This window comes from Sporosarcina luteola, from assembly GCF_023715585.1.
In the GTDB taxonomy this organism is placed as follows: Bacteria; Bacillota; Bacilli; order Bacillales_A; family Planococcaceae; genus Sporosarcina; species Sporosarcina luteola_D.
Genome location: NZ_JAMBOK010000004.1, coordinates 57,672 through 115,342, shown reverse-complemented (window position 1 = coordinate 115,342; position 57,671 = coordinate 57,672). Strand labels below are relative to the sequence as shown.

General features: G+C 41.5%; 56 protein-coding genes, 1 tRNA gene, 1 other RNA gene, 1 pseudogene and 1 riboswitch (2 of these 60 cut by a window edge). Of the genes and pseudogenes, 9 read left to right on the top strand and 50 right to left on the bottom strand.

Going from position 1 to position 57,671, the window contains the following annotated elements:
- The 5 genes from M3193_RS14765 to M3193_RS14745 form a co-directional block, all read right to left on the bottom strand.
- Window positions 1–240, bottom strand: partial view of a transglycosylase domain-containing protein gene (locus tag M3193_RS14765; RefSeq protein WP_251629217.1) — the 5' end (the start) only. The gene continues 1,890 nt to the left of window position 1, outside the view; only the first 240 of its 2,130 coding nucleotides appear in the window; the start codon lies at window positions 238–240; its stop codon lies beyond the left edge, outside the window.
- Window positions 241–340: 100 nt separating this feature from the next.
- Window positions 341–1,486: a metallophosphoesterase gene (locus M3193_RS14760; RefSeq protein WP_251629215.1), complete on the bottom strand. Its 1,146-nt coding sequence runs from the start codon at window positions 1,484–1,486 to the stop codon at window positions 341–343.
- Window positions 1,487–1,566: 80 nt separating this feature from the next.
- Window positions 1,567–1,809, bottom strand: coding sequence for a hypothetical protein (locus tag M3193_RS14755; RefSeq protein ID WP_251629213.1), 243 nt, complete (start codon window positions 1,807–1,809; stop codon window positions 1,567–1,569).
- A gap of 283 nt (window positions 1,810–2,092) precedes the next feature.
- Window positions 2,093–3,487, bottom strand: coding sequence for an amino acid permease (locus M3193_RS14750; protein ID WP_251629440.1), 1,395 nt, complete (start codon window positions 3,485–3,487; stop codon window positions 2,093–2,095).
- Window positions 3,488–3,538: 51 nt separating this feature from the next.
- A complete protein-coding gene (locus tag M3193_RS14745) occupies window positions 3,539–4,630 on the bottom strand; it encodes an aromatic ring-hydroxylating oxygenase subunit alpha (protein WP_251629211.1) in 1,092 nt (363 codons plus the stop codon).
- Window positions 4,631–5,065: 435 nt separating this feature from the next.
- On the opposite strand from M3193_RS14745, the gene M3193_RS14740 reads away from it, so the two are divergent.
- Both M3193_RS14740 and M3193_RS14735 read left to right on the top strand, forming a co-directional pair.
- Window positions 5,066–6,637 carry an S-layer homology domain-containing protein gene (locus M3193_RS14740; RefSeq protein WP_251629209.1) on the top strand — a complete coding sequence of 524 codons (1,572 nt, stop codon included), beginning with the start codon at window positions 5,066–5,068 and terminating at the stop codon, window positions 6,635–6,637.
- Between the two features lie 156 nt (window positions 6,638–6,793).
- A riboswitch (Lysine riboswitch) is annotated at window positions 6,794–6,971 on the top strand.
- Between the two features lie 93 nt (window positions 6,972–7,064).
- Window positions 7,065–8,513: an amino acid permease gene (locus tag M3193_RS14735; RefSeq protein ID WP_251629207.1), complete on the top strand. Its 1,449-nt coding sequence runs from the start codon at window positions 7,065–7,067 to the stop codon at window positions 8,511–8,513.
- Window positions 8,514–8,686: 173 nt separating this feature from the next.
- Here M3193_RS14735 and M3193_RS14730 read toward each other — a convergent pair whose 3' ends face one another.
- The gene (locus M3193_RS14730; protein WP_251629205.1) at window positions 8,687–10,642 is read right to left on the bottom strand and encodes an LTA synthase family protein; all 1,956 of its coding nucleotides are present in this window, start codon (window positions 10,640–10,642) and stop codon (window positions 8,687–8,689) included.
- 344 nt (window positions 10,643–10,986) lie between these two features.
- Here M3193_RS14730 and arr point away from each other — a divergent pair, with 344 nt between their 5' ends.
- Window positions 10,987–11,403: an NAD(+)--rifampin ADP-ribosyltransferase gene (gene arr / locus M3193_RS14725; RefSeq protein ID WP_251629203.1), complete on the top strand. Its 417-nt coding sequence runs from the start codon at window positions 10,987–10,989 to the stop codon at window positions 11,401–11,403.
- 167 nt (window positions 11,404–11,570) lie between these two features.
- Here arr and M3193_RS14720 read toward each other — a convergent pair whose 3' ends face one another.
- The 5 genes from M3193_RS14720 to M3193_RS14700 form a co-directional block, all read right to left on the bottom strand.
- The gene (locus M3193_RS14720) at window positions 11,571–12,611 is read right to left on the bottom strand and encodes a threonine aldolase family protein (RefSeq protein WP_251629201.1); all 1,041 of its coding nucleotides are present in this window, start codon (window positions 12,609–12,611) and stop codon (window positions 11,571–11,573) included.
- A gap of 759 nt (window positions 12,612–13,370) precedes the next feature.
- Complete coding sequence (locus M3193_RS14715) at window positions 13,371–14,093, bottom strand: amino acid ABC transporter ATP-binding protein (protein WP_251629199.1); 723 nt, start codon at window positions 14,091–14,093, stop codon at window positions 13,371–13,373.
- Window positions 14,090–14,746, bottom strand: a complete 657-nt coding sequence (locus M3193_RS14710) for an amino acid ABC transporter permease (protein ID WP_251629438.1) — start codon at window positions 14,744–14,746, stop codon at window positions 14,090–14,092. Before M3193_RS14710 ends, M3193_RS14715 begins: the two co-directional genes overlap by 4 nt.
- Before the next feature lie 294 nt (window positions 14,747–15,040).
- Window positions 15,041–15,850: a basic amino acid ABC transporter substrate-binding protein gene (locus M3193_RS14705; protein ID WP_251629197.1), complete on the bottom strand. Its 810-nt coding sequence runs from the start codon at window positions 15,848–15,850 to the stop codon at window positions 15,041–15,043.
- 21 nt (window positions 15,851–15,871) lie between these two features.
- Window positions 15,872–17,128: a M20 family metallo-hydrolase gene (locus tag M3193_RS14700; protein ID WP_251629195.1), complete on the bottom strand. Its 1,257-nt coding sequence runs from the start codon at window positions 17,126–17,128 to the stop codon at window positions 15,872–15,874.
- Between the two features lie 563 nt (window positions 17,129–17,691).
- On the opposite strand from M3193_RS14700, the gene M3193_RS14695 reads away from it, so the two are divergent.
- Window positions 17,692–18,558: a polysaccharide deacetylase family protein gene (locus M3193_RS14695; protein WP_251629193.1), complete on the top strand. Its 867-nt coding sequence runs from the start codon at window positions 17,692–17,694 to the stop codon at window positions 18,556–18,558.
- Window positions 18,559–18,671: 113 nt separating this feature from the next.
- Here M3193_RS14695 and M3193_RS14690 read toward each other — a convergent pair whose 3' ends face one another.
- From M3193_RS14690 to M3193_RS14640, 10 genes are all read right to left on the bottom strand, one after another.
- Window positions 18,672–18,824, bottom strand: coding sequence for a hypothetical protein (locus M3193_RS14690; RefSeq protein WP_251629191.1), 153 nt, complete (start codon window positions 18,822–18,824; stop codon window positions 18,672–18,674).
- Between the two features lie 217 nt (window positions 18,825–19,041).
- Window positions 19,042–19,605: a YdhK family protein gene (locus M3193_RS14685; RefSeq protein ID WP_251629189.1), complete on the bottom strand. Its 564-nt coding sequence runs from the start codon at window positions 19,603–19,605 to the stop codon at window positions 19,042–19,044.
- Between the two features lie 113 nt (window positions 19,606–19,718).
- Window positions 19,719–20,045 carry a four-helix bundle copper-binding protein gene (locus tag M3193_RS14680; RefSeq protein WP_251629181.1) on the bottom strand — a complete coding sequence of 109 codons (327 nt, stop codon included), beginning with the start codon at window positions 20,043–20,045 and terminating at the stop codon, window positions 19,719–19,721.
- A 503-nt stretch (window positions 20,046–20,548) separates the two neighbouring features.
- On the bottom strand, window positions 20,549–22,555 hold the full coding sequence (locus M3193_RS14670; RefSeq protein WP_251629179.1) for a DUF3883 domain-containing protein: 2,007 nt from the start codon (window positions 22,553–22,555) through the stop codon (window positions 20,549–20,551).
- A gap of 15 nt (window positions 22,556–22,570) precedes the next feature.
- The gene (locus M3193_RS14665; protein WP_251629177.1) at window positions 22,571–22,909 is read right to left on the bottom strand and encodes a hypothetical protein; all 339 of its coding nucleotides are present in this window, start codon (window positions 22,907–22,909) and stop codon (window positions 22,571–22,573) included.
- A gap of 4 nt (window positions 22,910–22,913) precedes the next feature.
- Complete coding sequence (locus M3193_RS14660) at window positions 22,914–23,564, bottom strand: HIRAN domain-containing protein (protein WP_251629175.1); 651 nt, start codon at window positions 23,562–23,564, stop codon at window positions 22,914–22,916.
- 121 nt (window positions 23,565–23,685) lie between these two features.
- On the bottom strand, window positions 23,686–25,533 hold the full coding sequence (locus tag M3193_RS14655; protein WP_251629173.1) for an ATP-binding protein: 1,848 nt from the start codon (window positions 25,531–25,533) through the stop codon (window positions 23,686–23,688).
- On the bottom strand, window positions 25,530–26,663 hold the full coding sequence (locus tag M3193_RS14650; protein WP_251629171.1) for an SIR2 family protein: 1,134 nt from the start codon (window positions 26,661–26,663) through the stop codon (window positions 25,530–25,532). The genes M3193_RS14655 and M3193_RS14650 overlap by 4 nt, the downstream gene beginning before the upstream one ends.
- Window positions 26,664–27,113: 450 nt before the next feature.
- Window positions 27,114–27,329, bottom strand: a complete 216-nt coding sequence (locus M3193_RS14645; RefSeq protein ID WP_251629169.1) for a hypothetical protein — start codon at window positions 27,327–27,329, stop codon at window positions 27,114–27,116.
- A 116-nt stretch (window positions 27,330–27,445) separates the two neighbouring features.
- The gene (locus M3193_RS14640; RefSeq protein ID WP_251629168.1) at window positions 27,446–27,769 is read right to left on the bottom strand and encodes a hypothetical protein; all 324 of its coding nucleotides are present in this window, start codon (window positions 27,767–27,769) and stop codon (window positions 27,446–27,448) included.
- 195 nt (window positions 27,770–27,964) lie between these two features.
- On the opposite strand from M3193_RS14640, the gene M3193_RS14635 reads away from it, so the two are divergent.
- On the top strand, window positions 27,965–28,186 hold the full coding sequence (locus M3193_RS14635) for a helix-turn-helix domain-containing protein (protein ID WP_251629160.1): 222 nt from the start codon (window positions 27,965–27,967) through the stop codon (window positions 28,184–28,186).
- A 663-nt stretch (window positions 28,187–28,849) separates the two neighbouring features.
- Here the strand turns inward: M3193_RS14635 and M3193_RS14630 are convergent.
- Window positions 28,850–29,182 carry a hypothetical protein gene (locus M3193_RS14630; protein ID WP_251629463.1) on the bottom strand — a complete coding sequence of 111 codons (333 nt, stop codon included), beginning with the start codon at window positions 29,180–29,182 and terminating at the stop codon, window positions 28,850–28,852.
- Between the two features lie 57 nt (window positions 29,183–29,239).
- On the opposite strand from M3193_RS14630, the pseudogene M3193_RS14625 reads away from it, so the two are divergent.
- A pseudogene (locus M3193_RS14625) lies at window positions 29,240–29,425 on the top strand (tyrosine-type recombinase/integrase); the annotation flags it as partial.
- A 135-nt stretch (window positions 29,426–29,560) separates the two neighbouring features.
- On the opposite strand, the gene ssrA reads toward M3193_RS14625, so the two are convergent.
- From ssrA to clpP, 15 genes are all read right to left on the bottom strand, one after another.
- Window positions 29,561–29,921, bottom strand: a transfer-messenger RNA (tmRNA) gene (gene ssrA / locus M3193_RS14620).
- A 103-nt stretch (window positions 29,922–30,024) separates the two neighbouring features.
- The gene (gene smpB, locus M3193_RS14615; protein ID WP_251629157.1) at window positions 30,025–30,492 is read right to left on the bottom strand and encodes an SsrA-binding protein SmpB; all 468 of its coding nucleotides are present in this window, start codon (window positions 30,490–30,492) and stop codon (window positions 30,025–30,027) included.
- A 63-nt stretch (window positions 30,493–30,555) separates the two neighbouring features.
- On the bottom strand, window positions 30,556–32,844 hold the full coding sequence (gene rnr / locus M3193_RS14610; protein ID WP_251629436.1) for a ribonuclease R: 2,289 nt from the start codon (window positions 32,842–32,844) through the stop codon (window positions 30,556–30,558).
- A gap of 88 nt (window positions 32,845–32,932) precedes the next feature.
- Window positions 32,933–33,679 (bottom strand): alpha/beta hydrolase, encoded by a 747-nt coding sequence (locus tag M3193_RS14605; protein ID WP_251629146.1) that lies wholly within the window; start codon window positions 33,677–33,679, stop codon window positions 32,933–32,935.
- Window positions 33,680–33,830: 151 nt separating this feature from the next.
- Window positions 33,831–34,058 carry a preprotein translocase subunit SecG gene (gene secG / locus M3193_RS14600; RefSeq protein WP_251629144.1) on the bottom strand — a complete coding sequence of 76 codons (228 nt, stop codon included), beginning with the start codon at window positions 34,056–34,058 and terminating at the stop codon, window positions 33,831–33,833.
- 236 nt (window positions 34,059–34,294) lie between these two features.
- The gene (eno, locus tag M3193_RS14595) at window positions 34,295–35,590 is read right to left on the bottom strand and encodes a phosphopyruvate hydratase (protein WP_251629142.1); all 1,296 of its coding nucleotides are present in this window, start codon (window positions 35,588–35,590) and stop codon (window positions 34,295–34,297) included.
- Between the two features lie 17 nt (window positions 35,591–35,607).
- Window positions 35,608–37,137 (bottom strand): 2,3-bisphosphoglycerate-independent phosphoglycerate mutase, encoded by a 1,530-nt coding sequence (gene gpmI, locus M3193_RS14590; RefSeq protein WP_251629140.1) that lies wholly within the window; start codon window positions 37,135–37,137, stop codon window positions 35,608–35,610.
- Window positions 37,130–37,891 (bottom strand): triose-phosphate isomerase, encoded by a 762-nt coding sequence (gene tpiA / locus M3193_RS14585; RefSeq protein ID WP_251629138.1) that lies wholly within the window; start codon window positions 37,889–37,891, stop codon window positions 37,130–37,132. Before tpiA ends, gpmI begins: the two co-directional genes overlap by 8 nt.
- Before the next feature lie 13 nt (window positions 37,892–37,904).
- Window positions 37,905–39,086 carry a phosphoglycerate kinase gene (locus tag M3193_RS14580; protein ID WP_251629434.1) on the bottom strand — a complete coding sequence of 394 codons (1,182 nt, stop codon included), beginning with the start codon at window positions 39,084–39,086 and terminating at the stop codon, window positions 37,905–37,907.
- Between the two features lie 381 nt (window positions 39,087–39,467).
- On the bottom strand, window positions 39,468–40,475 hold the full coding sequence (gap, locus tag M3193_RS14575) for a type I glyceraldehyde-3-phosphate dehydrogenase (protein WP_251629136.1): 1,008 nt from the start codon (window positions 40,473–40,475) through the stop codon (window positions 39,468–39,470).
- 49 nt (window positions 40,476–40,524) lie between these two features.
- Complete coding sequence (locus tag M3193_RS14570; RefSeq protein WP_251629133.1) at window positions 40,525–41,559, bottom strand: sugar-binding transcriptional regulator; 1,035 nt, start codon at window positions 41,557–41,559, stop codon at window positions 40,525–40,527.
- A 125-nt stretch (window positions 41,560–41,684) separates the two neighbouring features.
- On the bottom strand, window positions 41,685–41,921 hold the full coding sequence (locus M3193_RS14565; protein ID WP_251629132.1) for a glutaredoxin family protein: 237 nt from the start codon (window positions 41,919–41,921) through the stop codon (window positions 41,685–41,687).
- A 92-nt stretch (window positions 41,922–42,013) separates the two neighbouring features.
- The gene (locus M3193_RS14560; RefSeq protein WP_251629130.1) at window positions 42,014–42,835 is read right to left on the bottom strand and encodes a TPM domain-containing protein; all 822 of its coding nucleotides are present in this window, start codon (window positions 42,833–42,835) and stop codon (window positions 42,014–42,016) included.
- Window positions 42,832–43,410 (bottom strand): LemA family protein, encoded by a 579-nt coding sequence (locus tag M3193_RS14555; RefSeq protein ID WP_251629128.1) that lies wholly within the window; start codon window positions 43,408–43,410, stop codon window positions 42,832–42,834. Before M3193_RS14555 ends, M3193_RS14560 begins: the two co-directional genes overlap by 4 nt.
- 365 nt (window positions 43,411–43,775) lie before the next feature.
- A complete protein-coding gene (gene clpP / locus M3193_RS14550; RefSeq protein ID WP_251629126.1) occupies window positions 43,776–44,384 on the bottom strand; it encodes an ATP-dependent Clp endopeptidase proteolytic subunit ClpP in 609 nt (202 codons plus the stop codon).
- 173 nt (window positions 44,385–44,557) lie between these two features.
- On the opposite strand from clpP, the gene M3193_RS14545 reads away from it, so the two are divergent.
- Window positions 44,558–44,629: transfer RNA gene (locus tag M3193_RS14545), tRNA-Arg, on the top strand.
- 101 nt (window positions 44,630–44,730) lie between these two features.
- Here M3193_RS14545 and M3193_RS14540 read toward each other — a convergent pair.
- The 7 genes from M3193_RS14540 to M3193_RS14510 all read right to left on the bottom strand — a co-directional run bounded on the left by M3193_RS14540 (window position 44,731) and on the right by M3193_RS14510 (window position 50,468).
- Window positions 44,731–44,988 (bottom strand): HPr family phosphocarrier protein, encoded by a 258-nt coding sequence (locus M3193_RS14540; RefSeq protein WP_251629124.1) that lies wholly within the window; start codon window positions 44,986–44,988, stop codon window positions 44,731–44,733.
- A gap of 37 nt (window positions 44,989–45,025) precedes the next feature.
- Window positions 45,026–45,973, bottom strand: coding sequence for a DNA-binding protein WhiA (whiA, locus tag M3193_RS14535; RefSeq protein WP_251629122.1), 948 nt, complete (start codon window positions 45,971–45,973; stop codon window positions 45,026–45,028).
- A 27-nt stretch (window positions 45,974–46,000) separates the two neighbouring features.
- Window positions 46,001–46,984: a gluconeogenesis factor YvcK family protein gene (locus M3193_RS14530; protein ID WP_251629120.1), complete on the bottom strand. Its 984-nt coding sequence runs from the start codon at window positions 46,982–46,984 to the stop codon at window positions 46,001–46,003.
- A 4-nt stretch (window positions 46,985–46,988) separates the two neighbouring features.
- Window positions 46,989–47,876 carry an RNase adapter RapZ gene (gene rapZ, locus M3193_RS14525; protein WP_251629118.1) on the bottom strand — a complete coding sequence of 296 codons (888 nt, stop codon included), beginning with the start codon at window positions 47,874–47,876 and terminating at the stop codon, window positions 46,989–46,991.
- Window positions 47,876–48,358, bottom strand: a complete 483-nt coding sequence (locus M3193_RS14520) for an NUDIX hydrolase (protein ID WP_251629116.1) — start codon at window positions 48,356–48,358, stop codon at window positions 47,876–47,878. Before M3193_RS14520 ends, rapZ begins: the two co-directional genes overlap by 1 nt.
- Before the next feature lie 1,032 nt (window positions 48,359–49,390).
- Window positions 49,391–49,840 carry a hypothetical protein gene (locus tag M3193_RS14515; protein ID WP_251629114.1) on the bottom strand — a complete coding sequence of 150 codons (450 nt, stop codon included), beginning with the start codon at window positions 49,838–49,840 and terminating at the stop codon, window positions 49,391–49,393.
- Between the two features lie 13 nt (window positions 49,841–49,853).
- Window positions 49,854–50,468 (bottom strand): hypothetical protein, encoded by a 615-nt coding sequence (locus M3193_RS14510; RefSeq protein ID WP_251629112.1) that lies wholly within the window; start codon window positions 50,466–50,468, stop codon window positions 49,854–49,856.
- A gap of 305 nt (window positions 50,469–50,773) precedes the next feature.
- Here M3193_RS14510 and M3193_RS14505 point away from each other — a divergent pair, with 305 nt between their 5' ends.
- Window positions 50,774–52,045 (top strand): helix-turn-helix transcriptional regulator, encoded by a 1,272-nt coding sequence (locus M3193_RS14505; protein ID WP_251629110.1) that lies wholly within the window; start codon window positions 50,774–50,776, stop codon window positions 52,043–52,045.
- Entirely contained in the window at window positions 52,045–52,173 is a 129-nt protein-coding gene (locus M3193_RS16765) for a hypothetical protein (protein ID WP_285852011.1), read from the top strand. The genes M3193_RS14505 and M3193_RS16765 overlap by 1 nt, the downstream gene beginning before the upstream one ends.
- A 148-nt stretch (window positions 52,174–52,321) precedes the next feature.
- On the opposite strand, the gene trxB is transcribed toward M3193_RS16765, so the two are convergent.
- The 6 genes from trxB to lgt form a co-directional block, all read right to left on the bottom strand.
- The gene (trxB, locus tag M3193_RS14500) at window positions 52,322–53,272 is read right to left on the bottom strand and encodes a thioredoxin-disulfide reductase (protein ID WP_251629108.1); all 951 of its coding nucleotides are present in this window, start codon (window positions 53,270–53,272) and stop codon (window positions 52,322–52,324) included.
- Between the two features lie 96 nt (window positions 53,273–53,368).
- The gene (locus tag M3193_RS14495) at window positions 53,369–54,892 is read right to left on the bottom strand and encodes a tetratricopeptide repeat protein (protein ID WP_251629106.1); all 1,524 of its coding nucleotides are present in this window, start codon (window positions 54,890–54,892) and stop codon (window positions 53,369–53,371) included.
- A gap of 91 nt (window positions 54,893–54,983) precedes the next feature.
- A complete protein-coding gene (locus tag M3193_RS14490) occupies window positions 54,984–55,520 on the bottom strand; it encodes an acyltransferase (RefSeq protein WP_251629104.1) in 537 nt (178 codons plus the stop codon).
- Window positions 55,517–56,167 carry a pyrophosphatase PpaX gene (gene ppaX, locus M3193_RS14485; RefSeq protein ID WP_251629102.1) on the bottom strand — a complete coding sequence of 217 codons (651 nt, stop codon included), beginning with the start codon at window positions 56,165–56,167 and terminating at the stop codon, window positions 55,517–55,519. Before ppaX ends, M3193_RS14490 begins: the two co-directional genes overlap by 4 nt.
- Window positions 56,160–57,104, bottom strand: coding sequence for a nucleoside recognition domain-containing protein (locus tag M3193_RS14480; protein WP_251629100.1), 945 nt, complete (start codon window positions 57,102–57,104; stop codon window positions 56,160–56,162). The genes ppaX and M3193_RS14480 overlap by 8 nt, the downstream gene beginning before the upstream one ends.
- A 15-nt stretch (window positions 57,105–57,119) precedes the next feature.
- Window positions 57,120–57,671, bottom strand: the 3' portion of a protein-coding gene (lgt, locus tag M3193_RS14475) for a prolipoprotein diacylglyceryl transferase (RefSeq protein ID WP_251629097.1). The gene runs 255 nt beyond the window's last position; the window shows 552 of its 807 coding nt (coding positions 256–807); its start codon lies off the right edge, out of view; it ends in the stop codon at window positions 57,120–57,122.

Below are 57,671 nucleotides of genomic sequence, written 5' to 3'. Positions count from 1 at the left end.
GGAATTCGAAATTTTACTCACAATCTCTCCGTTTTGATCGTAAATAAACGTCGGTCTCGGTTCAGGTTCTTCGAGTTTACTCACATCACTTGATGAAATTAATAGGTTTACTATGACCAATCCACAAATGACTACAACGAGCATTCCGAATAAGAGTATTCGAATAGGTTTTTTCATATCTGACCATTTATTTCTTATTTTCTCTTTCTTCTGTTGTTGCCTATTTTCCATTCTTCCCATACGAATTCCACCTTCTTCATTGCTTTCGAACGTTTAAGTTTAGCATAGTAGAAAGAAGAAACTCAACTTCACCAGGGTTACACAATTCTTTAAGAATCTCTCAACGCAATTGAATACGTACAATCTCATTATTGGTTCCGACCCGCATTGGCATCCCCCAAGTACCTACGCCCGATGTAACGATAACGTGTGGGCTCGTCGCATCCTTTTGATAATGTCCATAGTCCACTTCAAATATTGCATTTGTTACTAAACTGCCCGGAAATATCTGCCCTCTGTGCGTGTGGCCAGCAAGAACTAAGTCAATTTCCTCGCCATATTGCTCAAGTTTTGTAGGAGTATGATCCATAACAATAATAGGCAGATTTGTATCTATCGAAGCTAAAATTTCTGTACTATCTTTTCTTTTTATATCACCAAAACCCCCAATTGGCGATGGATCCACACGTCCATAAACAATCAGTCGCTCATCAATTATCTGGTACTCATCAGTAAGGAGCTTTATATTACTTCGCTCAAGGAAGGTAATCATGTCGCCAAATGTCTTTCCACTGTCATGGTTTCCAAGACTGCCATATACTCCATATGTTGCCGTAATACTTTTTAATAAATTCATTGCTCTTTCAGGATCTTGGATAGCATTATAATCATCATTAAAGATATCGCCCGCAATGCAAACGATATCAGGTTCAAGCTTATTAATATCATCCACGATACTTTCAAGGCGCTTTTCGGAATTTACAGCTCCTAAATGCAAATCGCTTATGAGGATGACCTTCATGCCACCTGGCAATGGAGTTTCTTTCATCAAAATATCGTAGGAAACATGTTTAATCTGATTTGCATTGTATATGCCATAACCGACGAAGCTAGAAGTTAGTAAAACCACTATAAAACCCGCAAAGAAATGGAATTTCTGCGGCAGAGGAGTTGGAATTATTTTCACCATAGTGCCGATTAGTATGATCAAATGAACCATGAGAATAAATAGGAATAGATATACAAAAATGCCCATCCAATATGCGCTTAACCAACTAACTAGATTGTTCACACTGGAAGGAAGAGGTAAAAAAGCGAGTATCATAGAAAATGCAATGAATATGTATACACTTGCAAATAGCTTTAAATTTACAGATGGGAAAAACAGTCTGAGCCATTGATAGATCTTACTTGCGATGTAATAATTCGCACTTCCATAAATAGCAATTATAATTGTTGCACCGAAAATTAAACCGAACTTATCCAATTCGAACTCTCCTTCTATCCAGTCCTTGCTCGACTCCCTTTTCTCGCGCCCTTACGTGACAGTAAGCCTAGTCACTTTTTTCATATTATCTGCTTAATTACCTGAACTACATATTTCGCAGCAAAGCAAGATAAAGGAATACCTAAAACCAAGACAAGATAGCTCATGAAATAACTATTAAAAAAGTATTTATCAGACAAGTAAGCAGCTAATTTAAAGTATTGCAGAAAAATTAGTATTACCAATACTACAAATCCTGCTTCTCTCATCATTAATTTATTTTCGTTAATCTTCCCCTTGCCATTCCAATTTTCATCCTCCACTGAATCTACTCCTTTCCATGCTTTACACCAATATGTTGATTTTTGATTATCAGGAATACGTTTCATTTACTAAAAAGTTTCAAAGCCTAATTCATACAAACACGCTTAAGCTAGCACAGATCCTTACAGGAAATGTACCGGATAAATAATTACCGTCCACAACTTCTATGCCTATACGAGCGGTGAAATAATAGTATGAAATACAGCCGGATGGACGAGGTTCCCCTCTCCATTCGGCTGTCTTTTAAAATATGTCTTGAAGAACCAGCGATTCATTTTCTTCCTACTGAGAAATGGCAGTTTCCCTCTTTCGCGTATACCTCAAATAATAATACAAATAACACAACCCGATAAAACCGAACCCTAAAGCAAGTGACACCCGCTGCGTTGGATCAAATGCGGCGAAAACGAATAACGACGCGCAAATTACGATACAAAGGATCGGGACGAATGGAAACAGACGGACCCGGAATTTCAGGTCTTCCGGCTTTCCTCCGTCTTTCACATACTGCGTCCGGAAACGATATTGGGAGAATGCGATGGCCATCCACGTAATCGTCCCCCCTATTCCACTGACCGAGAGAAGGACAACAAAGAGTGTAGTCTCCGCAATGACACTCGTCAGCAAGGATAGAAGCGCAAATCCGAGAGTCACAAGCAGCGCATTCATCGGAACCCCCTTCTTGCTCAGCTTTCCGAACATCGGATGCGCCATCCCATCGTTGGCCAATGAATAAAGGATCCGCGTACAAGCGAATAATCCCGTGTTCCCGACGGAAAGTATGGCCGTCAAGATGACGAAGTTCATGATATCTGCGGCGTAAGGAATCCCGACGATATCGAAAACTGTGACGAACGGACTTTCCAGCACACTCGCTTCTTTCCAAGGGACGATTGCCGACAGGACAAAAATCGCCAACACGTAGAACACGAGAACACGCACAACGATATTGCGGATGGCCTTCGGAATGTTCTTCTCCGGTTCCTCCGTTTCCCCAGCTGCCACTCCCATGATTTCAGAGCCTTGGAATGCATAAATGACAGTCATCATGACGATAAAGACCCCAGTCAGCCCTGTAGGGAAAACACCATCTCCGGTAATATTCGAAAGATAGGGAGTCGGCGTCCCATCCATCGTGATCAACCCGAACATCGCACAAAAGCCGATTCCGATGAATAGAATGACCGCCAATACTTTTATGCCCGCGAACCAATATTCCGTTTCAGCGAAGCTTTTCGTACTCAGCGAATTGATGGAGAACAGAAGAACGACGAAGACTGCACACCAGATCCATATGGGGACATCCGGAAACCATCTGCCCATCAACAACCCCGCTGCGATAAATTCAAGACCGACGTAAAGTGCCCAACTCAGCCAATACACCCAACCGATGACAAATCCTGATGCAGGTCCTATAAACTTCGTGGCATGCGCCTGAAAAGAGCCTGAAACCGGCATGATGACGGATAACTCCCCTAGACAGACCATTGCTAAATACATGAGGAGCCCACCTACCAGATAGGCTAAAATTGTACCGATCGGCCCGGCTTCCCCGATCGCATACCCCGAACCGATAAATAGGCCGGTTCCTATGACGCCCCCGAGCGAAATCATGAATAGGTGTCTGCTCTTCATCTCCCGCCTTAGCTTCTGCGGACTTTCTTGCATCGTCTTCATCTCCATTCACCATCCTCCTCATTGACTTTAATTGCACGTATGTGAAAGCGTTTACAAAACGTTTGACTCAACTTTCTTCAATGGCAAAAATGGTTCCAGTCTCTTTTGCATGAGCAGATGGAAATGGTGGACGCAGTTCTCGGTCAGCGAAAATCTGCCTTGTTTGTATACACCCGTTTCGATTCCCTTTTGGACAACCTCACAGATCTCCTTATCTTCCCGGCGCACGTCTTGATCGACCGCCATCAACTCTTCTTCCTCTTCCGTGATTGTATCGTTCATGAAAAAAGTCGTATAGACGTACTTCGTCGTTTTATGATCAATCGGAATCGACTGGTGAATGGATACATTAGGCGGACCCGGGTCGAACGAAAACCACATATTCGGATAAAGCCAGTAGTATCTTCCGCCCTGCCCCATTTCGAAATCAGCGTTTTGCCCTTTTAGTGGAGTCGCTTGATAAACATAATTTTCGTGTAGGCTCGATTCATATTGCTTCATATCCACTTTGGAAACGAGTGATTTATGGACCCCCGGACAATGATCGCATTCCAAATAATTATCGATCCCGATTTTCCAATTTGAATGACAGATCGTTTCCTTTACCTGCATTTTCTTGAATTGATCCAAATTATCCTTTTTCACATGCTCAAGCAATCCGCCGAAGGTCTTTGCCATCGGTTCCGCATCCGGATCGAGATTCACAAAGATGAACGACTCGAAAATCTCCAATCGGACATCGTGCAAGCAGAAGGCAGATTCATCAAAGTTCTCGACACCTTGCATATTCGGAGCGCGGTTAAGCGACCCATCCAACCGGTAAGACCAAGCATGGTACGGACAAGTGATGATACGCTTATTCCCTTCCCCTTCAACCAACTTCGCAGCCCGGTGACTGCACACATTATAAAAGGCGCGGATCTCCCCATCGTTGCCCAATGTCACAAAAATCGGCTTGCCGACGATTTCAGTCGTAATATAATCGCCCGCTTTTTTGAATTCGCTAACATGTCCAACGTACTGCCAAGTTTTCGCGAAGATTTCCTTTAATTCGACGTCCAACACATCCGGGTCCGTGTACAGCCAAGATGGCAATGTATGTGCTTCGCTCAATTTTTCGCTGACGCTTACTTCATTTTTCATTGATAAGCCCCCTCTTCATGTAATGAATGAAAATCAATCTTCTTTCCTACTACTGTATGAAAGACGATGCGTTTACAGAATCGACTCTATGGATTGGTCACCCCCACTCGTTCAAGAAGTCACGTTTGAAAGTTGTTATTATTCTTTCAATTACTAATATAGTATCACAAAGTTTACCATTTGGCTTTTATTTTTTGCTGTTTTATTTAAAATGCATCATTTTTCCGTTCGCTGACCAGGGGGATATGAAAGACCGGGACAACGACACCAAACCGCATGAGGATCAGGAAAACGATCATCTTTGCAATGCCCTTTGCCGAGGGTTTTGGTGCAATGTATATACTCACATGAATAGTCTAATGGACACGTGTGAAAACAGAGATTTCCTACTATAATAAAATTTGTTTATGAAAGATAAGAGAGAGGAAGTTTTTATTGAGAAAGATTCTACAGCTATTGATCGTCTTGTCCTTAGGCCTATCCATCCTTGCTATTCCAGTTGGCGGTGCAAAGGCAGCAGGCTTTTCCGACGTTTCAAGCTTCAAGGAAGAGATTGAGTATTTAACTGAACAAAAAGTCATTAATGGATATAATGACGGCACATTCCGTCCATCTGTCAAGCTCACACGTGCGCAAGCGGTTGTTATGATTATGCGCTCCATCGGCATGCCTGAGACACCCATAAAAGACCCAGGGTTTAATGACGTGAGCTCATCCACTTTCGGCTATAAAGAAATTGCCTACGCCGTGAGTGCGGGAATTATTAACGGTAAAAGTACTTTTAGATTCGATCCAAGCGGGGATATTACTCGGGCTGAAATGTCTAAAGTATTGCATAATGCCTATAAACTAAAAGGAGTGTACGAGCCAGGATTTGAAGATGTTCCTGTTGGCTCATGGGCAGCCTCCTTCATTTCATCATTAGCAGCGAACAATATTACCGTTGGCTATTCAGATGGATCATTTCGTCCGACACAATCTATTGATCGAGCACAATTTTCAGCTTTTCTTGCACGGATAATGAAGCCTCACTTCCGTCCATCAACTGGAAAAACTGCGCACTCCGTCGTTGACATCACTGTGGAATCAACAATCATAGACATGATGAAAAATCCGGACAAGCCGATCGTTTACTATATTGATAAGAATTCCCAAACGCTTGTCATGCTAAATGTAGAGACAAAAGCGAAAAAGGTAGTGGAATTGAAACATCCTGCAGAAAAACTCTACATCAAAAATGGAAAAGTCTTTGTAACGCAGCATATTCAAGCGAGAAGCCCCTATAATTTCATCGAGACACAAAAAGGAATCATCCATGTCTACGATGCTGAAAATCTTTCATTACTGAAAGAAGTGAACGTAAATATCGACCCTTACGATATAGTCGTGGATGATGCGGAAACGTTGATTATTTCATCCGGTTCCGGCCAGCATACAGAGGTTCAGACCTACAACTGGCAAACATCGGAACACCTATCTTCTGCGTTTATTTGGGATGAACAATTGATTGAGCTGTCACCGACACAAAATAAGGTCTATTCAGTCTCTCCTTCGCACTACACCGGAAGAATGGAAGTCTTTAGTTTACATGAGGGACAAATCAAGAAGGAAGAAATGGAGCCTCGCTTTTTTGATACGATGAAATTACGAGGCTATGTTCAAATGTCTCCGGACGGCAAGGTAATTTATAACGGGAATGGGACGATTTATGCTTCAAGCAGCAATCCATCAGAAGACTTGCTGCCGCTTGGCAAATTGGCCACGCCATTCAAAACAATGACGTTTGATGAAGTCAATAAGTTTATGTATCTTGCTGACAACTCAACACAAGTTTCTGTTTATCCCTACAACTCACTTAACCCTTCATCTACATTGAATGCATATGGTACTATCGATAGGCTTGTTTATGTAGAGGAAACTAAAGAATTATATGCTTTCACTAAATTTAAGCTGCACGGTTCTAAATTGGATTCTACTATATTGGAACGATTTACGTTTGGAGAATAAAGTAATCTGAGGCGCCTTGTCCCGTTCTGGAAATCGATGGGACAAGGCGCCTTTTTTAGGTTTCTGGCACTTGAAGAATGAATATGTAACGTTTACCATTGCATTGTGAATAATATTGCCCTATAATTTGTACATTAAATTAATACTCCCATTCACCGATGGGATAGAGGTTGCTGCTTATAAGAGTAGGACGGACGAGGTTCTCTGAGATTGTTGACTCCGTTTGAAAGGATGAGTTGCCGAAGTGTGGGTAGATCATTGGATATCCATGCTGGTGATGTTTTCAAATAGGAACATCATTGTCACGTTTTCAACGTGGAGAACTATCTTCGGAAGGATTTACTCACTTATCCAACAGCCGTCGATTTTCCTCGATGGCTGTTTTTTATTTTGGGGTTAACTTCCATCACAATAAGGAGTGGACAACATGGAGAACAACATAACATCAACGAATACACCCCAATTGAAAAGAACATTGAAAGCACGCCACCTGATGATGATTTCCCTTGGAGGTTCGATAGGAACCGGGATTTTCTTGGCCAGTGGCGGGGCGATCCATACGGCAGGACCAGGAGGGGCATTGGTCGCCTATGTCGCGGTCGGGATCATGGTTTACTTCCTGATGACAAGTCTTGCGGAAATGGCCGCTTATATGCCTGTGGCGGGTTCCTTCAAAGAATATGCCACCCGATTCGTCGATCCGGCATTCGGGTTTGCGATCGGCTGGAATTATTGGTACAACTGGGCAATCACAATTGCCGCGGAACTGGCAGCGGTTGTATTGATCATGAAATTCTGGTTTCCGGAAAGTCCTTCTTTCTTATGGAGCGGACTTGCGCTTCTGATCATGTTCGGCTTTAACTATATGTCCGTCAAAGGTTTTGGCGAAGCGGAATTCTGGTTTTCACTTATTAAAGTTGTTACAGTCATCATCTTCATCATTACTGGGTTTATGATGATTTTCGGCATCATGGGCGGCGAAGCGATCGGCTTTACGAACTTCACGATTGGCGATGCACCGTTCAACGGAGGATTCTTTGCCATCCTTGGTATTTTCATGGCAGCAGGCTTTTCATTCCAAGGTACGGAATTGCTTGGAGTGGCTGCTGGGGAAAGTGAAAATCCGGAAAAGACGATTCCAAAAGCGGTGAACTCCGTATTTTGGCGCATCCTCCTGTTCTACGTCTTTGCGATTTTCGTCATTGCGATGATTATTCCATATACGGACGCACGATTACTGAGTGAGTCGGTTTCAGTCAGTCCGTTCACACTCGTTTTCGAACGGGCAGGTTTCGCTTTTGCTGCTTCTGTTATGAACGCCATCATTTTAACGGCCGTACTATCTGCGGGTAACTCGGGGATGTATGCATCAACGCGTATGCTTTGGGATTTGGCGCGTGATGGGAAAGCGCCGAAGTTCTTAGGGAAATTGGATAATAGAGGCGTGCCGGTCAATGCGTTGATCGCCACGACATTAGTCGGCTCCCTTGCCTTCCTATCGACTTTCTTCGGGGACGGTACGGTTTACGTCTGGCTGTTGAACGCATCGGGGATGGCTGGATTTGTGACTTGGCTTGGGATTGCCATCAGTCACTACCGTTTCAGAAGAGCCTATATTGCGCAAGGCGGTAATCTGTCGAATCTTCCTTATCGCGCAAAATGGTTCCCGTTCGGTCCTCTGCTGGCCCTGGTCCTATGTATCTTCATCATTGCCGGCCAAAACTTCCAAGCCTTTACGGGCGGTGATATCGATTGGAACGGCGCACTTGTTTCCTATATCGGCCTTCCCCTCTTCTTAATCGTTTGGCTGATTTATAAAGTTAAATACAAAACAAAGTTGATTCCATTGAAGGACTGTGACTTTGAAAGTAAATGATGATAGTAGAAACAGCCGGATGTGAGAGGTCTCCCCTCTCCATCCGGCTGTTTTTTAATCGATCTAGGACTATATCGAATGCTTGTTGATCCTTTTTCGTTAGGGGCAATCGATGCAAAAAAGAAGCACGCCCTCTCCATTAAGAGAGAACATGCTTCTTCTACTGCAATATGTCATTCGTTTGATTGTACATCTTCTACTTTGGTGTAGTTATACTGAGATGGATCGACAGGCGTATACCCTTTTGGCGTATAGAATCTCAATAAGTCGCCATTCACGACTTTATCAGAAAGCCCTAATTTATAATCCACTTCTTTTTTCAAAGCATTAGCACGCTCCATTTGACTATCGTCGAGAGGTAAGCCTGTTTGATTATCATAGAACTTTTCATTAATTGAATCAATCGTCGGGCTGATAAAGTCGCCATTTCGAAACGGGACAACTTGATTATGCTCTTCCGAGAATAAATCGGAACCGAATTGAACAAAGTTTTTCGTATCAATTCCAAGCAAATGCAACAACGTCGGAAGAAGGTCTGTTTGGCCGCCATATGTGTGGTTGACGCCGCCTTTCATTCCAGGAACATGGATGAATAAAGGAACGCGTTGCAAGTTCGCACTTTCATAAGGGGTAATTTCTTTCCCCATAATTTGTGCCATTGCTCTTTTATGATTATCGGAAATGCCATAATGGTCGCCATATAGGACAATGACCGAGTTATCGTATAAGCCCATTTCCTTTAATCGCGTGAAGACTTTTTCAATCGCTTCGTCTGTATACCGCGCAGTTTGGAAATAATCGTCCACACTGCGGTCCCCAGTCTGGGCTTTATCGATTGTCACCAACTCTTGATCCATCGCATACGGATAGTGGTTTGCTACCGTAATGAATTTCGCATAGAAAGGTTGCGGCAGTGAGCTCAACAGACTTTCAGATTGCTCATAGAACGGTTTGTCCAACAATCCATATTCCGCCATGTCAATTGGGTCACTCGTATCATAATAACTGGCATCGAAGAAATGGTCGAATCCAAATTCTTTGTAGATGGTATTTCGATTCCAGAAGCTGCCGTTATTACCGTGGAATACAGCGGAGGTATACCCGTGATCCTTTAAAATACTTGGGGCAGCTTGGTACGTATTTTGTGCTTTCGTAATAAATGCAGATCCCTGAGGCAACCCAAATAGGGAGTTCTCCAACATGAATTCCGCATCGGACGTTTTGCCTTGGCCCGTTTGGTGGAAGAAGTTATCGAAATACGCCGTATTTTTATCTCTCGTTAATGAATTTAAAAACGGTGTAACTTCTTCTCCGTTCAATTTGTAGTCAATCAAAAAGTTTTGGAATGATTCTAAATGCAAATAAATGACGTTCATTCCTTTGGCCGCCCCAAAATAGGCTGGATTTGGTTCGGCGTATGAGGATTGGGTGTAGTTAATCACATCTGTAAGATCACTGCTATCCGCCAAAGCTCTTTGCGACGACGCTGCCGCCGTTTCTACCGAGTCATAAATCGTGTAATTGTACATGCCTAGATACTTCACAATATAGTTACGATCGAAGCCGCGAGTCAACAATTGCGGCCGATCGGCTTCAGCCAGTCCAAGATTGATAATGGAAATTAGTAAAGCAACAGCAATAATGGCGGCTGCTTTTTTAGATCCAATCCGATTTGTCCCTTTTTGTACCTTATGTGAGAATCGAAGGTACATCAGTACCACTACATCCACAAAGAACAAAATATCATAAGGTTTTAGCAAGGACAGAACACTTCCGCCCAAATCCCCGAAATTCTGCGTTTGGAAAAGGGTAGGCAGTGTAATGAAATCACTGAAGAACCGGTAATAGACGATATTCGCATATAACAGAATCGACATGAGCGTGTACATGACGACAAGCACTGTATATTTTTTCTTACCTTTAAACAAGAAAGAAATTCCTAGAAACAGCATCGCTGAACCGAGCGGATTTAGCAGTAGGAGAAATTGCTGAAGAGGTCCTTCTACTCCTAATTCAAATTGTGTGGATTGAGCGATATAGGTTTTCATCCATAACATCAATACAGCTACCGCATATATTCCTAAAAAGTTGTGTAGAAGAAAATCTTTCACATTCCATTGATTTCTCATGCAAACACCAACCTTTTAATTATTTATTTTACTTCTGATCTATGGAAAATGTTATTTTAAAGTAACTTTTTCTACAGCTAAACATAGTACTCCTCTTTGGCTTATTCGTCAAGTTGTTAAGATTTCCAAGATGAATCGAATAAGCGTTAACTGATGAAATGAGAAAAAGCCGGAATAGAGGTTTTCCCCTTCATCCGGCTGTTTTTTAGTAATGCTTACATATGATATAGTTACCCTCTACTTACATTATAACATCTTCCAATAATTAATTATAGACTACTTTTCCACCCATCCCATCCCTTATACTGAAATACGCAAGTCAAAAAGCATAAGGGGTGTTTTACATGGATGACAACAAAAATAGTTTAGATCCCGGTCCGTTCTTTCATGGCACAAAAGCAAAACTGGAAATTGGAGACCTTCTCGAACCTTTGCAATTCTCCAATTATCAGGATAAAAAATCTAACTATATCTATTTTACTGCAACATTAGAAGCTGCTAAATGGGGTGCTGAATTAGCAAAATCTACATCAAAAGAGAGAATTTATATCGTAGAACCATTAGGTGATTTTGAAAATGATCCGAACTTGACGGACAAAAGATTTCCCGGAAACCCAACACGCTCCTATCGGTCAAAATCTCCTTTGAAAATAGTAGCTGAATTAGGGTCATGGGAAAGACATTCTGATGAACAAATAAATCATATGCTTACATCCTTACAAAAGTTAAGTGAACAAGGGAAAAATGTGATATATGATTAAGGCTTATATAGTAAGAATATGGTTGCCCGCTTACTTGTACAATAATGAGGCCAAGGAGTACTAACCTGAATTACTATAGCTGAAACTCTCTCCTGGAGCGTATAAGCAGTTATTCTTCGGAAATAGAAAAAGACAGGCATCCATTCGTAGATGCCTGTCCCATCGTATCAGAATTCTAATTTCTTAATATCTTCAATCAGCAATTCAACATTTTCCTTTTTCGTTGCCCAACTGGTACAAAATCTGACAACACTTTGCGCATCATCGAATTTCTCCCAATAGGAAAAAGAGTAGTTCTTGCTCAAATCACTCAACACATCATTCGGTAAAATGGGAAACTGTTGATTTGTCTTGGAATCATATCTTAATGAAAACCCTCTCTCAACAAATGCTTCTCGAATCATCATCGCCAAGTCCACCGCATGCTTAGAAATCTCATCGTATAAGCCATCCTCAAACAAGGTTTCAAACTGGATCCCTAATAATCTCCCCTTAGCGAGCAGCCCGCCATTTTGTTTGATCATATACCGAAAGTCTTTTTTAAGGTCATCATTTGTTATGACAACAGCTTCTCCAAATAATGCTCCTGTTTTCGTTCCGCCGATATAGAACACATCACAAAGTCTTGCGATATCTCTTAGAGATAGATCGTTGTCTTTTGCAGCGAGACCATAACCTAATCGAGCACCATCCATAAATAATGGCAAGCCACAATCCCGGCAAACTTGGCTTAACTCCTCCAATTCGGATTTACTATAAGTCGTCCCATTCTCGGAAGGATGAGAAATGTAAACCAAACCGGGCTGAATCATATGTTCATGAGTGACATCATTCCAATGGGCATCGTATAATTCTTTTACTTGTTTCGCTGTAATCTTCCCATCATCGCTCGGCAAAGTAAGCACTTTATGTCCAGTGGCTTCAATTGCTCCCGTTTCATGTCCTGCGATATGACCCGTAATTGCAGAAACTGCTCCTTGATGCGGGCGCAATATGGAAGAGATAATCGTAGTATTTGCTTGTGTTCCTCCAACTAAGAAGTGCACATCTGCGTTCTCTACATCACATGCTTTTTTAATATAACTTCTTGCCCTTTCACAATATTCATCCATACCATATCCAGGCGTCTGTTTTTCATTGGTTTTCAGCAGTCGATTCAGAATTCGTTCATGAGCACCTTCTAAATAATCACTATCAAAACGTATCATTTATAATCCATCCACCCTTGCAGTAAATTGGTAACACTAAACATAAAACCTACTTCAAAGTATATCTTCTCCTGAGAATAAAATTAAGTATATCTTTGCATAGAGACAAAGTGATAAATAACGTCACGTTTCTCTGAGTTGTATTTGCCATATGGATTAACAACCTGTCTCTTGTCAAAAAACAAAGGCACGCAATATATAGGATTGAATCTCCAAAAAGACTCATAGCAGTTATCAATGCAATGATACTTACGGGAAATTCACGCTCCCCTTTCGTTGTTTCGGACAATGCTAGACACTCCTTATTGGGCATTGTTTTAGATAATGTATGCATTTAATAGAGCGTAACATTTATTATTGAAGTACTTTGTCTCATATATATTTCCCTCAAAAAAGGTATAGTAGTTTACTTCTAGTACTTCTATAGCGATCACATTTTAAACAATTTTTATATGATGGAGCACCAGTTATATCCGGTGAAAAGCCGATCGAAAATCAGGTATAATTATTTTTCAACTCAATAAGGTTAATTAGCAACAAAAAAAGGAGGACTCCCTAAATGTTAAAACTGAAGGGATGGTCCTCTCATATTTAATAAAACTTAATCTAGCTTATACTATATGATACATCTCAATAGCCAGTATTTAAAACTGCTAAGATTTTCTCTTTTACAATACACCATAGTCACATGCCGTATCCGTTTACAAAAGAATTTTTAAAGATCATATTTGTGAAACGATTGAAGCTCCAGTTTTTGGTTTATAAAATTTTACTTAAAAATGATTTAGTTCTTTCTTGCTGTGGGTTGTCAAACAATTCCCTTGGAATATTCTTTTCAACAACAAGACCGTCGTCCATAAATATTACTCGATCTCCAACCTCTTTGGCAAAGCCCATTTCATGGGTGACAACTACCATTGTCATGCCCTCTTTCGCCAGTTGTTTCATTACCTCTAAAACCTCACCAACCATTTCGGGGTCAAGTGCTGAAGTCGGTTCGTCGAAAAGCATTATCTTTGGTGTCATCGCGAGGGATCTTGCAATCGCTACACGCTGCTTTTGTCCGCCAGATAGAGAGTCCGGATAAGCATTCGCTTTTTCTGTCAGTCCTACCTTTTTTAAAAGCTCCATACCTTTGTCTCTTGCTTTTTCGGCTGATACTTTTCTAACTTTTGTCGGTGCTAGCATGATATTTTCAATTACAGTTTTATGAGGGAAAAGATTAAATTGCTGAAACACCATCCCTACTTCCATGCGCACACTATTAATATTTGTCTTTTTATCCGTTATGTCCACCCCTTCAATCAAAACCTGTCCGCCTGTTATCGTTTCTAATAAATTAATACAGCGCAGGAATGTTGACTTACCTGATCCAGAAGGGCCAATCACAACTACAACTTCCTTTGGTTTAACCATAACATTGATATCTTTTAAAACTACATGATTACCAAAGCTTTTTTTTAAGTTTTTCACTTCTATCATTCTGTCGACAACCTACTTTCTAGTCGAGATAATAAGAAGCTCAAGGAAAGTGTTAATACAAGATAAATGGCTGCCACTGCCAGGTATGGCTCCCAAACCCGGTAATATTGGCCTTGCATAACTTGTCCCCAATACATTAATTCTGGTGCTGCAACTAATGCTGCAAGTGAAGAATCTTTGATTAACACAATAAATTGATTGCCGAGCGGAGGAATCATACGCTTTACAGCTTGTGGCAAGATGACATATACCATAGATTGCATATGGTTCATACCTAGTGAACGGGAAGCTTCCATCTGACCGCGATCAATCGATTGGATTCCAGCTCGAAAGATTTCAGCGATATATGCAGCTGAATTGAGTGATAGAGCAACAATAGCTGCTGCAATGGAGTTTGTCCCTCCAAAAATTGGCGGAATAACAGCAAAATGAATAAGAAGAATTTGAACCATAAATGGTGTACCGCGGAAAAAGGCAATATACCATTTTGCCGGCAATGAAAAATACTTATTTTTCATCATTTTTCCCAAACCTATGAGTAGTCCGAAAACTGTCCCGATTAAAATCCCAGCAATAGAAAGTCCAATGGTTAACACAGTACCCTTTACAAAAAAGGGTCCGTATTCAGCTAATAAGTCCCAACGGAAATCCAGCATCTATTAACCCCCTGTTTTCTCAAGAAAAAATTCAGTGAACTCTTCAAAAACTAGTATAATAAGTTATAGTAAATAAAATGATAACTTGTTGATTAGGACTCCAGCGGGAAAAGCGCGAGTTGAAAGCCTGCAGGAACGCAGTGACGAGGAGATTAAAGCCAAGCACGTGGAAAGCGTCGCTCTGAACGGAAATCAACTTTTTTCAAGGTGTTTTAACTTTTTAACTTATATTGACTCATGAGATTGCGTAACTTTCATTCTTTAAGAGTTACGCAATCTCTTCTATTTTAATTATTCTTTTAAGCCTTCTAAATCAGGCTTATAGTCAAACCACTTCTCATATAGGTTTGCATATTCTCCGTTGTCCAACATCTTTTTGAGTGCCTGATCAAATTCATCTTTTAATTTACTGTCCTTTGCAAACAATATTCCGTAAAACTCTTTATCAAAAGCTGTATCATCGGCAATCACCATTAAATTATCTTTCGGATTATTTTTCACATATTCTTCAACAACAGTGTTATCAGCAACCACTGCATCTGCTCCACCCTTCTTAAGCTCCATGATTGCTAGATTATTGTCTTTGAATTTTTTAAGTTTCGAGTTGTTTTTTCCATACAAGGATTCGATTGCAGACTGGCCAGTTGTACCATTTGAAACGGCAACTACTTTATCCTTTAAGTCGGTAGCACTCTTAATTGGACTACCCTCCGGAACTAAAATTTCATTCACAGATAAAAAGTATGCAGCAGAAAAGTCATATGTTTGTTTCCGCTCATCGTTGATGGTGATAGCACCGATCCCGATATCTGCGGTTTTTCCTTTAACTTCAACGAATAACGGTTCCCAGCCGACATGTTCAACCTTTACGTCATAACCTGCTTCTTTAGCAACAGCACTAATAAATTCAACATCAAAACCAACGATTTCCCCTTTATCCATATATACAAAGGGTGCATATGCCGCATTCGTTACGACCCTCAATGTTTTCTTTCCATTTTCATTTGAACTGCTGACCTTGGACTTGTCACTTGTTCCACAAGCTACAAGAATAAATATCAATGATACGACTAAAATACTAGTAATAGTTTTTATTTTCACGTTACAACCCCCCATTGGTTTTTAACCTTCTTGTTCCAAATTATCTTCCTGTTGAGCCAGTTTCAATACAACATTCAACAATACATTGACCCCTTTTTCAATATCTTCTTCCGAAGCGAATTCCTCTACACTATGGCTTACACCATCTTTACAAGGTATAAAAACCATCCCCGTCGGCGCAATGGTTGCTATATTATTTGCATCATGACCTCCACCGCTTAGCATTCTCAAAGTTGAATAACCAAAGTCATGAGCAACTTCTTCAATCTCATTCATTATTTCTTTAGAAAAGCGAGCTTTTGGAAGGCTTGAATATGCATTAATTTCAATTTCCATTTTTTCTTCTGCCACAATAGTTGATGATTTTTTTTTGATTGATTCTATTAATTCGTCTAAAATATTTTCATCCTGATGCGTGATATGCATTGTAAATTTAGCATCACAAGGAATATGTGAAACTGCACCGGGTTCAATTTTGAATTTCCCTATATTAATAATTGTTCCAACTTTCTCCTTTGCTATTTGGTGAATTGCTACAACTATCTCTGCGGCCTTTAATAAAGCATCCTTTCTCCCTTCCATTGGCGTCCCTGTTGAATGACTTGTCTTACCCTTTATGGAAAACTCAATCCGTTTAATCCCTTTATCTCCCTCTACGATACCGATGGATTTGTTTTTTTGTTCCAATATAGGTCCTTGTTCTATATGAAGTTCTACGAAACTATAAATATCTTTTGCTCGATTTTTCTCGTCCCCAAGGTATCCTATCTTTTTCAGTTCCTCTTCAAAACTATATCCATTTTCATCCGTGGTTTCATAAATACATTCTTTTGTTAAAATGTTACAAATTCCATCTGATCCTGAAGTAGTCGATGGAAAAAATCTATATCCTTCCTCATTAGTAAAATTAACAACCTCAATTGGACGTAATGTTTGTACATTATTTTCGTTTAAAACTTTAATAATTTCCAAACCACTTAGTACTCCAAGTATGCCATCATATCTACCACCGTATGGCTGAGTATCCAGATGTGATCCAGTCATTACAGGAGTTAGGTCATTTCTTAACCCCTCCCTACGTCCATATATGTTACCAAAATCATCCACTCGAACTTCTAGCCCCTCTTCTTCGAGCCAGCCCATAAATATATCTCGCATAATTTTATCTTCTTGTGTCAATGCTATTCTTCGTACTCCCGTTTCGGATATTAAACCAATTTTATTACTGATTTTAAGCGTCTCCATAAGACGTTCCAGATTAACAACTTGTCTTTTCAACTTCCATCATCCCTTTCCGCTTTTTAGGCTTTATACTTTTACTGATTTTCTCGAAAACAGATTAAACATCATGTAAAACTGTTTAGGAACAAAGCATTGAATATTCAATTACCCTGAACCGTTTGATACATGATGGCAACTCATGATTCAGAGTATTCTAATATCGGATACAATATGCATAGCAAATTTCACTCAGCAGTTAGCTGTTATTTACTCACGTTAACTTCCCAATATTCCCCTTATGGAACTTACCATAATCGAATACAACTGTACTCATCTATAAAACTTCAACAAAAAGCCACACCAATTAGATGTGACTTGCTTAATAGTTATAGAAAGAAGCAATTACAACACTCCTATCAAATAAGTTGTCAACACTATTAAATAATACGTGCCGGGACTCCTTTGCATACCAATGCTACTATACGTTCTCTTAATATTACTCGAATTATTTTAGTACTGGTGTTAACATCAACGCATATTTCTATATGGTATCTTCGATCAACTTATTGAAATTAATGTCTAATTAGTATCTCAAATGGAATAAAAAAGGAGATGGATGGATGCAAGTTCGAATATTCAAGTGGTTGTTGGTGACGGGGTTTTTATTTTGTTTGCATATTCCAGAAATCTTTACTGTTTATGCTAATGACGAACCCTTGGTATATGTATCGCAGGGATGGTCGAAAGCAGTTATACAAGATGATCAGGAAGAAGATTTTCCTGACCTTGACGTAGGATCTGAAAAGTTCGGTCGAGATCCTCAACCTATTGACCTAAGAATTTTACAACAGCGGTATCCAGATATATTTTTCTTGCAAGGTCCTGCTGATCAAAAACGGGTTGCATTGACTTTTGATGACGGTCCTGACCCACGTTTTTCAAATGATGTATTAGATGTATTGAAACAGTACAATGTACCAGCAACATTCTTCGTGTTGGGTTCAAGAGCCGTTGCTAATCCTGAAATCGTTAAGCGTATGCAAAGCGAGGGGCATGTAATCGGAAACCATACGTACGCCCATCCTAACCTTGTCGAAGAATCCGACCTCGGTACCCTAGAACAGGAAGTAACTCGAACGGAGGACGCTCTTAACGGCATTATTGGTTACCGAACAAAATTATTTAGACCACCATATGGCTTCTTATACAATGAATTAGTCGAAAAGCTACGCGACATGAACTATTACGTGATTGGCTGGTCGGTTGATTCGTTGGATTGGCAGGAAGACCCACCGGAAGTCATTGCTTCAAATGTGTTAGACATCATTTATCCAGGCGCGATTATTCTCATGCATGATGGGGCAGAATCTGGTGGAGACAGAACCAATACAATCAAATCGCTTCACCAAATTATCCCGGCACTGCAAGAGCAAGGGTACGAGTTTGTCACAGTTCCGGAATTGTTGAATATCCCCTCTAAGAAATAGAAGGTTTCTTTTTTAATTCAAATCGCAAAATATGCAGTACAATTTAATTTGAACCATAGAATTTATAATAAGAAAAAACATAGGGAGATTTTAATCTTCCTATGTTTTCATACCTATTCTTTATCTGTTTGTTTTTGCTTTTTCTTCAAATACTCCGCACGTAGTTTTTCCAGGTGCTGCTTTTTATCAAATTTGGCCGGCTGGTTTTTTTCATGATATTTTGTCACAGCCGCTTTACCTTTGTTATCCAATTGATATTTCCCCACTTTGTTCACCTACTTTTCTTTTCTCGTCTTTACGTGAGCTATTCAACAAATATAATGTACCTTACTTATTGAAGTATACCATTATCCATCCGATACTTAAAAATAAGGATATTGCCCAAGAGTCCAACTCCCGTTCAATACCCCTATTTTTTAAATCATTGTTACATGTGATTTAAATGATATCTTTGCCAAATGATTAATAGCTCTACTAAGCCTTTCATTTGGCAGAAAGTTCACTTTCCGTAACCCATTTATGATTAGTTACTTCTTCACCACCGGTTGTCGGAGTATAATCGATCATATATACAGTGGTTTTTTCAGCTGAATCAATTTCAGCTAGTGCCCCTTTCATCCCTTTCATATGATCTGCCTCAACAGTGACCTCAGTACCTGGCTCCAACGTTTTGTCACCAGCATCCTTAATCTCTTCTTGAATAACCCATTTATGATTCTCCACTCTTTCGCCGCCAGTTACCGGCGTATATGAAACAGCGTAGGCTGTTGTATCATATGCACCAACAATTGTCGCCACTGCGCCTTTCATTCCTTTCATATGATCAGCTTCAATAATTGCTTCACTTCCGACTTCAAAGGTTGGATTTTCAGCCGCTTTCAAAGTTGCGGGAACTTCACCAGAGCCGGAATGGTTCATCTCCATTTCCACGTCTTCCTGTTTCGGTTCATTATTCACGTCTGTGTTTTTCTCGGTGGTTGTTTTATTTCCACACCCACTTAAACCAATAACCATCGCGAGACCTAGAAAAAATAAATGCTTCTTCATTTGTCTAATGCACCTCTGTTTTCTTTCAATTAATTATGGATGGATGAAGCTATTCCAAGAAACCATTTCAATTTTCTTGGGATAGCTCCTTCGGTGAAGTTTTTTAGTTTCGTTTATGCTACCGCCTGACGGCATGCTTCTGCACATTTTCTGCAAGCTTCGGCACATCGTTTGCAATGATCTTCCTCATGTTGAGCACACTCTTCAGCACAACGTTCGCAAACAGCTGCACATAGTTCTAAAATCTGATTAGTGAATGGACTATTACGCATTATCGCTTGCGCTGCGAACGCACAAACATCTGCACATTCTCGGTCCAACCGAATGCATTCAGCCATCATCTTAACGTCTTCTTCTTTCAAACATGCGTCGAAGCAAGTATTACATTCCTCCATACATTCTAGAATTACTTTTAGGGTTTTTGCGTATTTCGTATTCATTGGTATCACCTCCAGATGTTTTGCTTTCGAAGATATTTTTCCCTTGAGGTGAATCTTTAAACTAAAAGTAAGCATCTCCATAATATTGTGATCATCATTTCCGTGGTAGCTGCTCGTATTGGTCACAGTGACGTAGCCACCACGCTTAACAATTATCCTCACCTTTATCCGACAACAAAAAAAGAAGCCGTACTCACGATGGAGGACGACTTCAAACCTGTGCAGATTCTTCAATTGAAATCATGATTATTTATGCCAAAAGTATGCCAGTGAATTATAAAAGCCCGCAGCACCAAGGCTTACGGGCTCAGATGGAGACGGCGGGTGTCGAACCCACCATAAGAATAAACGTTATAATACCACTGATTATTAGGGTTTATAGCTACTATTGCAAATGTTTGACTACGTTTTTGACTACGTTTGAACAAAATTTTGTTGCGGGGGCAAAATGAAATATAGTTTCTTAAGCTTATTTGTTCAGGATCTTTTAGCATTAACACTCTTTAACTAAGTTTAAGTGATGTTACTGTTCCAATGTATTCGTCACACACCCATTCCCAACGGGTAACTCTTCGATTCAGACCTAAGTTTTCTATAGGATTAGATATTAAACATAGTTCAAGCTCATTATCACTCTGTTTAACTATAGCTAGGATGTAATCTTTCTTTTTCTCGTTTGCAACCCCATATTCATTATTAGTTAATGAAAAACTATCGCCTAGGTTGGTTACACTTTTTACTTCAACATATTCTACTTTATCTATTCGGTGCACCTCAATATCATACCCTAGATTACTTTTAGATACGTCACTAACTGAAATTACATCTTCGAATGATTCAAAGTAAGCTTTAACATTAACCTCAGCAGCACGCCATTTAGAAAACTTAGATGAGAAAGATTTTATGTTTTTCTTATTGCTCGGTGTAATCGATATCGATGATGGTATTGATGATTTTGTCGATTTTTGTAAACCCAATTTAGATAGGAACCATGAAAGGTCTATACCTTCTACATGGTTATAAAGTGACTGTATAAAGTCTTCATTATATAAGTCTATGAACAATGTAGATGATTTGAATGTATCATTTTTTTTAGCATCAAAATTGAACCGATTGTGTTTAATATATTCTTTTATTATTTCAATTCGCCCTCTATTTGAAACGTATTCCAAGTTACACTGTGGTAAAAATAACATATCAACATTTAAGCGGTTTATATCTATAGTATTAAATAGGTCTTTTAAACTTGGTATCGTTTTAAATATAGCAGTATCAAATGCATTTAAATTGAGGTTATTGCAGATTAATCTGTAGTCCTCTTCATTTATCCATTCAGGTTTAACATAAACTGACGCTAAACTTACAGAAACACCATTAAAAGTAGCCTTCATTGCTTTTAAACCATTTATTAGCTCAGCCTTAAATACATCGGAAAAACTTAATGAGCTCTTAAATTTCGCAATTGGATTAACAGTCAAAGTAGAAATTGAATCTATGAGATTTTTATTAGCCTTCGTTGGGTCCTCGATTGCAATCATTACATGCGACTTAATTAATCGTACTAAATTTTTTATTACAAGCATTGTTTTTTCATCTAAAATCACCTGAGTTCTTGAAGGATCGGTATTAAATGAACCATTTATTAAGAACTTAAATCCTGTTTTAACGTTTGTGGGGAGAAAGGAATAAACAAGAAAATCATCATCGTCGCTTCTAGGTGTTAAACTTTCTTGTTCATTTAAAGGTAGAGCTATAGCTTCAGGTGAATTTTGATCAGACTTTATTACACTCCAAGACGTTGAGGCGGATTTTCCCTTTAACGTTACGTTTAGGACATTCTTATTCACGGTACGCAATGCTCGATAATGTAAAGGTTCATTATCAACATCAATAATCACTGTATCTACATTTTTTAAAAACAAAAGAGTATTAGGCGAGAAAGCCTTGATTTCGTTGGTAATAGCGTCCATCTGTATATTTTCGAAAATAAAGATGACTGAAAAGCCTTCATTTATTAAAGTATCTATGGTCGATTGAAATCGATCTATTTCTTCAAAAACATGTGGAACACGAATTAATGGTACATCTCCAATCATGTTTTTGTCCCGAAGCAATTCAGCTGTTTTTTCTTTAGAAAACGTAAAAGATAAATCATGTGAAAGAACATGAATTGTTTCCGAAAAGTTAACAACGGATTTGAAACCAATTCCTCTATATCCAATATACAGATCCCTATCTTGTTTCGTGGATGCACCACTTCTGCAAATTGAAACTAAATCATCTTTATCAAAATTCCGGCCATTGTTAGCTACATAAAGTGTAGAATCCTCCATAAGTATCTTAAACTTGTTTGATCCAGCATCATCCGCATTTTGAAGTAATTCAATAATCGAACGCATTTGGTAACTTTCCGTAATATATTTCTCCATATTGGCAAGGTCGTTAAAAAGAATAGGAGAAGCCAAGGCTTCTTGGATAAATTGAATTCTTAAATTTTGAATTACATTCAATATAATGATGCTCCTTTATCTAACACGTTGAGGATATACACGCACTTTATCAATTTTCTTTCCAGGTGGGGCCGCGATTTCTATTTCAATATGGTCAATACCATCAAAAGTATCCGGTCTAATATCCCCTCTACTACCCACGCCGATTAGCTCTCCTTGCTCATTGTATATGCTAGCCATAAAGTGTAATGGGTTTACAATATCACCTATAACTTCAATTAAAATCCTTGCTTCGTCGTAATTATGGTATTCACTTTTAATTTCATACGCATTAACATTTAATTCAACCCCGTGTTTTTTTTCAATTGCTTCTAGTCGTTCTATTTTGATTTTTTTCGCATTATTTAAACTCATAATATCACTCCCCAAATAGAAATATATTCTTAGAACTAAAAAAAACAGGTGATTCCAAATAAATTGATGACTTATTAATTTTTAGAATACAAGCTTTTTTTTCGCCATCGTCTTGTAAAAATTGATTATAAACAAAGGCACAATCACTATTTAAATAACCAATATGATTTCCATTAGAATCTGAAACTTTAACAGCGAATTTATCGAATTCATTGTACTTGTCTAAAGTAAGAGTGACAAAATCGCCTATGTTTAACTTATCTATATAATTTCGTCTATCCCCATAATTCAATCCTACATGAATTAAAGTCATGGAAGTAAAATGTTTATCATCTAAATATGAATTTGTTGGATAGATTCTAATGTGACATTTTTCTAATGCATCTAAATGCCTGTTGTTCAATCTTATTCGATTAGCTGTAATTCCATCAAAGGTACTCCCATCAATAGGGATACTTTTTATAGGCATTATTAAAGTTCCATTTTCATCGTAAATATCAATATTAATTTTAAACTTACCATATAATTCATCCCCGATAACTTCCATATAAATGTTCGATGAATAGTCATCCTGAAAAAAACTATGAACGAGATTTATTCCGAACCTTTCGTTCAACTTAGGGAATGTTAGTATTTTACTTGTATTAATAATCATTTTCCCCCTCCTGTTTTTATTCTATTTCTATTAGTTGAAAATACAGGCATGTAATCCATTAGATATAACTAGCATGGATTCTAAAGTCCTACCTTTTACTTCGACACTTTTTTATTATTTTTTAAGCTTTCGTCATCTCCAAAATCCTTTCTTTTGATATCTCATCATCTTGTCTTTTCAACCACATACGAGAAGGTTTAAAAGATTGTGACTCATTACTATATTCTTCTCCATCAACAATAACTTCCATTGGTACATCAAATGCTTCTCCCACTGCTAACAAAACACCCGTTCTAAGATAAGAGAGTCTAAATACTTGCGAATCATTAATATATGGAATGCTCTTACGTACTTGATCTAAATCCAAGTTATTTCTTATTCTATGCAAAAGAAAGTTATTACATTGTGATATAACCGTTTTGGATAGTTCCCCAGGCCTTTGACTTGCTAGTATTAAAAAAACACCAAACTTCCTGCCTTCTTTTGCAATTCTTTCAAACGTTTTAATTGACCTTAAATTATCTTGTTCTAAACTTGATTCTTTTAAGTACCTATGTGCTTCATCCAAAACTATATTATAAGATTTACTCACACTCTGATTTTGCTGTCTATCTAATCGTTGTTCATCAAAAATTTCTCTAATTACATAACTAGAGAAAAATAATAAATCTTCATCTGTCAAAGTAGAACAATCAAATATAGTTAGGGCGCTATTATACCTTTTTAATATATTAAATCTTTCTATCTTACTTGGATCTATATCAAAAAATGTACTTGAATAAGCTAACAACAAATTATCAATTCTGGTCATTAAAGTAGTAGAATGTGATCGAACTTGTGCATTCCCCTTAGATTCTTCTAACAATAAAACTAAATCAACTCCAATTTTCAAATCTGCCAAGGACTTTACTTTGCCCGAAGATCGCTCTAATAAATTATTTAATTCGTTATTACAACTCTCATAATCAATAGTAGATGTTTGCTTAATGTAATTACTAAGAGTAGACTTAAATTTGTGTTCATTGGCAGGTGTGAAGTTTCCAAATTGAGCATTGTATTCACGTGTTGCATCCTTTAAACTTGAGTTCTCAATTTTATCTAATAACCCTATTATTTTTGCTCTTTTAGTAACAGCGTCAGTTTGCTGGTTATTATAAAGTTCCAATGCACAGAAGACCCTGATCCAGTCATAATGGTGGTCCTCTTCACGGATTAAGCTCGCCATTCTTAAACTTTTTAAAAGTACAGGCAATTGAACTGCCGCTGCTGGTTGGACTAAGTTAATCCAATCTTCTGTGGTAAGTGTATCTGCCGAAATAGATATATCTTCCACAGAAATATAAGTCGCAAACTGGTCATCAAAACTTTGATATTCATTGTGCACATCGAACACAATAAAATTAATTTTATTTATTTCCACGCCTTGATTATCTAATAATAAAAGTTCATTCATCAATTTTCTTAAAGTAGTTGATTTCCCAGATCCTGTATTCCCTAATATGCTCATATGATTCGTAAATAGCGTATCGACTGCTATTCTGGGTACATATTGATGCGTGGTTAAGGTTCCCAATGAAATTGATAAGGTATCCTTCCCAGGCATTAAAATCTTTTGGATATCTTTAGTATGCGTAAGATATACTTCCTCATTAATCATCGGGAAGTTTGATAATCCATATTCAAATTTATTCTCTGTAACTTCTCCCACTGGAACTGCTTCAAAGTATGCTTTTTCTTGAAACTTCGACTCTTCTAGTTCTGTAAAAGGTTTTTCTTGATCATATAATCCTGTTATTTGATAGATATATTTTCTATGGGAATCTTGATAAATCGTAATAAAATCATTCAACCCATTACATGTATACATATCACCCATATAATTGTGGTGGATATTAGAAGGCGATGGAACTTCAATCACAATTTTATGGTAGAATACTTTAGTAATTTTGCCTATACACCTATTCCTCATTGATTCATTTCACTCCTAGTCAAATAGCTAATTACATTAGAGAAGTAATGACCGTCATTTACACCGTGAATGCTCCCACCTATGAAATGAAAATTTGTTTTATGTTTATGCCTTTCTATAAAAGCGGCGGCATTAGACTCATCTTTATTACCAAACACAACCAGATTGAAATCTTCATTACTCAGCGATTGCGAAATGAGATGGTTAATATGTTGATCTGGAAAACCATACCCTAAAACAATTAATGTTGAATTTGGTTTCTGTAAATTAACACTCAAAGCTCTAAACAACTCAGAGTAAGGTGTTTGTTGTGTTTCAATATGTTTGTCTATTGTAGGATAAATCAATATATCTTTAGCATCTATGTCTTTATTATTGGTTTGAATCACCGAATCATATTCAGAGCTATAGACCCAATCTATGGACCCATGAATTTTATACAGCTTTATGTATCTACGAAGAATGCTCCATTTCTCTTTATAGCGATTTTCATCATCCACTAAACGTAACTGAAAAGTGGTAGGATCGAATTTTCGTATCACTGATCCAGTGAAGCCATTTGTATAATAAATATCTAAGTCTTCCATTGCTACTTCATTAAATAGATCATAGTTTGTTGTATAAACATTAACTGGACTAAAATCTTTTAGCTCTCTAAATGAAAATAAAGCATTGTAAAAAGAGTGATATAAAGACTTAGTTATGGCTACCTTCCCATCACTCCCACTATAATCGTCAACAATACTTTCAATAAGATACTGCTTAGTAATATTAAATGAGCGTTCTAAACCATTCTTAAATCCTAGATTAGTATCGTTAAGTTCTAATTTCTCATAAAAGTTTATCCCCATATTCAACCAATTTAAATATCCCTCTATATCCTTATTTTCACCACCATATTCTATAGCTGTGAATAATGCATTCCCTTCTTGTGTTTTTAATGCATTAAAAGTGTCTCCCATCAAATTAACTGCCGGCAATGAACATCCGGAGCCTATAAGGATATTAAGATTATTGTTTTGTAAGCTTTTTATTAAAAGTTTGTTTACATATTTCTTTTGCACTGAAAATTCTTCATTCTCAACTTCGTTTCTACCCTCACGTAAATAGTATAAAAATGGTTCATTCATAACGCCTACCCCAATCCGTTCTTTTAAATATAATTATACCAAAATTCACCTGTCAGTAGGCCGATATTTCTAATTTCATATATTCGTTTAAAATATCTCTCTATATTAGTCGAACTTAAAGAAATTAAACTTTCTTGATTTGATACTCAACTGGAAGTATGGAAAATAAATCAGAAAATGTTAGATGCTGTACGGATTTTCAATTGAACAACTACAGGCCTCCTGTGAAACAGCCCACTTTTCCCCTCACCAGGAGGGCTTTTTTGAAAAACTGATAAATATACCACCCATAATTGATGTTATGAGCGGTTTAAATATCAAAATAAACAAAATAAAAACCTTCCGGCAATATTAAGAAGGTTTCAGGCATTTTCATGACATACATAGTCGATGTTTTTAGTGCTATTTATAGCTGTATCTCAGTTTAGAATTGTTTAATCCCCTACTAGCCTAATCATTTTCCTTTTGAGGGGAAACTAAAATACTAAGTCCATGTTCCTTTCCATAATCCCACATTTTAACCCAAGGATAGGTACCGTCAGGAAGATAAAAAGTACGAACATCTGATGGTTTTATTCTCGACATATCGCATTCAGTTCCGTGTTCCTTTGTTGCCGGATGGATACCTACTTCTCTACCAGTGTCATTAAAGTATACAAACTTCAAAATATATCACTCCTAATCGCATTGATTTAACATTCTACAATGAATTATTAAATCCCTTGTACAAATTATAAAAAAGGAGTATCCGTATATATGGATACTCTTTGATAAAAATCAAATTATTTATAACTTTGTAATATCGACAATTTTTGGTTTGTCATTTCAAAGTATTTATCTGAGATCAGTTTGAAATCCTCAGGTCTGAGATGATCCAACAAACCATCGGTAACTTTAATAAAGTGAACCGTATCTCGTTTGCCAAATAACTCTTTTTCAACTGCTGATTCTTTAAATGTTATAGTATTGATAACTTTCCTAGAAGCCTTATTTATAACTAAAAATTCTTCTTCCTCAGAAGCCATGTCAAATTCACAGCTGCATAAGCTTGAGCGTTCCACTTGACCCTTTCCAATTACTTTTAACGTGTCTAAACACCAAACCATTATGCTTCCCCCTATATTATCTTAAAAATTGACCTACTACAAAGACCTCTTTTCCAATAGCATTAAATAATAATTAAGACAATTATATAATTCAAGGAGAATGATATCAATAGTGTATATTTATAACTAATTAATACTTATAGTATGTGGTCATATTTTTCCGCCTCTATATTGTTGATTTATGAGGTGATCGAAATGGATGACATAGTTAAAGTTGTCGGAGAGCGAATTCGGTATTTCCGTAAAAAAAACGGAAAAAGTCAGGAAGAATTAGCACATCAAGCATCCTTACATAATACGTATGTCGGACAGCTAGAGCGTGGAGAAAAGAACGCATCTATTGAAAGTTTATACAAAATACACAGGCACTTGGAATCACCTAAGAAGAGCTCTTCCGCAACACTCAGAGCGGATTAAAAACCAATAGCTTGGAAATCTCTGAAATCCTTTCTTTATTAGAAAACAAATCGAAAAAGGATCAACAGACATTTTTACAATTAATTGAAATCCTTTTCGAATGGAAAGTAAGTAATTAATGAATATTACATTCCCTTTATCTCCCCTATAGAGAGTCTCGTTATCACCAAAAAGTAAACGCACCAGGGGGGTGTTTGTTGCGGTGAGGTGCATTACCAAGCTAAATACACACCACGCACCATGTTATCCGCTGTAAAGAGACAGCGGAGCTTAGTTAATACATAATACAAATGTCAAAACTAAGTAAATGTTCTATAAAAAATAAGCCTAATACCTGTAGTTGAAATGTGCAAACGACATAGAACTAAAACTGCTAGTGTGCTATAGCTCTATATTTTAAGCGATTGACCGTCTGTTGCGATATCTGACACTGATGATAGATGATCCTTATCAATTATTTTACTCTGAACGGGATGGTAATAGTATTAGGTTAAATATTGAATAATGATATTTGTATATGATATTTGTATGTCTGAGAAAATGACATTCAGCTATTCTTTTTTGAAAGTCCTATTTCATTTTTGTACGTTCCTATTGAATTAATGAATAAGAGTATTGCATTAAAGAGTCAAAAAAAGCTACCTGATTGGTAGCTTTTTGTACTTAATCCGTAATACCAATATCCATCATCCATTGCTGTATTGCCTGTGCTTCTTCCTCATCCACAAACATGTTCTTTTTGCTGTTATATCGCTCGGCGTTAGGCTTACGTTTTTTAGTTTGCTCTTTTTTCTTACTCAGATAACCAACCACTTCTTCTTTCCAATTTACCTCAATAATAATATTATAGGTCTTTTCAAGTGATTGAGTTATTGCGGAAAATAACTCATAAATAACGCTGTCTGTTTCTAATCCGTTGTTATATTTTTGAATAAGAACGCCATATATATCACGGTCTGTAAATTCATTTTTTTTAGAGACATTAACCAACTGCAACAGTTTATTTCCCCAATCCCCGTTGATATCATCAGGTATTCTTTTATCATCGGCACAATAACTACACATGGTTTACGCCATACCCATTGTTCATTGTTATTTGAAGCAGGAGCTACATTGAAAGAAGTGCAAGATCGTTTAGGACATAGTGATGTTCAGACGACAATGAACATCTATGCTCATGTTACGAAGAAGGCAAAAGAAGAAGCAATATTGAAGTTTGCCAACTACATTGAGATGTAGATAAATGACTTACGCTTTGACTACGTTTTTGACTACGTTCGATTGATACTATATGAAATCAGATGAAACAGGGTAAAAGAAAAAACCCTTGAATATCAAGGGTTTTGACACTGTTTGAAACTCCATGAAATTAAAATATGGAGACGGCGGGAGTCGAACCCGCGTCCAAAGGCTCTGCTACTTCAGCGTCTACGCGTGTAGATTGACTACTTGCGATTCGCACTGCATTATGCCGTCAATCAAGGCGTCTTGAGCGCTATCCTGATAATCTCTTGCAACGGCCTCAGGAGGCAACCGTTACCGTATCCCACTAATAAGTGAGCCTAACAATGCCACATGGGCGATGGAACTGCTAGGCAGATTCAACAGCTTACGCTGCGAATGCTAGGTTGTTGTTTGTTTTGCCAGTTATTATTAACTGTCGTTTCTGACGGAGACGATCCCTCCGACGCGCAGCTCAAGCCCAGACCACCCCTGTCGAATCCGTAACGTCCCCGTTATGAAAGATTGTTACACCTTTAAAGGGATGTCAGGAATGCCTGTTGAAAGGCTTCTGAACTATATCACTACTAGTATCATACTACATTTTGAAGCAAAAATCAATACTGCTGCTTCGCTTTGAAGGCACGTTCCACTTCGCGTTTCGCTTCCTTCTTCTTCAAGTCCTCACGTTTGTCGTAGAGCTTCTTCCCTTTACCGACGCCGATCAATACTTTCGCGAAGCCGTCCTTCAAGTACATTTTCAGCGGCACGATTGAATAGCCATCCTGCTTTACCTGCCCGACAAGTGACGCAATCTGTTTCTTATGGAGCAGCAGCTTGCGTGAACGCAATGGATCGTGGTTGAATTGATTTCCCTGTTCGTATGGACTGATATGCATGTTGGAAATCCATGCTTCATTATTTCGAATCAAAACGAAAGCATCGCGCAATTGCACTTTGCCATTACGGATCGATTTGATTTCCGTTCCTTGCAGCACAATTCCTGCTTCAATCGTTTCTTCAATCGCAAAATCATGGTTTGCTTTTTTATTGATGGCTAGTACTTTCCCTGCACCTTTTGCCATAGTCCTATTACCCCCCACTAATTAAAAATGCTACGGCATTCGCCTAAACGAATGCCGCCACGTTTATTTTCTCTTTCTTGGAGCCTGTTTCTTCTTCTTTTTTGCTACACCTTCGTAGAACTTCTTCTTCTGGCTCGGTGCGCCTTTTTTCTTGTCGCCTTTAGGCTTATCGGAAGCTCCCCTACGCCCGCCACCACTTGATGGTTTCTTCGTATGGATGACTTTCGGCGACTCTTTGCGTGCTCTGTGGAATGATTGTTTCATCCCTGAGATTTCGAAGTCGATCGCCGATTCCTCAGGTTTGACGGAAACGACTTTAATTGTCACTTCATCACCGATTCTGAACTGCTTGCCGGTATGCTCGCCGATCATCATCATTTGACGGTCATCGAAACGGTAATAATCGTCCGTCATATAGCTGACATGGACGAGTCCTTCCACCGTGTTCTCCAGCTCAACGAACATGCCGAAGTTTGTCACGGATGAAATGACACCGTCGAACTCTTCACCGATCTTATCAAGCATGTACTGTGCCTTCTTCAGCGCGTCCGTATCGCGTTCCGCGTCGACTGCCCGACGTTCACGCTCTGACGTGTGCTGAGCGATCTCAGACATGTTGGCGTTCCAATGCGCGATCGTCTCGGATGAAACATCCTTGTTGATCAAATACGTGCGGATCAGTCTATGGACGATCAAGTCCGGATAACGTCTGATCGGTGACGTGAAATGCGTATAGAAATCAGCTGACAATCCGAAGTGGCCAAGGCTTTCCTCAAAATACTTCGCCTGTTGCATGGAGCGGAGGAGCATTGTCGAAATGACTGTCTCTTCCGGCATGCCTTCGATTGACTCGACAATTTCCTGCAAGGCGCGAGGATGCACTTTATTCCCCGTACCTTTGACGACGATTCCGAAGTTAGTCAGAAACTCGAAGAAACGTTGGAGCTTTTCAGCCTTCGGATCTTCGTGGATCCGATAGAGGAACGGTACTTGCATCCAGTGGAAATGCTCCGCAACCGTTTCGTTCGCAGCAAGCATGAATTCCTCGATGAGTCGTTCCGCTGAAGTACGTTCCCTAATTACGATATCCGTCGGCCAACCTTGGTCATCGACAATCACTTTGGACTCTTTAAAGTCGAAGTCGATGGCTCCGCGGTCGATCCGTTTCTGCCTCAGAATCGAAGCGAGGTCTGCCATATCATTCAGCATCGGAACGATATGCTCGTATTTCTTCATGAGCTCTTCATCTTTTTCCCCGATGATTTTATAGACGTCTGTGTATGTCATACGTTCCTTCGATTGGATGACACTCTCAAATATTTCATGGTGGATCACTTTTCCGTTCCGGTCGATTGTCATCTGGCATGACATCGTCAGACGATCGACGTGAGGATTCAAGGAACAGATGCCGTTCGATAGCTTATGCGGAAGCATCGGGATGACCCTGTCTGTTAAATAGACGCTTGTTGCCCGGTCATATGCCTCGTCGTCGAGCGGTGTGTTCTCTTCAACATAATAGCTGACATCGGCAATATGGACGGACAATGTGTACGTTCCGTCTTCATTTTTCACGAGGGAAATGGCATCATCCAAGTCCTTCGCATCGGCTCCGTCAATCGTAATGACGAGGTCCTCTCGTAGATCGCGGCGTTTGAACAGATCCTTCTCCTGCACTTCGTCCGGCGTCCGATTCGCTTGCTCCATCACTTCAGGAGGGAACTCGACTTCTATCCCGTGCTTATGAATGATCGATAAAATGTCGACACCAGGATCATTTTTATGTCCAAGGATTTGGACGACCATACCGGTTGCTGATTTCAGCTCACTCGGCCATTCCGTAATTTCCACGACGACTTTATGTCCTTCGACGGCGTCGAGCGAATTCCCTTTTCCGATGAAAATATCCATCGGCAGCTTCTTATCATCCGGGATGACAAAGCCGAAGCCGCGGTTATCCTGATAGGTGCCGACAACCTTCGTCGTTTTCCGTTCAGCGATTCGAATGATCGATCCTTCGCGACGGTCGCCGTAATCACCTTTCGAAACCCGGACAAGTACAATATCCCCGTTCATTGCCCCGTTCACTTCCGGCGGTGGAATGAAGATATCGTCCATCCCATCCGTTTCAGGCGTGACGAAACCGAACCCTTTCGCGTGTCCGATGAATTTACCTCTTACCAGGTTCATGCGCTCCGGAACGCCGTAACGGTTTGTGCGGGAGCGTACAATTTCACCAGTCTGCTCAAGCTGCACGAGCATTTTCACGAGTTCCTTGAACTCAGCAGCCCCTTGAATCTCTAATACCTCTTGGATTTCCTGAACCGTCATTGGTTTATACGATTCCTCTTTCATGAAATTCAATAGCCTTGTTTTTAATTCCTCATCAATAAAATCCAATTACTATCCCTCCATTCATAACTTTCGTCAACTGTTTCTATTTTCACACGTTCCAGTCGAGTGATTCAAGAAATTGATATACATCTTCATGTAGCTGTTCTTTTTCCGGACCAAGTGTGATGACATGTCCGGATTTTTCAAACCACTCGATCTGTTTTTGATCGGACGCCGCATTGTCATAAATGACGTTTGCGGAATCTGGATCGATCACTTCGTCATTCCGTGATTGGACGACGAGGAGCGGCGATTCGACTTCCGGCAGCTCCATCCTGACGTCGTCAACAAGCGTGCGTAAGTCGTCAAGCGATGGCATCGTTTTGCCGCGGAGCGCTTCTACTTCCTCTTCGATTTCGGCACCGGTTTTTCCTTCATATCTTTTATAGTCTGAGGCATACTTCAATATGCCTTCATACATCTTGTCCGTTGTTTTCATCGACATTGGAGCACACATAGTTACAATACCCTTCACTGGCATTTTAACCCCTAACTTCAATGAAAATACACCGCCAAGTGATAATCCGCCTACTGCAATTTCGTTGTAGCCGGCTTCTTTCAATTGATTGTACCCTGTCATGACGTCTTCCCACCATTCGTCCGGTCCTGTTTCGATCAATTGTTCAGGCGGGACGCCGTGTCCTTTATAGTGTGGAGCCAGTGATGTGTAGCCTTTCTTCTCAAGGAAACGGCCAAGCATACGTACGTCTGCTGATGTTCCTGTGAAGCCATGCAATAGCAAGACGGCCCGTTTGCCATTTTGGAAGAAGAATGGCTTCGGTTGCGCAATTCTCATATCCTTCATCCTTTCACTAACATTGCTAAAAATGATATAGATCTAAATAAAATATCCTTATGTATCCTATCTTTCCCTTTTCATAGCGAAAAAAACGCCCGACCAAACGGGTGGCCAGGCGTTTATCAATTATGCGATTATATAGTTCCGATTAAACTTTCACGATGGCGATTGCCAAAATGAAAAATAAAATTGAAAGTACAATTGTCACTCTTTGAAGCACTAAGTCTAGCCCACGTGCTTTCTGTTTCCCAAAAAGTTGTTCGGCACCACCGGAGATGGCTCCAGACAGACCTGCACTTTTTCCGGATTGTAATAATACAACAACGATCAACGCCAATGATACGATTAATAGCAACGTCATTAACAAAGCATGCACTTTGTTCCACCTCCTGCATAGAGCATCACAACATTTATATTCTATCAAACATTTTTCACTGTTACAACAAATTTCGAGAATAATGCAGTTTTTGCGCTCATGAATCCGGGTGCCGCGCTCATGATTTCGGTACTGCTCTCAGGATTCCGGTTCGCTCAACATTCCAGTCCCGCGCTCAACATCCCGGTTCCGTGCTCAAAAACAACCAGCCGAGCAATGCCGGCTGGTTTCTCTTATCATTTTTTAATATTATAAAACGTTTTTGTTCCGCGGTAGACTGCTGTTTCATCCAATTGGTCTTCGATACGGAGCAATTGGTTGTATTTCGCAACGCGGTCCGTGCGCGAAGGTGCACCTGTCTTAATTTGACCCGCATTTGTCGCAACTGCGATGTCTGCGATTGTCGTATCTTCGGATTCTCCTGAACGGTGGGAGATGACTGCCGTATAGCCCGCGCGTTTCGCCATTTCGATTGCATCAAAGGTTTCCGTCAATGTGCCGATCTGGTTCACTTTGATAAGGATCGAGTTGCCGACGCCTTCTTCAATCCCGCGCTCCAATTTCTCGGTGTTCGTGACGAATAGATCGTCCCCAACCAATTGGACTTTTGAGCCGAGGCGTTCCGTCAACAGCTTGTGGCCCGCCCAGTCGTTTTCGTCAAGGCCGTCTTCGATTGAGACAATCGGATATTTCGAGCAAAGCTCTTCATACCAAGCGACCATCTCCTCGGAAGTCTTTGTAATTCCTTCTCCAGCTAGACGGTACTGTTTTGTCTCACTGTCGTAAAACTCGGAAGCCGCGACATCCATAGCAAGCAATACTTCTTCTCCCGGTTCATAGCCTGCTTTTTTGATCGCTTCCATGATTGTGGAGAGCGCTTCTTCGTTCGATGCTAAGTTCGGAGCGAATCCGCCTTCGTCACCGACCGCCGTATTGAGGCCCTTCGATTTCAAAACGTTTTTCAAGCTATGGAAAATTTCCGTGCCCATGCGAAGACCGTGACGGAATGATTCCGCACCTACCGGCATAACCATGAATTCTTGGATATCGACGTTGTTATCCGCATGCTCGCCGCCATTCAAAATATTCATCATCGGAACAGGCAGCTCTTTCGCGTTGACGCCTCCGAGGTATTGGTAAAGCGGAAGGTCCAAATAATCAGCTGCCGCGTGTGCAACCGCCATTGAAACGCCAAGGATCGCGTTCGCACCAAGCTTGCCTTTATTCTGCGTGCCATCCAGTTCGATAAGCGCGTTGTCGATAACGACTTGATCAAGTACAGAATAGTTGTCCACGATTTCATCCGCAATGATTTCATTGACATGATCGACCGCTTTCAAAACACCTTTTCCTAGATAACGGGATGCGTCGCCGTCGCGCAGCTCAACCGCCTCGTATTCACCTGTGGAAGCGCCTGAAGGAACGATGGCCCGGCCGAACGCTCCACTTTCTGTAAACACTTCAACTTCAACAGTCGGGTTACCGCGTGAATCAAGAACTTCTCTAGCTTGGATATGAGTAATGATTGGCATTTCAATCTCTCCCTTAATTAGAATAATGGTGTTCCGGACATTTCTTCCGGTTGTTCGATTTCTAGAAGCTTCAACATCGTTGGGGCAAGATCGGACAGAATGCCGCCTTTCCGCAATTCAATATCTGGCTTTGTAATGATGACCGGTACGGGATTTGTCGTATGTGCGGTCATCGGCTTCCCTTCCAGCGTCACGACTTCATCGGAATTCCCGTGATCCGCCGTTACGATCCCTATACCGCCTTTCAGCAGGAGGGCGTCCATAATCCTTCCGAGGCATGCATCGACCGTCTCAATCGCTTTGACCGTCGGTTCGAGCATACCGCTATGACCGACCATGTCGGGGTTCGCGAAATTAAGGATAATGGCGTCCTGTGTTTCGGCTTTGATCTCTTTCAATAAAGCCTCCGTCACTTCAACCGCGCTCATTTCCGGCTTCAAGTCATATGTTGCGACTTTCGGGCTTGCAATGAGGATCCTCTTCTCACCTTCGAACTCATCTTCCTTGCCGCCGCTCATGAAAAACGTCACATGCGGGTATTTCTCGGTTTCGGCAATCCGCAGCTGCCGTAGTCCGTTGTTCGAAAGCACTTCGCCGAGCGTATTCTCTAGGTTCTGAGATGTGAAAACGACGTCAGCTTGTACTTCATCACTATATTGTGTAAATGTCACGAACTTCAAGTTTTTGATCGCTTCAGATCCTGTATGGAAACCGTCAAACGCCGGATCCGTGAATGCCCTCGATAATTGAATCGCACGATCGGGACGGAAATTGAAGAACACGACCGCGTCGCCGTCTTTCACGGTAGCGACCGGCTTGCCTTCCTCTGCAATAATGAATGGTTCCACAAATTCATCATGGATGCCTTTCTCATAGGAAGACAGGATGCCTTGTCCAGCATTCGTAAATGTTTCACCCTTGCCGTTGACAATCGCCCGGTATGCGCGCTCCACCCGGTCCCATCTTTTATCCCGGTCCATTGCATAGAAACGGCCGGAAACCGTGGCAATCTTACCGACTTCAAGACCTTCCATCACCTTTTCGGTCTGCTCGATGTACCCCGGAGCGGTCTGTGGACCAACGTCCCGTCCATCGAGGAACGCATGAAGGTAAACTTTCTTGATTCCATTCATTTTGGCGAGGCGAAGGAGGGCGAATAAATGCTCATAATGGCTATGTACACCGCCGTCCGAAAGTAGCCCCATCAAATGAAGGGAGGAATCTTCCTGTTTAACGTGTTCAATTGCCCCTAGCAATGCCGGGTTCGTCATGAAATCCCCGTCTTTGATGGATTTATTGATTCTCGTGAGGCTCTGATAGACGATCCGTCCCGCACCGATATTGAGGTGGCCGACTTCCGAATTCCCCATCTGCCCTTCAGGAAGGCCGACAGCTTCACCGCAAGCAGTCAGCGTCGAATGCGGGTATTCATTCCACAAAATATCGAAGTTCGGCGTGCTCGCTTGTGCCACTGCATTGCCGAACCGTTCATGCCGCAGCCCGAAGCCATCCAGGATGATTAATGCGACCGGCCCTTTTTTAGTCATTCGCCGCAACTCCGATCATTTCAAGGAATGATTCCGGTTCAAGGCTTGCTCCTCCGACAAGTGCGCCATCGATATGTTCCATCGAGAGCAACTCGCCAATATTACCAGGTTTCACGCTGCCGCCGTATTGAATGCGAATCGCTGCTGCTGTTTCGTCATCATACAGCTTGCCGATTTCAGCTCGGATCTCTCCGCAAACTTCATTCGCATCTTCAGCAGTTGCAGTTTTGCCTGTTCCGATTGCCCAGATCGGTTCGTAGGCGATGACCGCTTCTTGAGCTTGCTGTGCATTGATACCTTCAAACGCTTTTTTTACTTGGACTGCAACCGTTTCAACTGTCTTTCCAGCTTCGCGTTCTTCCAAGCTTTCACCGACACAGACAATCGGCGTCATTCCTTTTGAGAATGCTGCAACTACTTTACGATTCACAGCTTCGTCCGTTTCATTAAAATATTGGCGTCGTTCGGAATGGCCCAGGATGACGAATGGCACGTTCAAATCCGCTAGCATTTTCGGACTTACTTCACCTGTAAATGCTCCTTCATCGACGTCATGCATCGTTTGAGCTCCAATTTTCAATGGTGTGCCCTCCGTCAATTCTACGAGCGTGGACAAATAAAGGGAAGGCGGGCAAATGACTGCATCGACCTTGTCCGTTTCCGGCAAGCGATCTTTCACTTCTGCCACAAAGTTTTTCGCTTCACCTATCGTCTTATACATTTTCCAGTTTCCTGCAATGATTCGTTTTCGCATTTTAATTCCTCCGTCACTTATCATTCAGCGCAGTTACGCCAGGCAATTCTTTTCCTTCCATGAATTCCAATGACGCGCCGCCGCCTGTTGACACATGATCCATTTTATCCGCAACGTCGAACTTTTCAACAGCAGCAGCGGAATCTCCTCCGCCGATCACTGTGTATGCTTCCGTTTCAGCCATCGCCAAAGCAACTTCCCTCGTGCCTGCAGCAAACGGTTCCATTTCGAAAACTCCCATCGGGCCGTTCCAAAGGATGAGCTTAGAATTCCTGATGACGTCCGCATACTGTTCAGCTGTTTCAGGTCCGATGTCGAGTCCCATCCATCCTTCCGGGATTTCGTCGATCTTGACTGTTTTCACATTCGCATTTTCGGAAAATGCATCCGCCACTACCGCATCGATCGGCAAATGGAGTTTGACGTTCTTTTCTTTCGCTTTTTGAATGAATGATTGTGCTAGCTCGATTTTATCTTCTTCGACTAACGAATTGCCTGTTTCATACCCTTGCGCTCGCGTGAACGTATAGGAAAGGCCGCCACCGATCAATAAATGATCCACATTGTCCAACAGATTCTCAATGACACCGATCTTGTCCTTCACTTTCGCTCCGCCGATAATCGCTGTGAACGGCCGCTCCGGGTTTGACAACGCCTTCCCGAGTACTTCCAATTCCTTTTCAAGAAGAAATCCGCTGACAGCTGGAACGAACTCCGCGATGCCCGCAGTGGAAGCGTGTGCACGATGTGCCGCGCCGAATGCATCATTGACGAAGACATCTGCCAGGTCCGCGAACTTTTTCGCGAGCTCGGGATCATTCTTTTCTTCCCCAGCGTGGAATCTGACGTTTTCCAGAAGAATGATGTCGCCTGCCTTCATGTCGGCAACCGCTTGTTCCACTTCTTCCCCGATGGAAGCATCAAGCTTCTTCACGTTTTTCCCAAGGAGCTCCGATAATCTTGCCCCAGCCGCTGTGAGGCGCATGTCTTCATTCACTTCACCTTTGGGCCTTCCAAGATGGCTGGCGAGAATGACCTTTGCGCCTTTGTCCGCCAAGAATTCAATTGTCGGAACAGCAGCACGGATTCTCGTATCATCCGTCACTTCGCCGTTTTCCATCGGCACATTGAAATCGACACGGCAAAATACGCGCTTCCCGTTCAGTTCAATATCTTTGATCGTTTGTTTGGCTATCATGTAAACCGCACCCCTCTAAGAAAATTGAGCGCCAGAAACGGCGGGGAATGTAAAAAAAGGAACGGGTTTCTCCGTTCCTCCTACCCATCTATCTATTATAGTGGGTCGCCATAAGAATGGCTATGTTTTAGTCAAAAGCGAAAGCCGTTACGCAGAACGGCTTTTGCGAGCACAAGCGTAGCGTTGCGAGCAGAGGCCTGCATAGGTGCGACAGGCATAAGACAGATCTGCGAAACGGCGTTCTTTGCCGTACAGCAGAGATGCCTTATGACCCGAGCAAACCGAACAGCGAAGGGTTCGATTGGCCGTATTTTTGCTGCCTTTGCAGAAATTAAGGCAGCTTTTTGCCACCCTGAGTCTGGACGTATACCAGCGTACTTAGATCCCTTTTTCATTCATGTAAAGAGCCAAGTCGATGCAACGAGCAGAGTATCCTGTTTCATTGTCATACCAAGCAATGACCTTCACCATGTTGTCGTCCAATACCATTGTCGAAAGCCCATCGACTGTCGAAGATGCTGTGTTTCCGTTGTAGTCCGTAGAGACAAGCGGAATTTCATTATAGTAAAGGATGCCCTTCAATTCATTTTCAGAAGCCTTCTTCAATGCGGCATTCACATCTTCTACTGTTACTTCTGTTCCAAGTTCCGCAACGAAATCGACGAGGGATACGTTCGGCGTCGGTACGCGGACCGCCATGCCATCTAATTTCCCTTTCAATTCCGGAATTACTTTCGTCACTGCGGAAGCGGCGCCTGTCGTTGTAGGGATCATCGACTCAGCCGCTGCACGTGCACGTCGATAATCGGAATGCGGCAAATCCAAGATGCGTTGGTCATTCGTGTATGAATGGACTGTCGTCATCATGCCGCGCTTAATGCCGAACCGATCTTGAAGCACTTTGACGACAGGCGCAAGGCAGTTTGTCGTACACGATGCATTGGAAACAATGTTGTCGTTTTCCGGATCATAGGACTCTTCATTCACACCCATGACAAGCGTTTTCATATCCCCTTTAGCAGGAGCAGACAAGATCACTTTTTTAGCGCCAGCCTCAATATGTTTCATCAACGCTTTTTCATCCCGGAATACGCCTGTCGATTCGATGACGACATCAACATCCAATTCGCCCCACGGCAATTGTGAAGGATCTTTTTCAGCGTATACTTTTATTTTCTTGCCATCGACGATGAGATAGTCTTCCTCTGAACCGACTTCAGCGTCAAAAATCCCGTGCACCGAATCATATTTCAGTAGATGCGCAAGCATTTGTGCATCCGTCAAATCGTTTACTGCAACAATTTCAATTTCATCATGCTTGCTTGCTTCCCTCATCACTACTCTTCCAATACGTCCAAATCCATTAATAGCCATTTTAATCGTCAATTCAATTACCTCCTATATTGGTTTCAGTTATTTACTTTATTTGTTCATGTTAACCTTCCAATTTTTCAAGCATCGCATGTGCTGCCCCTTCATCGGTGACAAGGACAGTTTGGCGGGGAGCGCCTGCCATATAAGACAGGATTGCTTCTCCTTTACTTTTCCCACCTGCAACAGCGATGATGAGCGGCACCTTTTCCAACTGCTCCGTCTGGATGCCAACCGTTCGGATTCGATGGACGACTTTGCCTTTATCATCAAAGTAATAGCCGAATGCTTCGCCTTTCGCCCCTTGTTCTCGCAGAAGATGACATTCATCCTCCTGTGTGTTCCGCAAGGCGGCCATCCGAAGGGCATCCCCGATTCCATGCAGGACGCAATCCGTCTTCTCATAGAGCTCCATCATCTGGATCGCAGTGGGCTCCCGCTTAAACACTTCATGCGCTTCCAAGCTAAGTGACTCAGGGTAGTAAAATGAGCTGTACGTTCCCCCGCTTGCTTCTGCGAAGGAGGCGGCGATGACGTTCGCCTGCAATCCGATATCCTCGCCGACGCCTCCCCTTGCAGCAATGAAGTGCAAACGATCAGCATTTTCAAGTGAATGGATGTGCCGCGGAACCGCAGCTACCGAGCTTCCGCCAGTTACGGCAATGATATGGCCGTCGCCGATCCGATTCATGAATTCCGTGGCTGCTTCTTTGCCTATGAGGCTTTTCACAGCCGGATTTTCATCGGAATTGTCCGGGACGATTTGTACGTTTCGGATTCCTAATAGGTCGACCAGTTTCCTTGCAATCAATCCTTGCCCGGTCCATTCGTCACTAATAAGTCTGAGTGATTCCAGAACGGTCGCCCCTTCACTTGTAATCGTTGCACCCTCTTTTGCAATACGGATAAGCCCTTCCGTCCGCAACGTTTCCATCAAGTTCCGACATTCCCGCTCCGAAATATCCGCCATCTGGCCAAGCGGTCTTCTTCCAATCGGACCTGCTATTTCAATGAACTTCAAAACTTTGTACCGCTGTTGTAATAACTCCATCATTTCCGGCACAAGCTTTCGTTGTGCCTCTATAATTTTTGGGATCAAAGAAAAGCCCCTCTTTCATAATAGGACAAATTCTGCCCACCTATATATTATTTGTCCCACCTAGTGCAAAAAAATATAAATCTTATTACTAGTATATACCTCGCCGCCAAAAAGTTCAAACTTCTTCATTCATTTTTAAATAAATCAATCAAGTCGATATAGCCTATGGAACCGTATAATAATACTTCGCCCTCTTTCTCAATGACGGGAATCATCAACATATATTTCTCATGGCTTTCATCGTCCGTCTCGATGTCGATAGTCGACCACGTTAATGGATAATCCTCTTGCACGAGTTTCATCATCGACGCTGCTTCGTCACATAAATGACAGCCTTTTTTTGTGTAGAATTGAACATGCATGGAGAACACCTCATATGCGTTTTCTTTTAGTATAAATGAAAAACGGCGTTCCGCAAAAGTTTTTGCAGAACGCCGTCTTATTCTCTTTAGACTCACCAACTACGACCAGCGCCGCCTCCGCCAGTGGACCCACCGCCGCCAGAGAAGCCACCTCCGCCACCGAAGCCGCCACCACCGAAACCGCCGCCTCCTCCTCCAAAGGAGCCAGGGAAGAAAATCATACCGCCTCTTCCTCTACGTCTACCTCCGGGACCGCCGCCACCTCCGCGGCCGCCGCCCATGAAACGGAACAGCAGATAAATGATGATGAAGATGATGATGGGTGACGGAATCCCGATGCCTGCACTGCCGCCTTGGCCGGCAAGCGTGTTCACTTCAGCAACTTCTCCGTTCCATCCGTACTCTGCAGCAATTTCATTGAAATACGACTTATATGCGTTCATGATCGCCATATCAGGTTGTTCATTCTGCAAATATGGCACTGCAACCTCATCCATAATCCTGCCGATTTTTCCGTCAGGAAGTGCGCCTTCTAGACCGTATCCAGGAATCAACCGAAAATGTCGATTCCCATCCGAATTCGGAATGGTAGTAACGATAAGCAAGGCACCGTTCTGCTCTTTCTTTTTTCCAAGCTGGTAGTCCCTAAACGCTTTTACGGCAAAATCCTCAATCGGTTCGTCCCCTATACTCGGCAACGTCAGGACCGCAAGCTCTGCACCTGTTGCGTCATTCAACTGTCCACCTAACCGGTTCAGCTCGGCTTTCTGTTCAGCCGATAAAATGCCTGCATGATCCTGGATATAGTAATCCGAGGGATTCCATGGCGGGACGTCAGCTGCCAACGCCATTGCCGGCATGATCATGATGCTAAGACAAACGGCGATCATGCTTCGGAACACCTTACGGATCACTTGCTGTCATCTCCGAAATCAACTTTCGGTGCTTCATTTGCAGCTGCATCCGCTTTGAAATATTCCTTCTGTTCGAATCCGAATATCGAAGCGACTAGTCTACCCGGAAAACGCTTGGTCTGCCGATTGTAGTCCGCTACGACGGTATTATAGTCCATTCTAGCGACGCCGATCCGATTTTCCGTTCCGGCAAGCTCATCCATCAATTGCGTAAAGTTTTGATTCGCTTTCAAATCAGGGTAATTTTCCACGACGACAAGCAATCTGCTAAGTGCATTCGCCAGCTCTGTATCAGCAGCCGCCTGCTCTTCAGGTCCTCGCGCTCCAGCAAGCTTCGCACGTGCATTGGATATTTCAGCAATTACTTCCTTCTCATGACTTGCATAACCCTTTACCGTGCTCACTAAGTTTGGAATCAAATCGAGCCTGCGCTGCAACTGGTTCTCCACTTGTGCATACGATTCATCGACGTTCTCTTCCAGATTGACAAATTTGTTGTAGCTCGGTACGAGCATGACACCAAGGATAACTAAAATAACAACAATGATGGCAATTGGCCCTAATATTTTTTTCATCTTTTCACACTCCATTCGATATAGTTGCAATACCCAAGTGGCATCGCATTCAAAACACCTGGGTTGATATACTATTTATCGTATGACGGGGGAAAAGGTTTCAAACATATTTAAAATAATAACAAATGGTGGATTGAAACTAAGTGCACTGCGGCGGCAATAAAACAATAAAAACAGATGCGCCAAAGGTCCCGAAATGACCATATAATTTGGGAAATGATTGATAAAAGTTGGGAAATGATCGATAACTCCTTCCAATTGATCGATATAGCTCTGGAAATGATCGATATCCGCCGGAAAATAATCGATATTCCACGAAATAAAAAAACCGACTCCAAATACAGAGTCGGCTCTTCTTACTTCTATTACTTCTTCGCATCCAATTCTTTCATGTCGCTGCGTGTGATGATATGGTCAATTAAACCGTATTCTTTCGCGCGTTCAGCTGTCATGAAGTTATCGCGGTCTGTGTCTTTCGCGATGACATCAATTGGCTGGCCTGTGCGCTCGGCAAGGATTGTGTTCAACTTTTCGCGTAGGAATAGAATACGTTTCGCCGCGATTTCGATTTCAGTCGCTTGCCCTTGTGCTCCTCCGAGCGGTTGGTGGATCATCACTTCTGCGTTCGGAAGTGCATAACGTTTTCCTTTTGTTCCAGCTGTCAACAAGAATGCTCCCATTGACGCCGCCATACCGATACAGATCGTTTGGATGTCCGGTTTGACGAATTGCATCGTATCGTAAATCGCCATACCCGCTGTAATGCTTCCACCCGGGCTATTGATGTAGATGGAAATGTCTTTCTCTGGATCTTCTGCTTCAAGGAATAGCAACTGTGCAACGATTGAGTTTGCAACATTGTCGTCGATTCCGCTGCCCAGCATGATGATCCGGTCTTTCAATAAACGGGAGTAGATGTCATAAGCGCGTTCTCCCCGGTTCGTTTGCTCAATAACTGTAGGTATTAGATTCATCTTATTTCCTCCTCATGAATGGGTCTGGATTTTCGTTCTGCTGAAACCAGTTGTTTCAACTGTACTTCTATCATACATATTATGGTCAATAAAGGTCAAATATAACGCTTTTAAATTAGTTCTTGCATTCATACCACTTATTTAGTATACTTAATCTTGTCTGTTACTGATATGCCCTCGTGGTGCAATGGATAGCACGTAAGATTCCGGTTCTTAAAATGTGGGTTCGACTCCTGCCGAGGGCGTCATAGAGTTGATAAAGAAGCCTGTAAACATGAATTTATGTTTACGGCTTTTTTTATTTTTCAGCCGTTTCCTATCTGTATAGTGAAACGGCTGTTTACTATTAATTTTCCTTCTCGACCAGTGCGGAAAGCGTTTCAATTGCTTGTTCTTCGTCTACACCCTCTGCGATTAAAGTCACTTCTGCGCCTCTCGCAATTGCCAAACTCATAACACCCATAATGCTTTTCGCGTTCACTTGACGTTCATCTCTTTTGAGAAAGACGTCTGATGTAAAGCGGTTTGCTTCTTGCACGAAAAGTGCGGCTTGCCGTGCTTGCAATCCTGTCTTCATTTTCACTTCAACCAGTTTCTCTGCCATAGTATTCGACTCCTTCCTCATGCGCTATAAATCTTTCTCAACGGCTCACAATTCCTCCGCTGCGAAGATTTTCCGCAATCTCTTCGATTTTCCGAAGACGATGATTCACTCCGGACTTGCTAACCGTGCCACCGCTCACCATTTCTCCAAGCTCTTTTAACGTGACATCCTGATTTTCGATCCGCAGTGAAGCGATCTCCTGTAAACGATCAGGCAATTGATCCAGCCCGATTGTGCTTTGAATGAATTTGATATTCTCCACTTGCCTCTGCGCCGCTCCAATCGTCTTATTCATATTGGCGGTTTCACAATTGACAAGCCGGTTGACGCTGTTCCGCATGTCCCTTAAAATACGGACATCCTCAAATTTCATCAAGGATACGTGCGCGCCGATCAATCCCAGGAAGTCCGAGATCTTCTCTGCTTCTTTCAAATAGGCAATGAAGCCTTTCTTCCGTTCGATCGATTTAGCATTCAAATGGAATTTGTTCATCAAATCCACTAACGCTTCGCTATGCTCTTTATAAAAAGAGAAGATCTCTAAATGATAGGAGGAAGTTTCGGGATTGTTAACAGATCCGCTTGCGAGGAATGCTCCACGCAAATAGGATCTTTGGCAGCACTTCTTTTTCACCAATTGCTCCACAATCTCGTTTTTAAATTGAAAGGTTCCTGTCAGTATATACAAGTCTTCCAATAAATGCTTCGCTCCTTCGCGGATTCGGCATATGTAGACATTGTTCTTCTTCAGACGCATTTTTTTACGGACGAGCAACTCGACTTTATACGGGTACAATCGCTTGATATTTGAATAAAGTCTCCTCGCGATTGCCGCATTTTCTGTCTGTACGTCGAGGCTCAATTGTTTATTTGAAAACGATAAGGCGCCATTCATCCTGATAAAGGCGGCGATTTCCGCTTTCACACAGCATTCCTTGGAATCAATCTGCGTTAATTCCTTCTTCACTTCAGATGCAAAAGACATGATTTTCCCCCTCTCTCTCGGCGATGATCAGGTCTCCTCGCTAACGATTGTACCTTCCATATAACCCATGATCCAAGATGCAACTTTACTTGCATCATGTATGATTCTTCCGTCCGCAACAGTCGAAAAGTCCCCTAACACGATTGTCGGGACGAGCAATTGCAATGCTTCGATGTCATTTTCTACAGGAAGCTGGATATCTGACGGCGCATCCCCTTGGAATAATGTCTGGAAATCCGTCTTGTTCAATAGCACTGTGTCAATGAATTGGCTGCCTGCATGATCGTATAATGCCTTCACATGCTCGGATGCCGTGTATTGATAGGTTTCGCCTTCCTGCGTCGTCAAGTTATTGATGTATACCTTCTTCGCTTCGGATGCAAGAACGGCATCTCGGATGTCTCTTACAAGTATCGTCGGTAAAATGCTCGTATATAAGCTCCCAGGTCCAAAAATGATCAAGTCTGCTTCCTTGATGACCTCGACCGTTTCCGGCAAAGGTTCGACCTCCTGCGGAGACACATAGACTTTCCGGATTTTGCGTCCATACACCGGGATTTTAGACTCACCGGTTACAATTGTGCCATCATCCAGCTCAGCATGCAAGGTGATCTTTTGGTTTGCAGCTGGCAGCACTTTTCCCTTAATATTCAAAACACGGCCCATCTTCTCTACAGCGCGTGCAAAATCACCTGTAATGTCCGTCAGGGCGGCAAGCATGAGGTTCCCTAGGGAATGCCCTTTCAAATCGTCCGAGTTGGAAAATCGGTATTGGAACATTTTCTCAATTAACGGCTCCACATCTGAAAGCGCTGCCATCACTTGACGGATATCTCCGGGTGGCGGGATATTGTACTGATCCAACAGCCTCCCGGAGCTGCCCCCGTCGTCCGCGACCGTAACGATCGCGGTGAGATCGACTGGATAAGCCTTTAATCCCCGAAGCAACGTGGACAATCCTGTCCCGCCGCCAAACACGACAATTTTTTTCTTTTTTCCGGATTGCAACATAGTGTCAACCCTTTCTCTTCTCTACATCCCGATGGGTAATCAACGTCTTGTATTCTTCTTTAAAACGGTTTCCGAAGTATTCAGCCAGCGAAACGGACCGATGTTGACCACCAGTGCAGCCGAAGGCGACGACCACTTGGGATTTTCCTTCATTCTTATATTGAGGAATAATGAATTTGAACAGATCTGTCAATTTTTCGATCAGTACTTGCGTATCATTCCATTTCAATACATACTCATATACTTCTTTCTGTAAACCTGTCAGCGGTTTCAGGTCTTCGATGTAATAGGGATTTGGTAAAAAACGAACGTCAAAGACGACGTCAGCATCAATCGGCATGCCATGCTTGAAACCGAACGAAATGAAGTTCAGGGTGAATGCAGTATCTCCTGTAGAGGAGAATTCTGACATGATCTTTTCACGTAACTCCCTCGGCTTCAATTTGGAAGTGTTGTAGATGGAACGGGCACGGCCTCTCAGTTCAGACAAGAGGTTCCGTTCCTTGCGAATCCCTGTGAGCGGCAGTCCGCCTTCTGCGAGCGGGTGGGACCTTCTCGTTTCCTTGTACCGCCTGACGAGCGTCTCATCATCCGCATCCAGGAAGAGCAACTTCGTCGATACGCCTTCCATTTTCAGCAAATTATCCAGCGCCCCGATCAAGGCGTCAAACAGATCGCCCCCTCGTGTATCCATGACAGCGGCAATCCGCCTCATCTTATTTTCGGATTTCATCATCAAATCCAGAAAAGTGACGAGCAGCTCAGGAGGCAAATTATCGATGCAATAGAACCCAAGGTCTTCGAAACTCTGCATCGCAACCGTTTTCCCGGCCCCTGACATACCAGTGATGATAACTAATTCGACATCGCTGTTCGGCAATTCATTCTCCATTAGTCCCGATCACCTTCCATTGATTTTTGTATGTGTTCATCCAACAGTTCAAACTCTTCTGTATAATAGAATGTACCATATTGCACGCCCTTTTGGGAGGTTGCAAATAATAAATTCGTCCGGTCGCCTTCCGCCATCGGAAGAGTCTTCAGATCTTCGACAGGATGCCATTCGAGCAGGCCTTCCCTGTTCGATTCATAAGGCGTACCTAGTAGGTCCTGCGCAACGAACGTATACAGCATCCATTCGTTCTGCAATTCTTTTGTTTCTTTATCGACGATCATCATTGTGTAAATACCTTTAATATGCGGTTGGACGGGGACCGCTCCGGTTTCTTCCTCGAACTCGCGGATGGCGGCGTCGTAAATCGATTCACCTGGATCCATCTTGCCGCCGGGTGCTACGTACCAATCCCGTCTCGGTTTTTTCAATAAAAGCACTTGGTTGTCTTTAATTACTAATAAATTTGCGATTCTCTGCATGACCATTTCCTCACTTCTATCAATGCGCTAATTCCCATTATACAATGTTTTGAAAGCAAACAACAAAAAAAGAAGACCACCTGCCGTTTGAAGGGCAGGTCGTCTTTAAATGTTGCTATATTAAAAAGGGGGGTCAATTGATATTCTTATCATAACCTTTTTGTATTGCAAGACGGTTACAGGAAGATTAAGGATACATTAAGCTTACTAATCCAATTTCTTCCACAGTAAGAATCTTACTTATCTCGAGTTTTCTTATTTGGAGATTCCAGAAAGGTTACCCTGAAAGATGAAAATCGACAGAACGGCTCCCTTTCCGCGGGCGTCGCCTCAGCCAATCGAACAGCGAAGGGTTCGATTGGCCGTGTTTCTGCGTTCTTTGCAGAAATTAAGGCTTCTCTTAGTTGTGCTCGCAAAAGCCGTTCTTCGTTACGGCTTTCGTTGCGGGGTCTTCACCTGACGCTTTTTCCGCAGGAGTGTCGCCTTTTCTATCGATTTTCTAGAAGTATTCTTTGTAGAAACACAATACAAGTATATAGGTACACTGAAGTTTACCAGACAATATGATCTGACCAATAATGAAGCCTACCAGATACAGTTGGTGGTTCATTAAACGAAAACCTTCCAAACTTTTTTAAGGAGATTGATTCGCTGAGAAGGCTGAAGATTCGGATCTTTCTTTTTTTTCTTAAAAACCTGTATCAGGAGAGTGTATAATAGAAGAAATCAGGAGTGCTCTATGCAACTCCTGTTTTTATTAAGAAGAAAAACTATAAAAATAAAAACACCTTTGATTTAGTACCAGTTCACTAGTACATCAAAGGTGTTTTTTGACCATTTTATGAAGGTCCGACTCCCAGCACAAATATGGCAGTTAGTGAGACCATAAAACTTATAACTAGTGATATTCCCCAATCGACTTTTCTAGTTTGGCCAAATAACATGCTTACAAAACTACAAACAATTAAGTTAATAAGGAAGAGTACGCCAAACATAATAAATGTAATCATGGGAAACACCTCATTTTAAAAATTATAGACCGGTTACAACTCCTGAATATCTAGAAGACTTGGCATAGTAAAACGGTGGTTTATCCCAGCCGGTCATCTCGGGAGCGTCGTAAATCACAAGTCGGTAGTCTCCCTTACCAGCAGAGACATTAAAGCTAATTTGACTTGTACTCGTTACTGATTTAGATTCCTGAGTTGTCCACCACAACCCATTACTTTTTTGCACATCAATAAGAACTCTTTTAACATTTTTGGTTTTTACGAATTCGTCAACTTTAAACTTTACGTTAATTGTATCACGACTTGAGTAAAAATGTACATAATCTTTGACGTGACTTGAAGTTGACTCTGTTGTCTTTCCACTAAAATTCGTTATATGAACAGTTGAAGCGGAAGCCAGGCCCGAATTAACCGTGAATATCGCTAAAACTAAAACTAATATAGTTGCAAATCGAGTAAATCGTTTTTTCATCTAAAGCAACTCCTTAATAATCAATTTTTGCTTCTATAATTCGATAGCTTTGAGTCGGACCATATACATTGACAATAATAGTTGTGTAATATGATTTTGGAGAATACTTAAATGGTGTAAATGTTCCCCGGCTATAGACTTCTCCTATTTTCGCATCTCTTCCAAGTATACCGTCTACACCGTATTTCGAGGTTGTTTCAGTTCTGTTATATGCAGCACCGCTAAGATCAGGAACAGCTGTCAACCCAGTTAATTGACCTGAGCTATTCCATGAGAAAGTCCCAGAAATAGCGTGCCTAAAATTGAACCCTAATGTATTTGCTACATATGCTTGATAGCTTTTGGATCCAACAGTAGAGGTTGCAGAGACTGATCCCTCTTTCAAAAATGGAGAAACTCTATTATCTTTTGCTTCAAAAAATAATGTGACATTGCCAGAAGTTACTTCTATTTGCTCAGCACCATTTTCTAATTGTTTATTCGCTTCCTCCACTAAGGCTTTAAGCTCTAAGTTCATAGCTTCTATTTCTGCTTCATCCGGGAAATAGCTTTCCTCCGCAGAAGCAGTTAAGCTATTACCTAAAAACAGAGTAAATGCAATGGCAAAAATATATCCGATCTTTTTCAATTTGAAAATCCTCCTTTTTACTAGTTTTCAGCAATTTTTGTTTTTACTGCATGTTCAGAGGGGCGACCTCTAAAAGTTGTACAACTATACATAATTTAACATTAATAATGAAAAGCTTAAAATTTGCGTACAGGCAACTAATTACGATAAACCTATAAAACATTGTTAATTTTTTTTTGTTTTTTGATACAATAGCAATAGATTTGGTTTTCATTCTATTTTAACTATCTGTATTACGTATTTTTACAAGAATAAATAAAATACGACTTTTTTTGCAAAACGAATGCAAGAAAGGAGATGATGTTTTGAATTTAGGCAAAAGAATAAAGAATATCAGGGAAAGTAAAGGTTTGACGCAAGAGGATATCTTTACGGGGATAGTCTCTAATTCTCATTACAGTAATATTGAAAGTGGAAGATATAACGCGGCTATAGAAACAATTAAATTAATTGCAAAGAGACTTGACGTGCCAGAGGATTACTTAATTTCCACAAAAATTGATTGTAAAGAAACCCAAAATCTTTTGGATAAGCTCAAATTAATTGTCGAAAACGGTAATGTACTTGAAACTAATTCATTTCTTAATCCATATAAGGACAAGTTTGATTATATCTCTTCTTTAAAACAAGAAGCCTGCTATCAACTATTATCTTTTTTACATCTGTTTAATTCTAAGAAATTTGGAGAAGCGATCCGCTTATATGAAAACTATTTAACTAGTGCTAAGCAAGAGGATTTTGAAGGGGAGTATAAACTAGTCTATCTTTATGCGACTGGGCTATATTACTACATAATAAAATCTCATGAAAAAAGTATTACTTTCTTTAAAGAACTGCTAAAAAACAGTGATGACACGTCTACTTATAAACCAAGGGTATTGTATAATATTGCAATGTCCCTATATAATACTTATAAATACTCTGAAGCAATTGAATATGCAAAAGAATCAAAGATGATGTATTTAAAATTACACGATTGGGGTAAAGCAGGTGATTGTTACAACCTTTTAGTGGTTTTAAATAGGGAAATCAAAAAATACTCGATAGCAGAATCTTATTTGAAAAAAGGATTTGAAATTGTTAAACCAGATTCCTTCGAATTACTAGCAAAGCTACATCATAATTTTTCGCTTATTTGCTATGATCAAGGGCGCTATAAAGAAGCTTTAGAGCATATCAATAAATCCATAAAGATTAAAAATGTAAACGCTATCCCGAGAATGTTTGTTTCCTATAAATTGAAATTAAATATTTTATTGAATATCGATGACTTATTAACGTTAAACAAGACCCTAAACATTGCTTCGGAATGTATTACTACGCCAATTCATGAGGCACAATACTTATACATTGAAGGAAATAAACACTATATACTTGGGGATATCGAACGTTATGAATGCAATATTAAAAAAGCTATTAATATTCTACAAGAACAAAAAAGCTGGAAAGAACTTGTAACTGTTGCCGAAAATTATTCATCTTTCTTAGAAAAGAATAAGAGATATAAGAAAGCTTTGGAATTACAAAAGTTGAGTAACCTTGCAATGAAAAATATTTATGAGGAGGTGATTTCATAATGATCAAAAAGAGCGGTTGGATCCTTTCATTTGTTTTCGCATGTCTTATCCTGGTTCCAATAATCGGTGCAGACGAAGGGGATGTTGGCGATCCACATAACGATAGAATCGTTGAACAACAAAAATAAAACTAATTCAATTTAATTCATGATGGCGTTTAGACCCGTCCCCCGGAACGCGTCCGCCTGTAGTGGAAATCAACAGTGTTAATCTAAATTAAAGGGACTATCACAAAAAGTCATTTTCACTGACCTTCTGGATAGTCCCTTTTCATTCTTAAACCTCAGCAGCCATTTTTTCTTCGAGTTCTTCGATGTATTTCTGACATGCTTGTGCTGCGATGCTGCCGTCTCCAGTAGCTGTGACGACTTGGCGTAGTGTTTTTTGGCGGACGTCGCCGGCTGCGTAGATGCCAGGCACTGACGTTTCCATTTCTTCGTTTGTTACGATATAGCCGTGTTCATCCAAGATGCCTAGGCTTTTGAATGGAGCTGTCAACGGATCCATGCCGATATAGACGAACATGCCTTCCGTATCCATGACCGTTTCAGTGTCGTCCACTGTAGAAACGAGAGTCACTGAGCCGATTTTGCCGTCTTTTTCATTCACTTGCTTGACAGTCGAATTCCAGATGAAGTCGATCTTGTCGTTTGCAAACGCACGGTCTTGAAGGATCTTCTGCGCGCGTAGTTCGTCGCGTCGGTGGATGATCGTCACTTTATTTGCAAAGCGCGTCAAATATCCGCCTTCTTCGACTGCGGAATCGCCGCCGCCGATGACGACAATTTCTTTACCTTTAAAGAACGCTCCATCACAGACTGCGCAATAGCTGACGCCGCGGCCAGTCAGTTCCTTCTCACCCGGCACGCCCATTTTTCTGTACTCAGCGCCCGTTGTAATGATAATGGCACGAGCTTTATATTCTTTCTTGCCCGCTTTAATAATCTTCAGATTGCCTTCATCTATAATTTCGGTAACGTCGCCATAGGCATACTCCGCGCCGAAAGCTTTCGCATGTTCAAACATTTTCGTCGAAAGGTCAGGACCGAGGATCGTCTCAAATCCAGGATAGTTCTCAATCTCTTCCGTGTTAGCCATTTGGCCACCCGGGATGCCGCGCTCCAGCATTAACGTCGATAGACTTCCCCTGGATGTGTAAACTGCAGCAGTCATTCCAGCCGGACCTGCACCAATGATGATGACGTCGTATATTTTCTCGGTAGTCATACATTATCCTCCTTCAGTACATATACCACTGACTAAATCGTATAAGATTCCGTAGAGCCAATCAATATATATGCCTACGCGATCATGGAGTGGAACTTACACATTGAACTGAGGCAAAAACTCAATCAGCTCGCTGACGTATTTCGTTAAAGTAGGCACGGAAATGCCGTAAGTTCGGGCTATGGAGTTTTTGGTAACCCCTTTATAGCGGGAAGATTGGAACATATAATCCGCCGCTGCCGCCAATGCTGCGGGATTCCTGAATGGATATGAACGCATGAGACCTACTTCACAAAGGGTGAACCACATTTGAAAAAGATGGGTCCCTTGCCGCTCTAACGGTTTATACTTTTCATAGAGCAATTCCGTTGTTTCCAATGCGCGCATGAAGGAATGATCAAACTCATTTTCCTTTGTGAATTCATAGTCGAGACTGTGCGCTAAAAACAATTGTTCAATGACACTCAGTTTATCGAGATCGATATACGCAGGATGTGAGATGAGCTCCTGTTTATGTGCGGATTTCCCTAGTAAATAAAACCCTAACAGTCTTTCACTTCTATACTTATTCGTAATTTTGCTTAGTAAAAATTCACGGTCCTGCTCATAGGACTCCGGTTTCGTAGATGGATGCACGTCTTTCCATGGTTCAAAGCCGGCCTTTGTCGGATCAAGTTCAACAAGCTTTTCATACGATTCCTTCGCTGCTTGTTCCTGACCTGAAAAATAAGCGGAATGTGCCAGCCAGAAGTAAAATCCCGCATCCCCTTCAAAGCCCCGTTTTTGCAAACTTCTCAGCCAACCGTACGCTTCCTTATGCTTGCCGACCAATGCAAATGTAGCCCCTAATTTATAGCGGTGCACAAATTGATAGGGTTTTATTTTCAGGAGGAGCTCGAGCATTGCGTCCAATTCCTCTTTATCTTTCTCATAATAATAAAAGACGGCGAGATTGCACAATGCATGCAGATTCCCTTTGTCTTTAGCAAGCACATCAGCCAGCAATTCCTTTGCGGACTCGATTCTGCCGATATAAAAGTAGGCGAGGGCAAGGTTATTATGAGCTGCCCAGAAATCAGGATAATCGACGATGATCGACTCCAGAATTTCAATTGCCTCTTCAAAATTGCCTTCTTCCATCAGTCTTCTTGCTTTCTCCTGAAGGAAATACACTTCACTATCCGGTATTTCCTCTTCACTGAAAAAGCCTTCCTCCTGTTCGGCAAAATCGATGATTTCCATCGAATCATCGGCCAGAGGTCCATCGGGAGCGAGGGCTATATACTTTTCCGCATAAATCTTCGCATCACGAAGAAGGCCCAGATGAGCATGGACTTCCGCCAAATAGAAGATGATATCCTCTTCTTCCGGATCGAGACCATGCGCTGCCGCCAAAATTTCATACGCTTCCTCAAACATGCCTTCTTCCATGATGAGGATGCCATACTGCATAAGGATGAGTGGATCATTCGGGCTCAGTTCAACCGCCCGCTGCAAGTATTTATGGGCATCATCAAAGCGTTCCCGCTGCATAGCTTTAACGCCTTTCTGATAGTAGAATTCACCGTCCGGGATAAAAGAAATGACTTTCTTATCTATGTTCCTATACTTTTTGTCCAATCAAATTCCTCCGAAAAAAATTAGAAGGAACGCTATACACGTTCCTCCAATCAGTTGGCTTCATTATATCATAACTTCTAGTTCCGTCATCCTATTTCTTGTCAATTTCCGATCGGGCAGCCATTCGACGTTCTTCCAATTGTTCTGCGGTGTATATGATCCGCACCGGATTACCGCCCGCCATAGCGCCTGCAGGGATATCCCGGTTGACAAGCGATGCCGCCGATACGACCGCACCATCCCCGATTTCCACGCCGGGAAGGATTGTCGTATTCGCACCAATCATCACACGGTCGCCGATGACGACATCGCCGATCCGATATTCCTCTATCAGATATTCATGGGCGAGAATCGTCGTATTGAACCCGATGATCGAATTGTCACCGACCGTAATCCGCTCGGGAAACATCGTATCGGGCATGACCATCAACGCGAAGGAAGTTTTCTCGCCAATCTTCATTCCAAGAAATGTCCGATAGATGAAATTCTTCAGCGGAATGAAAGGCGTATACCGTCCGATTTGAATGAAAATGAAGTTCTTCGCCACTTTGAAAAATGATACTGTTTTGTATATGTGCCAAAGGGAGTTCGCATTTCCTCCGGCAGGATACCGCTCCGTCCGTCTCAAGCTTCCACTCCGTCTGTAATCTTCAACAGGTCCGAAATATGCTGCAAAACAAAATCTGGTTCCTGCTCTCGGATGAACTTCTCGCCTTTAGCCGACCAAGCAACTCCGGCCGTGCGAACTCCGGCATTCTTCCCTCCGAGAATATCGTGGATGTTATCGCCGACCATCAACGTTTCTGCAGGGGTTGAATTCAATCGCTCCATTGCCAGAAGCAACGGTTCCGGATGCGGCTTCGCGTGCTGCACATCATCCAACCCAATGACCGTGTCGAACAGATCTGCAGCCTCCATGAGCTGTAAACCTTTCCTGATCATATTATTTCGTTTCGTTGATACGATCGCCATTTTGAACCCTGAACTTTTCAACTGCCGCAATGTTTCGCTCACTCCATCGAATTCAGAGGCGAAAGCATCGTGATTGGCAATATTCCACGTACGATATTCATCGATCAGTTGTTCAGAATTTTCAGGGTCAATGCTATCAAATGTTTCCTTCAGCGTCGGACCAAGGAATGGCAGGATGTCTTCCCTCTCGTACCTTCCCGGATAATGAGCGTTCAAAACCGTTTGGAATGTCTGGATGATCAGCTCATTCGTGTCGAGCAAAGTTCCGTCGAAGTCAAATAACAATGTTGTGATTTTATCCATTGAGAATGGTAACCTCCTTCTCTCTTTTCCGTTCTGCCTGTTTCCAAATGTAGGCGACCGCAATCGTCAACACGAATGCCGTAACGAGTCGGATGATGAGCAGCAGCAGGATCGGAATGCCTAAAGGTAAAAAAATGAGCGTATCTTCAACGACAGCATGACAGGCAATGAGGAAAATGAAAGCAAGTGTTGCGTCCTTTTTGCTGACGCCATCTTCCTGAACCGCTTGGATCATGACGCCTGCACCGTAGGCAAGGCCGATGACGAGGCCAGCGACCAGCGTCAATGATGCATTCGGCTGCACGCCGATAACTTTCGTGAACGGCGCCAGTTTTTCCGAAAACTTCTGCAAGTAGCTGCGGTCTTTCAAAAATTGGACGACGATCATAAGCGGAATAACGATAAGTGCAAGCTGCAAGACGCCAAACGATGCTTTCTGTAAACCGAGCAATCCAATTTCCAGCCAACCATCCGGAACAGCAGTCACTTCAGGCGCCATGCCATACTGTGCAATTTCACTGCCGCCCTTCCAGAACAAATTGATAACGATGCCGGAAAACGCCGCCAAACCGAATCGCACAACGAGCACAATCCATAATTTCACTCCGACCTTTAAAGCGACTCCCGTCTCAATGAACATATTATGTGCAAAACTGAGCATTACAGCCAGAATGAATACTTCTTTCACCGTCAGCTCGAGTGAAAGGATTCCGGCGATTCCTGCGTATAAATTCAATGCATTGCCGAGCACTAACGGAATCGCGGCTTCCCCGCTCAATCCGAACAGCCCCATGAATGGCGAGATCAATTTGACTAGCCACGGCAAAACAGGTGTATGTTGCAAAATAACAACGAGGACAGTAATTGGGAATATGACTTTCCCTAATGTCCACGTCGTCTTCAATCCAGCTTTCAACCCATTTCGAAGCGTCTGCATTTCCCCATCCCTCTTCTAGTTATCTTGATAGTGTACGTTGACTTTCTTGATGAACCTTCTCCAAATGAATAATGATACTGAAAACACAATTGCGATGATCGACACGATCTGCGCAGCACGCAGATCGCCGCCGTACAAACTGTCCGTCCTCATCCCTTCGATGAAGAATCTGCCGATAGAATACCACGTCAAATAGAAGAAGAACATTTCGCCCCGCTTCAATCGGACCCTTCGCAAAAGCAGAATGATAATGAGGCCGACGACATTCCATAGCGATTCGTAGAGGAATGTCGGATGATAGGTTACGCCGTTGATCGTCATTTGGTTCATGATCCAATCAGGGATCCATGTGTTTTTCAAGAACGTTTCGGATACAGGACCGCCATGCGCTTCCTGATTGATGAAGTTCCCCCATCGCCCAATGATTTGACCGATCAATAAGCCCGGCGCCGCAATGTCCACCACTTTCCAGAATGATACGCCACGGATTTTCGTATAGACATACGTCGTTAAAAAGGCTCCAATCAATGCGCCATGAATGGCAATGCCCCCTTCCCATATTTTGAT

What these genes read in the sequence shown, in the direction of transcription:
- M3193_RS14750 (WP_251629440.1), bottom strand. Translation starts at nt 3,487, where the DNA reads ATGAAGACGATGCAAGAAAGTCCGCAGAAGCTAAGGCGGGAGATGAAG.
- M3193_RS14745 (WP_251629211.1), bottom strand. Translation starts at nt 4,630, where the DNA reads ATGAAAAATGAAGTAAGCGTCAGCGAAAAATTGAGCGAAGCACATACA.
- M3193_RS14735 (WP_251629207.1), top strand. Translation starts at nt 7,065, where the DNA reads ATGGAGAACAACATAACATCAACGAATACACCCCAATTGAAAAGAACA.
- M3193_RS14730 (WP_251629205.1), bottom strand. Translation starts at nt 10,642, where the DNA reads ATGAGAAATCAATGGAATGTGAAAGATTTTCTTCTACACAACTTTTTA.
- arr (WP_251629203.1), top strand. Translation starts at nt 10,987, where the DNA reads ATGGATGACAACAAAAATAGTTTAGATCCCGGTCCGTTCTTTCATGGC.
- M3193_RS14720 (WP_251629201.1), bottom strand. Translation starts at nt 12,611, where the DNA reads ATGATACGTTTTGATAGTGATTATTTAGAAGGTGCTCATGAACGAATT.
- M3193_RS14715 (WP_251629199.1), bottom strand. Translation starts at nt 14,093, where the DNA reads ATGATAGAAGTGAAAAACTTAAAAAAAAGCTTTGGTAATCATGTAGTT.
- M3193_RS14695 (WP_251629193.1), top strand. Translation starts at nt 17,692, where the DNA reads ATGCAAGTTCGAATATTCAAGTGGTTGTTGGTGACGGGGTTTTTATTT.
- M3193_RS14685 (WP_251629189.1), bottom strand. Translation starts at nt 19,605, where the DNA reads ATGAAGAAGCATTTATTTTTTCTAGGTCTCGCGATGGTTATTGGTTTA.
- M3193_RS14680 (WP_251629181.1), bottom strand. Translation starts at nt 20,045, where the DNA reads ATGAATACGAAATACGCAAAAACCCTAAAAGTAATTCTAGAATGTATG.
- M3193_RS14665 (WP_251629177.1), bottom strand. Translation starts at nt 22,909, where the DNA reads ATGAGTTTAAATAATGCGAAAAAAATCAAAATAGAACGACTAGAAGCA.
- M3193_RS14660 (WP_251629175.1), bottom strand. Translation starts at nt 23,564, where the DNA reads ATGATTATTAATACAAGTAAAATACTAACATTCCCTAAGTTGAACGAA.
- M3193_RS14655 (WP_251629173.1), bottom strand. Translation starts at nt 25,533, where the DNA reads ATGAGGAATAGGTGTATAGGCAAAATTACTAAAGTATTCTACCATAAA.
- M3193_RS14650 (WP_251629171.1), bottom strand. Translation starts at nt 26,663, where the DNA reads ATGAATGAACCATTTTTATACTATTTACGTGAGGGTAGAAACGAAGTT.
- M3193_RS14640 (WP_251629168.1), bottom strand. Translation starts at nt 27,769, where the DNA reads ATGGTTTGGTGTTTAGACACGTTAAAAGTAATTGGAAAGGGTCAAGTG.
- M3193_RS14635 (WP_251629160.1), top strand. Translation starts at nt 27,965, where the DNA reads ATGGATGACATAGTTAAAGTTGTCGGAGAGCGAATTCGGTATTTCCGT.
- smpB (WP_251629157.1), bottom strand. Translation starts at nt 30,492, where the DNA reads ATGGCAAAAGGTGCAGGGAAAGTACTAGCCATCAATAAAAAAGCAAAC.
- rnr (WP_251629436.1), bottom strand. Translation starts at nt 32,844, where the DNA reads ATGAAAGAGGAATCGTATAAACCAATGACGGTTCAGGAAATCCAAGAG.
- M3193_RS14605 (WP_251629146.1), bottom strand. Translation starts at nt 33,679, where the DNA reads ATGAGAATTGCGCAACCGAAGCCATTCTTCTTCCAAAATGGCAAACGG.
- eno (WP_251629142.1), bottom strand. Translation starts at nt 35,590, where the DNA reads ATGCCAATCATTACTCATATCCAAGCTAGAGAAGTTCTTGATTCACGC.
- gpmI (WP_251629140.1), bottom strand. Translation starts at nt 37,137, where the DNA reads ATGACTAAAAAAGGGCCGGTCGCATTAATCATCCTGGATGGCTTCGGG.
- tpiA (WP_251629138.1), bottom strand. Translation starts at nt 37,891, where the DNA reads ATGCGAAAACGAATCATTGCAGGAAACTGGAAAATGTATAAGACGATA.
- M3193_RS14565 (WP_251629132.1), bottom strand. Translation starts at nt 41,921, where the DNA reads ATGCATGTTCAATTCTACACAAAAAAAGGCTGTCATTTATGTGACGAA.
- M3193_RS14555 (WP_251629128.1), bottom strand. Translation starts at nt 43,410, where the DNA reads ATGAAAAAAATATTAGGGCCAATTGCCATCATTGTTGTTATTTTAGTT.
- clpP (WP_251629126.1), bottom strand. Translation starts at nt 44,384, where the DNA reads ATGAATCTAATACCTACAGTTATTGAGCAAACGAACCGGGGAGAACGC.
- M3193_RS14540 (WP_251629124.1), bottom strand. Translation starts at nt 44,988, where the DNA reads ATGGCAGAGAAACTGGTTGAAGTGAAAATGAAGACAGGATTGCAAGCA.
- whiA (WP_251629122.1), bottom strand. Translation starts at nt 45,973, where the DNA reads ATGTCTTTTGCATCTGAAGTGAAGAAGGAATTAACGCAGATTGATTCC.
- M3193_RS14530 (WP_251629120.1), bottom strand. Translation starts at nt 46,984, where the DNA reads ATGTTGCAATCCGGAAAAAAGAAAAAAATTGTCGTGTTTGGCGGCGGG.
- rapZ (WP_251629118.1), bottom strand. Translation starts at nt 47,876, where the DNA reads ATGGAGAATGAATTGCCGAACAGCGATGTCGAATTAGTTATCATCACT.
- M3193_RS14520 (WP_251629116.1), bottom strand. Translation starts at nt 48,358, where the DNA reads ATGCAGAGAATCGCAAATTTATTAGTAATTAAAGACAACCAAGTGCTT.
- M3193_RS14515 (WP_251629114.1), bottom strand. Translation starts at nt 49,840, where the DNA reads ATGAAAAAACGATTTACTCGATTTGCAACTATATTAGTTTTAGTTTTA.
- M3193_RS16765 (WP_285852011.1), top strand. Translation starts at nt 52,045, where the DNA reads ATGATCAAAAAGAGCGGTTGGATCCTTTCATTTGTTTTCGCATGTCTT.
- trxB (WP_251629108.1), bottom strand. Translation starts at nt 53,272, where the DNA reads ATGACTACCGAGAAAATATACGACGTCATCATCATTGGTGCAGGTCCG.
- ppaX (WP_251629102.1), bottom strand. Translation starts at nt 56,167, where the DNA reads ATGGATAAAATCACAACATTGTTATTTGACTTCGACGGAACTTTGCTC.
- M3193_RS14480 (WP_251629100.1), bottom strand. Translation starts at nt 57,104, where the DNA reads ATGCAGACGCTTCGAAATGGGTTGAAAGCTGGATTGAAGACGACGTGG.